The organism is Streptomyces sp. NPDC008092 (assembly GCF_042957285.1).
Lineage (GTDB): Bacteria > Actinomycetota > Actinomycetes > Streptomycetales > Streptomycetaceae > Streptomyces.
Genome location: NZ_JBIBHY010000025.1, coordinates 56,432 through 101,799 on the forward strand (window position 1 = coordinate 56,432; position 45,368 = coordinate 101,799).

Genomic DNA, 45,368 nt, shown 5'->3' on the forward strand with positions numbered 1-45,368 from the left:
GGTGGGCGATGTCGCCGCCCCACTGGGCCACCTCCTTGACCAGCGAGGAGGAGAGGAAACTGTAGGTCGGGTTGGTCGGCACGAACAGTGTCTCGACGCCCGAGAGGCCGTTGTTCATCTGGGCCATCTGCAGCTCGTAGTCGAAGTCGCTGACGGCTCTGAGGCCCTTGACGATGGCCGGGATGTCGCGCTGCTTGCAGAAGTCGACGAGGAGGCCGTGGAACGCCTCGACCCGGACGTTGCCGTAGTCGGCGGTGACCGTGCGGATCAGGTCGATCCGCTCGTCGATCTCGAACAGGCCCTTCTTGGACTTGTTGATCATCACCGCGACGTAGACCTCGTCGTAGAGACGGGACGCCCGGGAAATGATGTCGAGGTGTCCGTTGGTGATCGGGTCGAACGACCCGGGACAGACGGCGCGGCGCACTTGAGATCCCTCGCTCTCCGGTCCGGTCATCGTGCGTCTTCGCACGTAGCGGCGGCGCGACCGTACCAAAACGTTCCCTCGCCGTAGCGACGGGACCGGAGGCCTTCGAAGCCGGTCGGCCAGTTGAAAACGCCACCTCTGGTGCTGCGCTCCACGGTGACGAGAGCGTCCGGCGCGAGCCACCCCTCGGAGTGGAGTGTGAGGAGAATCTCCCGAAGATCGTCGTCCGTGACGGCGTACGGGGGGTCGAGGAAGACGATGTCGTACGGCGGTACGGGCGCCGGCGACCGGACGATCTGCTCGGCCTTGCCCGCTCTTACCTCGGCGCCGGGGAGCCCCAGATTCTTTACGTTTTCACGTACGACGCGGGCCGCCCTGGGGTCGGCCTCCACGAGGAGGGCGTGGCCGGCGCCCCGGGAGAGGGCCTCCAGGCCCACGGCGCCGGATCCGGCGTAGAGGTCGAGGACGCGTTCGCCGTCCAGGGGGCCGCCGAGGAGGGACTGCCAGGTGGAGAGGAGGCCTTCGCGTGCGCGGTCGGAGGTGGGGCGGGTGCCTGTGCCTGGCGGCACCGTCAGCCGACGTCCACCGGCTGCGCCGGCGATCACGCGGGTCATCTTGAATCCTCGGTTCGGGGTGGTTGCGGATTCAGTTTGGCAGCAGGTGCGTGGGGGTTGCTCGCGCAGTTCCTCCCCCAGCCTTCGGCCGGGGGTACCCCCAGCGCCCATTTCAGGGGCGCGGCAGCTCAGCCCTTTTCCAGGTACTGCTCCCTCTCCTCGTCCAGGAGGGCGTCCAGGGCCGTTCGCAGGCCTGGGAGGTCGGTCAGCTCGGGGTCTCGGGCCACCAGGGCCGTCGCCTCCTCCCGCGCCTCCGCGATGATCTCCTCGTCCTCGATCACGGCGAGGACGCGGAGGCTGGAGCGGGCGCCGGACTGGGCCTGGCCCAGGACGTCGCCCTCTCTGCGCTGTTCGAGGTCGATACGGGAGAGCTCGAAGCCGTCCAAGGTCGAGGCGACCGCCGTCAGGCGCTGGCGGGCCGCGCTCGCCTCCGGCATCTCCGTGACCAGGAGGCAGAGGCCGGGGGCGGAGCCTCGGCCCACCCGGCCGCGCAGCTGGTGGAGCTGGGAGACGCCGAAGCGGTCGGCATCCATGATCACCATGGCAGTGGCGTTGGGGACGTTGACGCCGACCTCGATGACCGTGGTGGCCACCAGGACGTCGGTGTCGCCCGCGGCGAAGCGGCGCATCACCGCGTCCTTGTCGTCGGGGTGCATGCGGCCGTGCAGGACCTCGACGCGCAGGCCGCTCAGCGGGCCCTTGGCGAGGTGGTCGGCCACGTCCAGGACGGCGAGCGGGGGGCGTTTCTCCGCCTCGTCCTCGGCGGACTTCTTCGCCTTCTTGGGGTCATCCTCCTCGTCGCCGATGCGGGGGCAGACGACGTAGGCCTGGTGGCCGTTCCCGACTTCCTCTCCGACCCTTTCCCAGGCGCGGGCCAGGAAGTGGGGCTTGTCGGCGGCGGGGACGACGTGGGTGGCGATCGGGGAGCGGCCGGCCGGGAGCTGGTCCAGGACCGAGGTCTCCAGGTCGCCGAAGACCGTCATCGCGACCGTGCGGGGGATGGGGGTGGCGGTCATGACGAGGAGGTGGGGCGGTTGCTTGCCCTTGCCCCGGAGGGCGTCCCGCTGTTCGACGCCGAAGCGGTGCTGTTCGTCGACGACGACCAGGCCGAGGTCGTGGAACTGGACCTTGTCCTCGATCAGCGCGTGCGTGCCGATCACGATCCCCGCGTCGCCGGTGACCAGGTCGAGCATCGCCTGCCGGCGGGCCGCCGTGCCCATCGAGCCGGTGAGGAGGACGACCTTGGTGGCGTGGTCCGCACCGCCGAGCATGCCGCCCTCGGCCAGCTCGCCCATCATCTCGGTGACCGAGCGGTGGTGCTGCTGGGCGAGGACCTCGGTGGGGGCGAGCATGGCCGCCTGGCCGCCCGCGTCGACGACGGCGAGCATGGCGCGGAGGGCGACGAGTGTCTTGCCGCTGCCGACCTCGCCCTGGAGGAGGCGGTGCATGGGGTGTTCCGTCGCCAGGTCGTCGAAGATCTCCTTCGAGACCTTCTGCTGGCCGTCCGTGAGGGTGAAGGGGAGGCGGTCGTCGAAGGCCGTCAGGAGGCCGTCGGGGGCCGGTCTGCGGGCCACCGCGGGGAGCAGGGCGTCCGCGTGGCGGCGGCGGGCCAGGGCGACCTGGAGGACGAAGGCCTCGTCCCACTTGAGGCGGTCGCGGGCCGCCGCGATGTCCGCCTTGGTGTGCGGGCGGTGGATCTTGAGGAGGGCTTCGGGGAGGGAGACCAGACCGCGGCCTTCGCGGAGCGGCGGGGGGAGCGGGTCCAGGGCCTCCTGGGCGCTGGGGAGGACCGTCTGGACGGCCTTGCCGATCTTCCAGGACTCCAGTTTGGCGGTGGCCGGGTAGAGGGGGATCAGGGCTCCCGCCCAGCTCTCCACCGATTCGTCCGGGTCGTCGCCCCGCAGCAACTCGTAGGCCGGGTGGGCCAGTTGCAGGCGGCGGTTGAAGACCGAGACCTTGCCGGCGAACATCGCGCGGGTGCCGGGCAGGAGTTCCTTGTGGGGTTTGTGCACGCCGCTGCCGAAGAAGACCAGTTGGAGCCGGCCGCTGCCGTCGGTGATCGTGACCTCCAGGCGCTGGCCCTTGCCGCGGGGCGCCTTGGCGGAGGCGAAGGTGTGCAGGCGGGCGTCGGCGACCATGGCGACCACCGTCACGTGCTCGTCCAGGGGCAGGTCGGCGAGGTGGGTGAGCTGGCCGCGCTCCTCGTATCTGCGGGGGTAGTGGTGCAGGAGGTCGCCGACGGAGTGCAGGCCGAGATGCTCGGCCATCACCTTTGCGGTGGCTGGGCCGAGCACTTTCTTCAGTGGTTCTTCCAGTGCGGGCACGAGATCCATTGCACACCACACCACTGACAATGCCGTATATGTCTCGGGAAACCCCTGGTCAGACGGCCGTTTTGAGTCATAGGATGGCGCGCTCCGGCCATCCTTCCGCGGTCACCACCCCACCCGGGACCGCCCGACCCCGCGCCGACCACGTCTTCCCCCCTCCGGCGCAGCGACGATGGACTCCCAGACCTCACAGTCATCCCAGGCATCACAGTCACCTCATACGTTCCAGGTCGACCTGCGTGGTCTGGTGGACCTGCTCTCCCATCACCTGTACTCCAGCCCCAAGGTCTACCTCCGCGAGCTGCTGCAGAACGCCGTGGACGCGATCACCGCGAGACGGGCCGAACAGCCCGACGCCCCGGCGCGGGTGCGGCTGTACGCCGACGGCAGCGCCCTCCGGGTGGAGGACAGCGGCGTCGGGCTCACCGAGTCCGACGTGCACAGCCTGCTCGCGACCATCGGGCGCAGCTCCAAGCGGGGCGACGGGCTGCAGGAGGCCCGTTCCGACTTCCTGGGCCAGTTCGGCATCGGGCTGCTGGCCTGTTTCGTGGTCGCCGAGCGGATCCGGGTGGTCAGCCGCAGCGCCCGCACGCCGGACGCGCCGCCCGTGGAGTGGACGGCCCGCGACGACGGGTCGTACACCGTACGGACGTTGGCGCCCGAGGCCCGGCCCGAGCCCGGTACCACCGTGCATCTGGTGGCGCGGGCGGGCGCCGCGGAGTGGCTGGACGAGCGGCGGGTGCTCGCGCTGGCGCGGGACTTCGGGTCGCTGCTGCCGTACGACGTCCGGGTGGGCGACGAGGCGGTCACCGACCTGCCGGCGCCCTGGGACCGGCCGTACCCCTCCCCCAGTACCCGGCGGGTGGCGCTGGCCCGGCACTGTCACGAGCTGTTCGGGTTCACGCCGTTGGACTCGATCGCCCTTGACGTGCCGCTGGCCGGGATCCGGGGGGTGGCGTACGTGCTGCCGTCGGCGGTGAGTCCGGCGCAGCGGGCCACGCACCGGGTGCACCTCAAGGGCATGCTGCTCACCGAGCGGGCCGAACAGCTGCTGCCGGACTGGGCGTTCTTCGTGCGCTGCGTCCTGGACACGGACAGTCTGCGGCCGACCGCCTCGCGCGAGTCGCTGTACGAGGACGAGACGCTGGCCGCCGTACGGGAGGCGCTCGGCGAAAGGATTCGGTCCTGGCTGACCGGTCTTGCGGCCGGTGATCCGGAACGGCTCTCCGCGTTCCTGTCCGTGCACCACCTCGGGGTGAAGTCGCTGGCCCGGCACGACCCGGAGATGCTGCGGACGATGCTGCCGTGGCTGCCCTTCGAGACCACCGACGGGCAGCTGTCCCTTGAGGAGTTCGCGCAGCGGCATCCGGTGGTGCACTTCACGCGGACGGTCGAGGAGTACCGGCAGGTCGCGCCGATCGCCTCCGCGCAGGGCGTCGGGGTGGTCAACGGCGGTTACACGTACGACAGCGAGCTGGTCGAGGCGCTGCCGTCGGTGCGGCCCGGGTCGGTGGTCGCCGAGCTGGACGCGGACACCGTGACCGCGCATCTCGATGCCGTGGACCCGGCGGAGGAGCTGGCGGTGGCGGGGTTCCTGGGGGTGGCGCGGGCGAAGCTCGACCCACTGCAATGTGACATTGTACTGAGAGCGTTCCACCCCCTCTCGGTCCCCGCCCTCCACCTAGACGACCGCGCCGCCCGCCACGAACAGGCCCGTGCGGAGGCCGAGGAGCAGGCCGACGACCTGTGGGCGGGCATCCTGGGCTCCCTGCGCGGCAGCGCGCCCCGGGCCCGTCTGGTGCTCAACCACCTCAACCCGCTGATCCGGCGGATCAGTGCTCTCAAGGACCCGGAGCTGATCGGCACCGCGACCGAGTCGCTCTACGGTCAGGCGCTGCTGATGGCCCAGCGCCCGCTGCGGCCGGCCGACTCGGCGCTGCTCAACCGCTCGTTCATCGGCCTCCTGGAGTGGGCCACTCATGGGGAAGGCGATCGCTGATGGAGATTGCTGACTTCGACTCGCTGCGCCGGGCGATGGCGGAGAACTCCGAGGAGCCGGAGGGTCCCGCCCGCAACGCGCGCGCGGAGCAGCTGCTGGCGGAGGCCGAGAAGCTGAACATCCCGCTCGCCGTGATCGAGGCGCTCGGGCACCAGCTGAAGGTCTACAACTACAGCTCCGAGAAGGACAAGATGTTCGTCCCGTTCGCGCGGCTGCTGCGGATGTGGGACGAGCGGCCCGAGGACTTCGACGAGTACGAGACGCATTCGCTGCACTGGGTCTTCAAGTGGATGACGGCCGGCATGCTCGACCAGCCGCACGTCCCGCTCGCCTCGATCGAGAAGTGGCTGGGCGAGATGGAGCACCGCTACCGGCTGGCCGGGCACTCCGAGCGGGCGGTGCGCAGCGCGGAGTTCAGTGTCGCCGGGCACGTCGGTGACCTGCCGCGCGCGGAGCGGGCGTACGCGGCCTGGCTGGCGGCGGACCGGGACCGGATGGCCGACTGCCACGCGTGCGAGCTGCACGGCCAGGGCGGCTGGCAGCTGAGGAACGGCCGGGACGCGGAGGCCCTGGAGCTGTGGGGCCCGGTGCTGGACGGCGAGTACAGCTGCGCCCATGAGCCGCACACGGTGCTCGCCTCCTCCCTGGCCCCGTTGCTGCGCCTCGGCCGCGTCGACGAGGCCCGCGCGCACCACCTGCGGGGTTTCCGGCTCGTCCGCCCCATGGAGAGCATGCGGGGCGCCTACGCGGACCACGTGGAGTTCTGCGCGCTGACCGGCAACGAGGCGCGCGGTCTGGAACTGCTGGCGGAACGTCCCGCCTACTTCACGGACACCGGGCAGCCGCGCAGCCGGATGGACTTCCTGGCGGTGGTGGCGCTGCTGATGGACCGGCTGACCGGGCTGGGGCTGGGCGGGCAGCGGGTGCCGGGGCCCGCCGGGCGGACGTGGACCGCCGGGGAACTCGCCGGGCACGCGCGCGCGGAGGCCCTGGAGCTGGCCGCGCGGTTCGACGCCCGCAACGGCACCTCCTACGTCGGCGACCAGCTGCGCGAGCGGATGGCGCAGCAGCCGCTGGTGGACCGGCTGCCGCTGGGTGTGCGGGCGGCGCGGACGGCGCCGGCCGGGCCCCGCACTCCGGTCGCCCCGGCGCCCGCCCGGGAGCAGTCGGAGGGGCCGGAGCAGCCGTCGCTGCCCGCGCTGCTGGCCGAGGCGCGCCGGCTGTCGGACACGCTCCAGCCGCACGCGCTGGAGGCCTGGGCGGCGGTCGCGGAAGCCGCCGAGGAGACCGAGGTGGACACGTACGTCCGCGCGGAGATCGCCGACCACACGGCGATGGGGCGCGGCCCCGAGGGGGTCGAGCTGTTCGAGCGGGCGGCGGAGCTGTACGCGGAGGCGGGCGACGAGGGCGAGGCGATCGCCGCACGCGCGCGTGCCGCCTACGTCCGCGCGCTGTCGGGGGAGCTGGACGAGGCGCTGGCCGCGGTCGACGAGCCGTACGACCGGATCCTCGCGCTGTACGCGGAGGACGCGACCGGGGTGCGGCAGACGGCGTCGGTGCTGATGAGCCGGGCGCGCATCCTGATGCGCCGGGTGCACGAGAGGTCCACCGGCGCCGGGGACGCCGAGCAGGCCGTACGGGAGCTGCTGGCGCTGGTCGGCGGGCGCGGCGGGTCCGACGTGCGGCTGGTGTCCCGGGCGGCCGAGGGGCGGGCGATGCTCGCCGAACTGGCCGAGCACGCCGGGAACGGGGAGCGGGCGGGCGAGCTGTTCCGGCAGGCGACGGCGCAGTTCGTCGGCGCGGAGCTGCCGTGGTTCGCGGTCGAGTACGAGGTGCGGGTGGCCGCGCTCGCTCATGAGCAGGGCGACCTGGCCGAGGCGGAGCGGGCGCTGCGCGCGGCGCTGGAGCACGGCGGGCCGTACGTGGAGCCGGTCGGGCGGGCGCAGCTGCATCTGCAGCTCGCGGAGGTCCTCGGCGGCCGGGGCGCCGCCGAGGAGGCCGCCGAGCACGCCCTGGAGGCGGCGCACTGGGCCGACGAGGCCGGGGAGAGCGGCACGCTGGGCGCCTGGGCCCGGCACCAGCTGGGCGGCTTCCTGCTGCGGCAGGGGCGGTTCGCGGAGGCCGCCGAGGTGCTGGAGTCGGCGCTGGCCGACCTGAGCGCGGAGACGCACGGGGACGGCGCGGTCGTCCAGACCCAGTGGTGGCTCGGGGACTGCCTGAGCGAGCTGGGCGAGCACCACGCGGCGGCCGAACGGCGGCTGCAGGCGGCCGAGATCGCCCGGCACTGGCCCGAGCAGCACGACCACGCCACCCTGGCCCACCTGGCGGCCGAGTCGCTGGGCAACGCGGGGCTGCCCGCGGAGGCGGACCGGGCGTACACGCGGGCGGGCGAGCTGTGGCGGGAGATGGGCAACGTGCACTTCCTGGTGCGCTCGCTGCGGGCCCGCGCCTGGCTGGCGCTGCGGACGGAGGCGGGGACGGAGGGCGCGCGGAAGCTGATGGCGGACGCGGTCCGGGAGTGCGAGGCGGCGCTGGAGGCCGTCGGGGACCCGGCCGCGGCGGAGCGGCTCGCCGGTGAACTCGGGCACACCCACCGGCAGTTCGGTGACCTGCTGGCCCGTTCGGTGCCGGAGGACGCCGACGATCCGGCGATCCAGGGGGCGTTCGAGGAGGCGCTCGCGGAGATGGCTGCCGCGATCTCGGTCTTCGCCGGGCTCGGCGAGGACGGGCTGCACAGCCGTACCGCCGCGGAACTGGCCGCGGGCTGGCTGGAGGCCGACCTCAGCCGGCCCTCCGCGGCGACCGCACGCGCGCGTGCGGTGCTGGACGCCTACGAGGGCGCCGACCCGGCCGACGAGACGGTCCGGGCCCGGCGGGCGGAGGCCCGGCAGCTGCTGGAGCCCACGGAGGAGTGAAGGCGGGCGGGAGAGGGGCTCACTCGACGCCGATGAGGAGCGGAGCCCCCTGCCGGCCGCCCGGGTAGACCACCGTGTCGACGGCGAGGTACGCCTCGCGCACGCGGGCCTCCAGGCGGTCGGCGACGCCGGCGGGGGCCTCGTCGCCGAGGACGAGGGTGACCAGTTCGCCGCCGGCCTGGAGCATCCGGTCCAGGACGGTCTCGGCGGTGGCGGTGACGTCCGAGCCGATCACGGCCACGTCGCCGTCTATCAGGCCCAGGACGTCCCCGGCCTGGCAGATGCCGGCCATGGTCCAGGACTGCCGCTCGGCGACCACGACCTCGGCGTAGCGGGTGGCGCCGGCCGCCGAGGTCATCTGGACGACGTCCTCGTCGAAGCGGCGGTCCGGCTGGTGCACCGCGAGCGCGGAGATGCCCTGGACCGCCGAGCGGGTCGGGATGAGGGCGACCCGGATGCCCTCCGCGCGGGCCTGCTCGGCCGCGGCGGCGGCCGTGTGCCGCAGGTCGGCGTCGTTGGGCAGCAGCACCACCTCGCGCGCGTTGGCGCGCCGCACGGCGTCCACCAGTTCCCCGCTGGCGGGGGGCTCCCCGGGGCGGGCGAGCACGGTGGTCGCGCCGGCGTCGGTGTACAGCCCCACCAGCCCCTCCCCCGGCACGACGGCCACCACGGCCCGCTGCACCCGCTCGCGCGGCGGCCGCGCCCCGCCGGTGTGCACGTCCCCGGCGCCGAAGTGCGTGATCCGGATCCGGTAGGGGCGTCCGGCCTCCACGCCCGCCTCGACGGCGGCGCCGGCGTCGTCGACGTGCACGTGGACGTTCCACAGGCCGTCGCCGCCGACCACCACCAGGGAGTCACCGAGGGCGTCGAGCCGGGCCCGCAGCCGGTCCACGGCGGCGTCCTCGGCCTCCAGGAGGTAGATGACCTCGAACGCGGGGCCGCCGGCGCGCTCCGCGCAGTTGTCGGCCAGGGCGCCGGAAACGGCGTCCACGCGCGCGTGGCCGGCCGGGCCGGGCACGTACGCGTGCAGGTCGAAAGCCGTCGGTGTCTCCCCCGTGAACGCCTCCACCAGCGCCCCGAGCACCGCGACCAGCCCCCGCCCGCCGGCGTCCACCACCCCGGCCCGCTCCAGCGCGGCCAGTTGTCCCGGGGTCGCCGCGAGCGCCTTGCAGGCCCCTTCGTAGGCGGCCCGCGCGACCGCCCCGCAGTCGCCCTCGGCCGCGTCGGCGGCGTCGGCGGCGGCCGTCGCGACCGACAGCACCGTGCCCTCCACGGGGTGGGCGACGGCCCCGCGGGCGGCGTCGGCGGCGTGCCGCAGGGCGAGCCGCAGCCCGGCCGCGTCGATGTGAGTCGCCTCACCCTCGGTGAGGACGTGGGCCATGCCGCGCAGCAGCTGCGCCAGGATCGTGCCGGAGTTGCCGCGCGCGCCTATGAGGGCGCCGTGCGCCATCGCGCGGACGGCGTCGGCCAGGGTCGGCACCTCCTCGCCCAGCTCGTAGCCCGCGAAGACGGCCTCCACGGCCCCCGCGGCCGACTCCACCGTCATGTAGAGGTTCGTGCCGGTGTCGCCGTCGGCCACCGGGTAGACGTTGATCGCGTCGATCTCCTCGCGCGCCCGCCCGAGCGCGCCGAGCGACAGTGCGCACCAGGTGCGTACCGCGAGAGCATCGAAGAATGTCTGCGGCACCTGCGCCACCTGCGCCTCCTTGAGCCGGCCGAACGTGGACGCAGCGTAGACCCCGGAAGGGTGTCCGCCGGAAGAGGGCCGGGGGCGGGCCCCTGAGCTGCCATGCTAGTTTCGTCTAACGGACGCAGCCGTTGTATGCTGCTCCGGTTGCCCGATCCGATCGGGCCATTCCCTGGCAACGCCACTCAAGATCTCTGATCCCAGAATCTCGATCCCGGCACGCCGGGATTCAACCGTAAGTGCATCTGAAGTCTTTGGAGTGACCCGTGGCTGCCAACTGCGACGTCTGCGGCAAGGGGCCGGGCTTCGGCAACAACATCTCGCACTCGCACCGCCGTACGTCCCGCCGCTGGAACCCGAACATCCAGCGTGTGCGTACCGTGGTCGGCGGGACGCCGAAGCGCGTGAACGCCTGCACCTCGTGCATCAAGGCCGGCAAGGTCTCGCGCTGACGCACTGTCGCTGAGCGCGCGGCCATCGCTGGTTCGCTGCACAGAGCCGGTCCACCTCCGGGTGGGCCGGCTTTTTGCCGTGCCCGCGTCCAGCCGTCCCGAAGAGCTGCGGCTGGCCGCCGTACAGGACCGGATCGAGGCGGCCCTGGCGCTCGGCGGCGGCCGGGAGCTGGTGCCGGAGCTGCGGGCGCTGCCGGCCGGACGGCCGCTGAGCGAGTGGCTGTACGGGCAGCTGACGCGGACCCTGCACGCGGCCGGGCGCCCCGCCGGGGCCCTCACGGTGTACGAGGAGGCCCGCCGCACGCTCGCCGACCGGCTGGGGCACCCATCCCTCCCCGGAGCTGTCCGCGCTCCATCTGGAGCTGCCGCGGGGCACGGCGCCCGAGCGGCCCCGCCTGCCGGTCCGGCTCACCCGCTTCGTCGGCCGCGAACCGGAGCTCGCCCGGATCGCCGCCTGCCTCGCCGCCTCCCGGCTGCTCACGCTGACCGGCCCGGGCGGGGCCGGCACGACGTCGAGTACGTCTTCGGCGACTCGATCGCCTCCCTCGCCCAGGACCCGCAGGGCGTCGACGTCACCTTCGACAGGGGCGCGCCCCGCCGGCCGAGCGGCGCATCCGCAGCCGGGACCGGATGTACCGGGTGCTCGCCTCCCGTCCGCCGGCCCGGTTCTCCAAGAAGATGACCGAGACGGCGGCCACCGGCATCAGGCTGCGGGAGTACCCGGCCCTGCCGGTGTCCTGAGGGCCCAGCCATGGTCCACGGGCCCGATCCCGGCGCCGAGCGCGAACCCGGCCGCGATCGCCCCGGTGACGTACTCCTTGGCCGCCGTCACCGCCTCCGGCACGGACTGCCCCTTCGCGAGCTGCGACGCGATCGCGGAGGCGAGGGTGCAGCCGGTGCCGTGGGTGTGCCGGTTGTCGTACCGGGGAGCGCGCAGCAGGAGTTCGTCGGTGCCGTCCGTGAGCAGGTCGACGGCCTCGCCGGGCAGGTGCCCGCCCTTGATCAGCACCCAGGCCGGGCCGTACGACAGCACGGCCGCCGCGGCCCGGTGCAGATCGGCCTCCGACTCGACGTGGACGCTGGTGAGTTGGGCCACCTCGTCGAGGTTCGGGGTGGCGACGGTGGCCAGCGGGAGGAGCCTGGTGCGGACCGAGTCCAGGGCGGAGGCGGCGAGCAGCGGGTCGCCGTGCTTGGAGACGCCGACCGGGTCGACGACCACGGGCGCGTCGGTCCCCGCGAGCAACTCGGCCACCGCCTCCACGAGTTCGGCGGAGGCGAGCATCCCGGTCTTCACCGCGTCGACGCCGATGTCGTCCACCACGCTCCGGTACTGGGCGCGGACGGCCGCCACCGGCAGCTCCCAGGCCCCCTGCACGCCCGTCGAGTTCTGTGCGGTCACCGCGGTGAGCACGCTCATGCCGTGCACGCCGAGCGCGAGCATCGTCTTCAGGTCGGCCTGGATCCCGGCCCCGCCGCCGGAGTCGGAGCCCGCGACCGTCAGTACGCGCGGCAGGCTCACGACTCGATGTCCCCGAAGTGGTCCCAGCCGCCCTTGCTGGTCCACGGCGCGCCGTCGACCGTCACCTGGGGCAGCGCGGACGGGTTGAGGACCTCGCCGATGACCTTCCAGCGGGCGGGCAGCTTCACGTCCGGCGGGAAGGTGGCGACGATCGCGTGGTCCTCGCCGCCGGTCAGCACCCACTGGATGGGGTCGACGCCGACGGCCTGGCCGATGTCGTTCATCTGGGTCGGGATGTCGATGGCGCCGGAGCGGATGTCGATCCGTACCTTGCTGGCCTCGGCGATGTGACCGAGGTCGGCGATCAGCCCGTCGCTCACGTCGCACATCGCGGTCGCGCCGAGCGCGGCGGCGGCCGGGCCCGCGTGGTACGGCGGCTCGGGGCGCCGGTGCGCCTCCACGAACGCCCGCGGCGAGCGGAAGCCGCGGGAGAGCACCGCGTAGCCGGCCGCGGACCAGCCCAGCCAGCCCGTGACGGCGATCAGGTCGCCGGGCTGGGCGCCGGCCCGGGTGACCGGCTCCTGGTTGCGCAGGTCGCCGAGCGCGGTGATCGACACCATGATCGTGTCGCCGCGCACCACGTCGCCGCCGACCACCGAGGCACCGGCCACCTGGCACTCGTCCCGGATGCCGTCCATCAGCTCGCTGGGCCAGGTCACCGGGAGTTCGGCGGGCACCACCAGGCCGAGCAGCAGCGCGGTCGGCACGGCGCCCATGGCGGCGATGTCCGCGAGGTTCTGCGCGGCCGCCTTGCGGCCCACGTCGTAGGCCGTGGACCAGTCGCGGCGGAAGTGCCGGCCCTCCAGCAGGATGTCGGTGCTCGCGACCACCCGGCGGTCGGGCGCGGCGACCACCGCGGCGTCGTCGCCGGGGCCGACCCGGACCGCCGGAGTGGTGGTGAGACGGGAGGTGAGCTCCCTGATGAGCCCGAACTCCCCCAGCTCACCAACAGTGCCCTTCATTGCCCTTTCGCCCCTTCTCTGCCTGGCCGTGCCCGCTCGCGCGTCACCGTCGTCGTGGATACGGTCGAGGTGACCGTCAACATCTGTCGTGCCTGCACCCCGGCGCGCAAGCCCCTGTCCGCGCAGGTCTCCCCGCGGTGAGCGGCGACGCGATACCGTGGCGTTCCTTTTCCCCACATGATCCTCGTGGCCGCCCTGGAGGTTCCGTGGTACAGGCGTACATCCTGATCCAGACGGAGGTCGGCAAAGCGTCGACCGTCGCCGAGATCATCAGCAAGATCCCTGGGGTCATCCAGGCCGAGGACGTGACAGGACCGTACGACGTCATCGTGCGCGCGCAAGCGGAGACGGTCGACGAGCTGGGTCGGCTGGTGGTCGCGAGAGTCCAGCAAGTGGACGGCATCACGCGTACCCTGACCTGCCCGGTCGTCCATCTGTAGCCCCCGTCTACCCTTGGCCGGTGAACTTCTTCCGTCACCGGCCATTCGGTCTGCCCGCGCTCGCCGCGCTGATGATCGCGGCAGCGGGCTGCTCATCAGCAGACGACGCCCCGTCGGCGGCGGTTCCCCGTCCGGGCGGGGCGGTTGCGACGCTCTGCGATCGCCTCGACCGGGTGCTGCCGACGAAGGTCGACAAGCTGGGCCGGCGTGATCCCGAACCGGCCTCCGCGCTGACCGCCGGCTGGGGTGGCGACCCGGCGATCATACTGCGCTGTGGTGTCGAGCGGCCTGCGAAGATGGCTGACGCCGAGGCCGACGGGGTCGAGGTGAACGGGGTCGGGTGGCTGCTGGAACAGGAGTCCGACAAATCGTTTCGGTTCACCACGACGCTGCGGAAGGCGTACGTCGAGGTGACGATCCCCGCGGGGCGGACCGCCGATGGCATGGCGCCGTTGGTGAGCCTGGCGCCGTCCATCAAGAAGGCGATTCCGGAAGGGATTGCCGACTAGGCAGCAGCGCCCCGTACGGGGTGCTGGGGGTACCCCCGGCCGAAGGCTGGGGGAGGAACTGCGCGACCAGCCACGACGGCGCCGCAGTCGACTGACGCCGTGGCGTTCAAGGTCGCCTGTCGGCCGCGCGTCGTCCGTGCTTGCTCCCGCAGTTCCCCGCGCCCCCAAGGGGCCGCGTCAGCGCAGGCCCGTCGAACGGTTCAGGGCGGCCTGGATCAGGCGGTCGACCAGGTCGGGGTAGGTGACGCCGGTCGCCTGCCACATCTGGGGGTACATCGAGATCGGGGTGAAGCCCGGCATCGTGTTGATCTCGTTGATGACGAAGTCGCCGTCCTCCGTGAGGAAGAAGTCGGCGCGGACCAGGCCCTCGCAGGAGGCAGCCTCGAAGGCGTCCACCGCGAGCTTCTGGACCTCGGCGGTCTCCTCGGGCGTGAGGGGGGCCGGGACGATGCCGGGGGTGGAGTCGATGTACTTGGCCTCGAAGTCGTAGTACGCGTGCTCGGAGGGCGGCGGGATCTCCGCCGGGACCGAGGCGCGCGGGCCGTCCTCGAACTCCAGGACGCCGACCTCGATCTCACGGCCGCGGATGCCCGCCTCGACGAGGATCTTCGGGTCGTGGGACTGGGCCTCGGCGATCGCCTCGTCCAGGCCGGAGAGGCCGTCGACCTTGGTGATGCCGATCGACGAACCGGCACGCGCGGGCTTCACGAACAGCGGCCAGCCGTGCTCGCCGGCGAAGTCCACGATCCGCTTGCGGGCGGCGGACTCGTCCTGCTGCCACTCCCGGGGGCGGATCACCAGGTACGGGCCGACGCCGAGCCCGAAGGAGGCGAACACCCGCTTCATGTACTCCTTGTCCTGGCCGACGGCCGAGGCGAGCACGCCCGAGCCGACGTACGGGACGCCGGACAGCTCCAGGAGTCCCTGCAGGGTGCCGTCCTCGCCGTACGGGCCGTGCAGCACCGGGAAGACGACGTCGACCTCGCCGAGCGCCTTGGGCACCGAGCCGGGCTCGCTGTAGACGACCTCGCGGCTGGCCGGGTCGACGGGGAGGACCACGCCGCCCTCGGTGGACTCGGCGAGGTCGCCGACCTCGGGGGTGCGGCGCTCGGCGATGGCCATGCGCTCGGGTTCGTCGGCCGTGAGCACCCAGCGGCCCTCCCGGGTGATACCGATCGGCAGGACGTCGTACTTGGTCCGGTCGATGGCGCTCAGGACGGCTCCGGCGGTGACCGTCGAGATGCCGTGCTCGGAGCTGCGGCCGCCGAAGACGACGGCCACGCGCGGCTTGCGAGCGGGCTGCTCAGGGCTCTGGGGGAGGTTCTGGGTGCTCATATCGCGTTGAGAGTACCCGGTGGTAGAGCCCCGAGACAGCGTCGGCAGGGCCCGAGTGAGCCGGCGCCCCGGAGACGAACGAGCAAAGACAGGAGGGGTTCGCTCAGCGTCGCTCGGGCTTCGCGCTGCGCGACATCAGCTCCCTGAGAGCGACCACCGGCGGCTTGCCCTCGTGCACGATGTCGACGACCGTCTCGGTGATCGGCATCTCCACGCCGTGCCGGCGGGCCAGATCGGCCACCGACTCGCAGGACTTGACGCCCTCGGCGGTCTGCTTGGTGACCGCGATGGTCTCCTCCAGGGTCATGCCCTTGCCGAGGTTGGTGCCGAAGGTGTGGTTGCGGGAGAGCGGGGAGGAGCAGGTGGCCACCAGGTCACCGAGCCCGGCGAGCCCCGAGAAGGTCAGCGGGTCGGCGCCGAGGGCGATGCCGAGCCGCGCGGTCTCCGCGAGACCGCGCGTGATGAGCGACCCCTTGGCGTTGTCGCCGAGCCCCATGCCGTCGGCGATGCCCACGGCGAGGCCGATGACGTTCTTCACCGAGCCGCCCAGCTCGCACCCGACCACGTCGGTCTCGGTGTACGGCCGGAAGTACGGCGTGTGGCAGGCGGCCTGGAGCCGCCGGGCGACCGTCTCGTCGGTGCAGGCGACCACGGCGGCGGCCGGCATCCGGGCCGCGATCTCCCGGGCGAGGTTGGGGCCGGTGACGACGGCGACCCGGTCCGCGGCGACCTTGGCGACGTCCTGGATGACCTCGCTCATCCGCATGGTGGTGCCGAGTTCGACACCCTTCATGAGGGACACCAGGACCGTGTCGGGCGCGAGCAGCGGCGCCCATTCGGCGAGGTTGGCCCGCATGGTCTGGGACGGCACCGACAGGAACGTGAAGTCGGCACCGGCGGCCGCCTCGGCGGGGTCGGTGGTGGCCCTCAGGTTCCCGGGGAGTTCCACACCCGGCAGGTAGTCGGGGTTGGTACGACCGGAGTTGACGGCCTCCGCCACCTCCGCCCGCCGCGCCCACAGGGTGACCTCGCACCCGGCGTCGGCGAGCACCATCCCGAACGCCGTACCCCACGAACCCGCGCTGAAGACCGCCGCCTTGGCAGGCTTGCTCACTTGCCGCTCTCCTCTTCCAGACCGCTCTGCGCACGCGTGCGGCGGCGCTGCTCGATCCGCACCTGGCGTGGATCGTAGGGGGTCTCGGGAGCCTTCTCGCCGCGGATCTCCTCCAGCTGGCGGGTGATGGCCGCCATGATGACCTCGGTCGCCTCCTTGAGGACGTCCTGGGTCATCTCCTTGTCGTAGAAGCGCGTGAGGTCGACCGGCGGGCCGGCGAGCACGTGGTGCGTCTTGCGGGGCAGCAGGTTGGGCTTCTTCGCGTACGGGGGAAGCAGTTCGTTGGCGCCCCACTGGGCGACCGGGATCACCGGGCACTTGGTCTGCAGGGCGACCCGGGCGGCACCGGTCTTGGCGGTCATCGGCCACTGGTCCGGGTCGCGGGTGATCGTTCCCTCGGGGTAGAAGGCGACACACTCACCGCGCTCCACGGCGTCGATCGCGGCCCGGAAGGCGCTCAGCGCGTCGGTGGACTCGCGGTAGACGGGGATCTGGCCGGTGCCCCGCATGACGGCGCCGACGAATCCCTTCTTGAAAAGCCCGCTCTTCGCGAGGAATCGCGGAACACGGCCGGTGTTGTACTGATAGTGGGCGTAGGCGAAGGGGTCGATGTGGGAATTGTGGTTCACCGCGGTGATAAAACCGCCCTCGGCCGGAATGTTCTCCATTCCACGCCAGTCCCGCTTGATCAGAACCACCAGCGGAGGTTTGCAGAGCACCGCAGCGAAGCGGTACCAGAAGCCGATTCTCCGGCGGGGCACGCGGACACCTTCCTCTAGGACTTCTTCCCGGCCTGGGATCGGGAAGAAGTGTGGCCCCGGCCCGCCGGCCTGTCGAGAACACCGTACGCCTCGGCGTCGCGACCGCCCCGTGGGCCCGGGTGACAATGAGGCAACAAGGGAGGGACGGTACGACTGTGCAGTGGACCCTGGTCATCCCGCTCAAGCCTCTGGCCCGTGCCAAGAGCAGGCTCGCGGACACCGCGGCGGACGGTGTGCGTCCGTCGCTGGCCCTCGCCTTCGCCCAGGACACCGTGGCAGCGGCCCTGGCCTGCCTGTCGGTGAAGGATGTGGCGGTCGTCACGGACGACACGCTGGCCGGCCGCGAGCTGTCGGCGCTGGGTGCGCGCATCGTCCCGGACACGCCGGGAGGCGGCCTGAACGCGGCACTGCGGCACGGGGCGGCGGCCGTCCGGGCATCGCGACCGGAAAGCCCCGTGGCGGCCCTGAACGCCGATCTCCCGGCCGTCCGCCCACTGGAATTGGCCCGGGTGCTCGACGCGGCCGCGGAATTCCCGCGCGCTTTTCTCCCGGACGCCGCGGCAATCGGCACCACTCTGCTGGCGGCGACTCCCGGCCATGAATTGGCGCCGGCATTCGGCCCGGATTCCCGCGCCCGGCACACCGCCTCGGGCGCCGCGGAACTGCGACTGGTGGACGTGGATTCGGTACGCCAGGACGTGGACACCGGCGCCGACCTGCGCGCGGCCCTGGCCCTGGGCGTGGGCCCCCGCACGGCCGCGGTGGCGGCCCGCCTGCTGATCCCGGACCAGTAGGCTGCGCTCATGCAGGCGACCGCATACACGTACGACCCCGAGACCCGCAGCGGCCAGGTACTCCTCGACGACGGGACACCGGTGCCCTTCGACGGCCCGGCGTTCGACGCGGGGGGCCTGCGGCTGCTGCGCCCCGGGCAGCGGGTACGCATCGAGACGGAGGGGGCCGGAGCCGACCTCCGGATCACCCTGGTGACTTTGCAGACGCTCTGAGTGCAGATACCCAGGGGCGCGGGGAACTGCGCGACCAGCCCCCCACGGCGCCGCACCCGAAACACGACGCGCATCCCTCAAACACACCGCGGGCCGGACTCCCCCAGGGAATCCGGCCCGTCGCGTGAGTATCCCGACCCCGCTGCCGAGCGGGCCCCGCCTCAGCGTGCGGCTGTCGTCTTCTTGGCGGTAGCCTTCCGCGCCGTCGACTTCTTGGCCGGCGCCTTCTTGGCGGTGACCTTCTTGGCCGGCGCCTTCTTGGCGGCCGCCTTCTTCGCCGTCGCCGTGGTCTTCTTGGCCGCCGCGGTGGTCTTCTTCGCCGCCGCCGTGGTCTTCTTCGCGGCAGCGGTGGTGGTCTTCTTGGCGACCGTCTTCTTCACGGCGGTCTTCTTCGCCACCGCCGTGGCCTTCTTCGCGGTGGTCTTCTTCGCCGCCGCCTTCTTCACCGTCGCCGAAGCGCCGCCGGTCAGGCTGCCCTTGGGCGCCTTCTTGACCGCGACCTCACCGCCGCGCGGGAGCTTCTTGGAGCCGCTCACCAGGTCCTTGAAGCCCTGACCGGCACGGAAGCGCGGCACGGAGGTCTTCTTGACCCGAACCCGCTCGCCCGTCTGGGGATTGCGGGCGTAGCGGGCGGGGCGGTCCACCTTCTCGAAGGACCCGAAGCCGGTGACCGAGACCCGCTCACCTGCGACGACCGCGCGGACGATGGCGTCCAGGACATGGTCGACAGCCTCGGCGGCCTGCTGGCGGCCGCCCATCTTGTCGGCAATCGCTTCTACGAGCTGCGCCTTGTTCACGTCTTCCCCTTCGGAGACATCGCCAGAACGAATGTGTTCAAGCTTTTTCGCACGTTAGGCAGATATATACCGCAAATCAAACACGAAACGGGCTTATCACCCTTGTGCCGCAACGGACTCGGCCGGCTCGTACGGTCCGGTCAGCGGTCCTCTTCGGGGATTCGACCCGCGTCGAGGTCCGCGTTGAACCGTTCGAGCCGCCGTGCCGCGTCGACGACGTCGTGTTTGGCCGCGGCCGTAATGACCAGCAGCTTCCGGGTCAGCGCCATCCGTACGCCCTCCGGGACTTGCAGTGCGCGCACTTTTGTGTGCGCTTCCTTGAGTTGGTCCGCGACCGCCGCATAGAGCTGGAGTTGGCCGTCGTGTTCCATGCACAGATTGTGCCATCTGGGGCGAGTTGTCGCCTGCGCAGGGTGCAACTGGCGCCTCAAATGGCCTTCCGGGCACTTGCGGAAGCCGCGGACACAGCACTCACGTACCCCGACAACATCCGCCCTAACGTGGGAAGTTGGCAAGACCTGCGACAACGCGAGCGCCCGTTCGGGTGCAGACATGGCTGTACCCCCAATCGTGGCGATCGGGGGTACAGGAGGGGTGTTGCGGTGGCTGAAACCAGCCGTATTCAGATGTGTCGGTTCACGCCGAAGCGGCGCCGGCTCAGACCTGGAGCGTCCGCGGCTTGTACGACGGCCGCTTGGCCTCGTAGGCGGCGATGTCGGCTTCGTTCCGGAGGGTGATGGAGATGTCGTCCAGGCCGTTCAGCAGCCGCCAGCGGGAGTTCTCGTCCAGCTCGAAGGAGGCGGTGACGCCCTCGGCGCGCACCTCGCGGGCCTCCAGGTCGACGGTGATCTCGGCCTGCGGGTCGTTCTCGGTGAGCTCCTGCAGCGCCTCCACGATCTTCTGGTCCAGGACCACCGTGAGCAGGCCGTTCTTCAGCGAGTTGCCCCGGAAGATGTCGGCGAAGCGGGAGGAGATCACGGTCTTGAAGCCGTAGTTCTGCAGCGCCCAGACGGCGTGCTCGCGGGAGGAGCCGGTGCCGAAGTCGGGGCCGGCCACCAGGACGGTCGCGCCCTGCCGCTCGGGGCGGTTGAGGATGAAGTTCTCGTCCTTGCGCCAGGCCTCGAACAGACCGTCCTCGAAGCCGTCCCGGGTCACCTTCTTGAGCCAGTGAGCAGGGATGATCTGGTCGGTGTCGACGTTGGAGCGGCGCAGCGGGACGGCCCGGCCGGTGTGCGTGGTGAATGCTTCCATGGCTGATCAGACTCCAGCGGGCGTGCGAACGTCGGCGTCGGACAGGTCGGCGGGCGAGGCCAGGTGGCCCAGGACGGCCGTGGCGGCCGCGACCTGCGGGGACACCAGGTGGGTACGGCCGCCCTTGCCCTGCCGGCCCTCGAAGTTGCGGTTGGAGGTGGACGCGGAGCGCTCGCCGGGGGCCAGCTGGTCGGGGTTCATGCCGAGGCACATCGAGCAGCCCGCGTGCCGCCATTCGGCGCCGGCGTCCTTGAAGACCACGTCCAGGCCCTCGGAGACGGCCTGCAGACCGACCCGCGCGGAGCCGGGGACGACCAGCATCCGTACGCCGTCGGCGACTTTGCGGTCCTTGAGGATCTCGGCGGCGGCGCGCAGGTCCTCGATGCGGCCGTTGGTGCAGGAGCCTACGAAGACGGTGTCCACGTTGATCGAGCGCAGCGGCTGGCCGGCCTCCAACCCCATGTACTCCAGGGCCTTTTCGGCGGCGAAGCGCTCCGAAGCGTCTTCGTACGAAGCCGGGTCGGGGACGTCCGCGGAAAGCGGTGCACCCTGGCCGGGGTTGGTGCCCCAGGTGACGAACGGCGAGAGCGCGGCGGCGTCGATGTGCACCTCGGCGTCGAATTCGGCGTCCGCGTCCGTCTTCAGCGTCTTCCAGTACGCGACCGCCGCGTCCCAGTCCTCGCCCTCGGGGGCGTGGGCACGGCCCTTGAGGTAGGCGAAGGTGGTCTCGTCGGGGGCGATCATGCCCGCGCGGGCGCCGGCCTCGATCGACATGTTGCAGATGGTCATCCGGGCCTCCATCGAGAGCTTCTCGATGGCGGAGCCGCGGTACTCCAGGATGTAGCCCTGGCCGCCGCCGGTACCGATCCTGGCGATGATCGCCAGGATCAGGTCCTTGGCGGTGACGCCGTCGGGCAGTTCGCCGTCGACCGTGATGGCCATGGTCTTGGGGCGGGCCAGCGGCAGCGTCTGGGTGGCCAGCACGTGCTCCACCTGGGAGGTGCCGATGCCGAACGCCAGCGCGCCGAAGGCACCGTGCGTGGAGGTGTGGGAGTCGCCGCAGACCACGGTCGTACCGGGCTGGGTCAGGCCCAGCTGGGGGCCGACGACGTGCACGACGCCCTGCTCGACGTCGCCCAGCGGGTGCAGGCGCACCCCGAACTCGGCGCAGTTCTTGCGCAGCGTCTCCAGCTGGGCACGGGAGACCGGGTCCGCGATGGGCTTGTCGATGTCGAGGGTCGGGGTGTTGTGGTCCTCGGTCGCGATGGTGAGGTCGAGGCGGCGCACCTGGCGGCCGTTCTGGCGCAGCCCGTCGAAGGCCTGCGGGCTGGTCACCTCGTGCAGCAGGTGCAGATCGATGAAGAGGAGGTCGGGCTCGCCCTCGGCGCGCCGGACGACGTGGTCGTCCCAGACCTTCTCCGCGAGTGTCCTACCCATCGCTTTCCCTCCGGCCGGCAGACGTGCACCGGCCCAACTAGAGATCTTGAGGAGGCGGCTGCCCGTGTACCGGGCCCCTGAAGTCGTGGTTCCGGGCGTCCGCCGCCGGGCCCGTTGGTCTGCGGGCCACCGTGTGATTCCAGGGTGGCGCGTTCCACGGAAAATTGAACTTGCGTTTCACAGAGTGAGACGTGAGTATCGTTGCATGGACAACAGTAGCGGCGTCGGCGTCCTGGACAAGGCGGCCCTTGTCCTGAGCGCCCTGGAGTCCGGTCCGGCCACCCTCGCGGGTCTGGTCGGGGCCACCGGACTGGCACGGCCCACAGCCCACCGGCTGGCCGTGGCCCTGGAACACCACCGCATGGTGGCACGCGACATGCAGGGCCGTTTCATTCTCGGTCCGCGACTCGCGGAACTGGCCGCGGCGGCCGGCGAGGACCGCCTGCTCGCGACGGCGGGCCCGGTGCTGACGCACCTCCGTGACATCACCGGAGAGAGCGCGCAGCTGTATCGCCGCCAGGGCGACATGCGGATCTGCGTGGCCGCCGCGGAACGTCTGTCCGGACTCCGGGACACGGTGCCGGTCGGCTCGACGCTGACGATGAAGGCCGGTTCCTCGGCGCAGATCCTGATGGCCTGGGAGGAGCCGGAGCGGCTGCACCGCGGCCTCCAGGGCGCCCGCTTCACGGCGACGGCCCTCTCGGGTGTCCGCCGCCGCGGCTGGGCCCAGTCGATCGGCGAGCGCGAGCCGGGCGTGGCGTCGGTGTCGGCGCCGGTGCGCGGCCCCTCGAACCGGGTGGTGGCCGCCGTCTCCGTCTCCGGGCCCATCGAGCGCCTGACCCGCCACCCCGGGCGCATGCACGCGCAGGCGGTCATCGACGCGGCGGCCCGCCTCTCCGAGGCACTGCGCCGCACGGGCTGAGCACCGACACGAACGTTCCCGTCGGAAGAGGCCGGCCTCAACGCCGCGGCAGGCTCTTCCGGACGGGAGCGGAGAAACTCAGGGGCGCTGGGGGTACCCCCGGCCGAAGGCTGGGGGAGGAACTGCGCGACCAGCCACACGCTGCCCGCACCCGCCCACCGACCGGAGCCCCCACGGCGCAGGATGTGCCACCACCGGCCGTCAGCCGTCCGCGACGCCGTCGTGGCTGGTCGCGCAGTTCCCCGCGCCCCTCACGGGGTGCTGCTGTCAGCGCTCCTGTAAGCGAACCGGTCCTTCGCGTACCGCCCCCGCTTCTCCACCGGGACGACCCCGCTCGCCGCGCCCAGGCCGAACTCCGGCATGTCGAAGTAGATCGACTCGTACGCGCCCTCGGGCGCCACGTACGTCTCGTGCCACAGGCCCACGTGCTGGCGCAGCTTCCCCGCGCGCTCCTTGCGGTTCACGATGCTCCACATTCCGTGGTGGACCATCTCCGGCGAACTCGCGTACGCGTACAGCTTCTCCTTGGACTCCCAGTACTGGACGACGTAGTACGTCCGCGGTGAAGCCGTCAGCAGGATGCGGCCGAGCAGTCCCCGGCCGGGGTCCCGTGCCAGCTCCCTCAGCATGCGGAACATCGACAGCATGACCGGGAGCCACTGGTGGACCGCCCAGAAGTGGTTGATGCGCATGCCGATGAGCAGGACCACCGCGTCGCCCTCGCGGGCAGCGGTCGTACGGCCCGGAATCGGTTTGGTGAACATCGAGACCATGTGGAACGGCACCCCCGGAGGCCTGTCGGATAGCGACACTATCCTTCTGTCGGTGTTTGGATAGTGGCACTGACCAAGGAGGCGCGCAAGACATGCGGCTTGCCCGGTTGAGCGAGCGCAGCGGGGTGTCCGCCGCGACGATCAAGTACTACCTGCGCGAGGGGCTGTTGCCGCCCGGCCGCCAGGTCAACGCCACGACCGCCGAGTACGACGAGGAGCACCTGCGCCGGCTGCGGCTGGTGCGGGCGATGATCCAGGTGGGGCGGATCCCCGTGGCGACGGTCCGCGAGGTGCTCGGGCATGTCGACGACGACTCGCTGGGCCGCACGATCAGGGTGGGCGCCGCGCTGTGGGCGCTGCCGCAGCTGCCGGAGCCGGACGAGGACGACGAGTACGTGCGGGCCGCGCACCGGGAGGCCGACGCCCTCCTCGACAGGCTCGGCTGGGAGAACGCCAAGCAGCTGACGACCATCTCCCCCGCGTACCGCCGGCTGGTGGTCGCGCTGGCCGCGTTCCGCCGGCTCGGTTACGACTGGGACGCCGAACTCCTCGTACCGCGGGCGAAGTTGATGTACCAGGCGGCCGTCGCCGATCTGGACTTCCTGGAGACGCATCCGTCGGAGGAGGAGAAGGCGGAGGCCGCGGTGGCCAGCGCGGTGCTGGTGGAGCCGATGCTCCAGGCGCTGCACCGGCTGGCCCAGGAGGAGGAGACGGCCCGGCGCTACGGCTTCGAGTAGGGCGCCGTGCGCACAGAAAGAAGGCCCCCCGCCGAAGCGGAGGGCCTTCATCGCGTACCCCCGACCGGATTCGAACCGGCGCTACCGCCTTGAGAGGGCGGCGTGCTAGGCCGCTACACAACGGGGGCGTGGATCTTACGAGCGCTTAAACTGCACCGCCGCAGATCCCAGCTGGTCTACCTGGACTCGAACCAAGACTAACTGAACCAGAATCAGTCGTGCTGCCAATTACACCATAGACCAATGATGGTTTAGACCAGTTCGTACCCCCGACCGGATTCGAACCGGCGCTACCGCCTTGAGAGGGCGGCGTGCTAGGCCGCTACACAACGGGGGCCCTAGCGATCATCCGTGGAAGATCTCCGTACCCCCGACCGGATTCGAACCGGCGCTACTGCCTTGAGAGGGCAGCGTGCTAGGCCGCTACACAACGGGGGCGTTGCAGATGAGCTCTGCGAGCTGGCCTACCTGGACTCGAACCAAGACTAACTGAACCAGAATCAGTCGTGCTGCCAATTACACCATAGGCCACTGGAACGCAAGCCCCTGAGGGGATCTTGTTCTAGTTTCGCGCCTCCGGTTCCGGCCTTTCGGCCCGCTCCCCGGCGGCGCAGGAAGAACATTACCTGAAGGTGGACGGGGCTCCAAAACGGGTATCGGCGCGGAGGATCGCGGGCAGTTCGGCGAGGGACGCGATCCGGTGCGGGCCGACGGGGGCGCCGGTCCCGGCGGCCGGGCCGGCGGACGGCCGGGGAACCGGTCCCGCGGCCGGCGTGGCGGAGAGTCCGGGGCGGTCGATCCACACCGACAGCAGCCCGGCGTCGGCCGCGCCCCGCCCGTCGATCTCCGGGTGGTCGCCGACGTACGCGACCTCGTGCGGGGCGAGTTCCAGCGCCTCGCAGGCGGCCAGGAAGGCGCCGGGGGCGGGCTTGGAGACGCCCAGTTCGGCCGCGCAGAGGACGGCCTCGAAGCGGTCGTACACCCCGAGCGTGCGCAGTTTGCGGTCCTGGACGTGCAGGCTGGAGTTGGAGAGCACGGCGTGCCGGTAGCCGGCCGCGAGGGCGTCCAGGGCGGGCAGGACGTCCGGGAAGAGGGCCCAGACGGCCTCGTAGTGCGTCAGGTACCGGCGGAACCAGTCGTCGGCCTGGGCGTCGGTCAGCTCCGCCCCCAGGAACACCCGCACCCGGTCGCGCCGCTGGTCCTCGAAGGACAGCTCGCCCGCCGCGAACCGCGCCCACTGCTGGTCGGTGATCTCCCGCCACCGCACCAGCGCCGCCTCCGCGCTCCCCCACCCCGCGAGCAGCCCCTCCGCCGCCAGGTGCGCCCGCATGCCCTCGCGGTCGGCACTCGTGTAGTCGAAGAGAGTGTCGTCCACGTCCCAGACCACGGCCCTGATCGTCATGACACCGACCGTACCCCGCGGGCGCCGTCAGCCCAGGGTGATCGTGCCGGTCAGGGTCAGGGTCCGGCCCTGGCCGTCGCGGGGACGCGCGGTGAGCTTCCAGGTGTACCTGCCGGTCGGGGCCGCGGCACCGCTGTCGGTGGTGCCGTCCCAGGCCGGGCGTACGGCCGCGCCCGTGGCGGCACCGGTCAGGGTGCGCCGGACCGTGCCCGAGGGCGTGGCGAGCGTCAGGGTCCAGCTGGACGGCTTGTTCAGCTGCCACACCGGCGACCAGGGCGCCGACCTGGTGATGACGGACGGCGAGTAGACCTGCGCGTCCATCTGGGCGAGCGGCGAGGTGGGGACGCCGCTGCGGGCGAGCCACACCTGCCCGTACGACGCGCCCAGGTAGGCGATCTGGCCGCCGAACCGGTCCACGGCCCAACGGCCGTTGCCGGCACCCGTGTTCTGGTCGGTCCTGGGCAGCACGGCGACGACGCGGGTCGTCGCGGTCCCGGTGTGGACGTCGGTGAGCAGCAGTTCGTGGGTGGTCCGGTTCTCGCGCACCAGGAAGCCGTCGCCGAGGCGGGCCGGGGAGGGGCCGGCCGGGACCGGGACGTTCCGCCTGGCCGCCCGGTCGTAGACCCCGGCCGGGCCGGAGGCGCCGCAGCTCCAGTAGAGGCGGCTGTTGACGGCCTGGATGTCGGTGGGGGTGCAGTGGGCGCCGGTGGTGACCGTGGTCGTGGTCCTGCCGGTCTTCAGGTCGTGGCCGGTGATCGACCCCTTGGTGGTGCCGGGCGTCCACAGGACGGTGCCCCACAGGGCCGCCGTGGTGCGGCTCCGGCTGAGCGCGACCGTGCCGGACGTGGCGCCGCGCGGGAAGTCGAGGATCTTCTGCACGCCGGGCGTGCCGCCGTTGTACAGGACGTAGCGGCCGGTGGCGCCGGCGATGCGGCCGCCGGAGTCGCCCGTCTGCACGTTCTGCAGGGAGGCGGTGTCGAGGCCGGTCTCGACCACGTACTCCCGGTCGGAGGAGTCGGTGAAGAGGTGGACGACGTGTCCGTCGCCGAGCGCCTCCAGCTGGGGGCAGGCGGCGTCGCCCGGGAGGCAGGTGGGGTCGGCCAGGGCGGGGCTGCGGCGGGTCTGGGGCCCGACCGGCACGCCGCCGGCGTCGAGCGCGAAGCTGGAGATCACATGGCCGCTGCCCTGCCTGCCGTCCAGGAACAGCTCACCGCCGGCCATGGCCAGCCCCTCGGCCCGTATCCGGTCGGCGGGGATCTGGGCCACCTTCCCGGTCGCGGTGCCGCCGTCCGCGGTGGGGGTGATGCGGTGGACGTTCCAGTCGAAGCTGGAGGTCCCCGCGGTGGCGAGTGCGCCGCCGTCCGGGGTCGGGCCCATGCCTCCGGAGGAGTTCGCGAGGACGGTGCGGGTCTCTCCGGTGGTCAGCGAGCGGGCCGTCAGCGCGGGCTTGGTGCCGCCCTGGACGAAGGTCGGGTTGCCGGTCAGGAGCTGGTCACCGACGACGGCCACCAGTTCGGCGCCCCAGGGGGTCATTCCGGTGGGCTGGGTGCCCGGGGCCGCGTCGACGCGGACGTACTTCCAGTCGGCGACCAGCCAGCGGTCGTTGAAGCGGACCGGCGGATCGGCGGCCACTCCCGTGACGTAGGTGCGGAAGGTGCCGTCGCCGAGGTCCACCAGCCCGACCGAGGTGGTGCCGTCCAGGGTGTAGACGATCGCGGCGCGGCGGACCGAGCCGCCCGGGACGTATCCGGTGGGCCGGGCGCCCGCGGGGAGTCCGGTCACGGGGAGGTCGGCGGTGGAGCCGTCGGCCGCGGCCCGCAGGACGTGCGGGGTGCCGGCGGCGTCCTCGGTGAGCACGCTCCAGCCGGACGTGGCCCGGTAGGTCTGGCCCGCCGGGACGGTGACGGTGGCGGTCGCGCCCGTGGAGCGGTGCCGCTGGGTCACCTCGGTACCCCCGTCCCAGGTGCTGACCACGTCGGTGCCGGTGGCCAGGTCGTCCGGCCCGGCGTGCGCGGGCGGGACGAAGCCCGGGTAGTCCACCCAGGTACCGGGGCCGACGGAGGTCCGGGGTTCCCACTGGAACCCGGACGCCCCCGCCCACATGTAGTACACATGGGTCGGCTCCCACGACCTGAGCGTGACGAACCCGGTCTGCCAGGGGTCCGCGGGCCCGGCCTGCGCGGGCGAGGTCCCCGCGACGCAGGTCAGCGCCGCTGCTCCGGCGACGACGGCCGTGGCCAGTCTGCGCGAACGGATCACTTCGTGCCGTGAACGGGTCACGTCCCCCACCCCCTGTACCGGTCGCGCATGCACATCATGCGCACAGGAAACATCCAACGTCCGCCCAGGAAGCGGGAGTCGGCCGTAGGGGTTAACTCCCGGAGACGGCTCGGGGGCTACCGGGGAACGCGTGAGGGGCGGCCCCCGGTGATCCGGTCGCCGCCCCTCACGCGCGCGTGGCTACGCGCTCAGCTTCGCCAGCGCCGCGTCGATCCTCGCCAGCGTCTTCTCCTTGCCCAGGACCTCCAGGGACTCGAAGAGCGGCAGGCCGACCGTGCGGCCGGTGACGGCCACCCGGACCGGGGCCTGGGCCTTGCCGAGCTTGAGGCCGTGGGCCTCGCCGGCGGCCAGGACGGCCTCCTTCAGGGACTCCGGGGAGGTCCAGTCGGCCGACTCCAGCTTCTCCCGGGCCGTGGCGAGGAGGGCGTCGCTGCCCTCCTTCATCGCCTTGGTCCAGGACGCCTCGTCCTCGGCCGGCTCCGCCAGGAACAGGAAGTCGACGTTCTCGGTGATCTCCGAGAGGACCTTCAGACGGGTCTGGGCGTGCGGGGCGATCGCCTCCCACTTCGCCTCGTCGAAGTCCTCCGGGGCCCAGGGGGCGAAGGGGGCCTTCAGCCAGGGGGCGCAGCGCTCCGTGAAGTCCTTCACGTCCAGCATGCGGATGTGGTCGGCGTTGATCGCCTCGCACTTCTTCAGGTCGAAGCGGGCCGGGTTGGGGTTCACGTCGGAGATGTCGAAGGCCGCGACCATCTCGCCGACCGAGAAGATGTCCTGGTCGGCGGAGAGCGACCAGCCCAGCAGTGAGAGGTAGTTGAGCAGGCCCTCAGGCAGGAAGCCCTGCTCGCGGTAGAGGTTGAGGGACGCCTGCGGGTCGCGCTTCGACAGCTTCTTGTTGCCCTCGCCCATGACGTAGGGGAGGTGGCCGAAGGCCGGGACCTGCTGGGCGATGCCGAGGTCGACGAGCGCCTTGTAGAGGGCGACCTGGCGCGGGGTGGAGGAGAGCAGGTCCTCGCCGCGCAGGACGTGGGTGATCTCCATCAGGGCGTCGTCGACCGGGTTGACCAGCGTGTACAGCGGGGCGCCGTTGGCACGGACGATGCCGTAGTCCGGGACGTTCTCCGGGGTGAAGGTGAGCTCGCCGCGGACCAGGTCGGTGAAGGTGATCGTCTCGTCGGGCATCCGGAAGCGGACGATCGGGGTGCGGCCCTGGGCCTTGTACTCCGCCACCTGCTCCTCGGTGAGGTCGCGGCAGTGGCCGTCGTAGCCGGACGGCTTGCCGGCGGCGCGGGCGGCCTCGCGGCGGGTGTCCAGCTCCTCCTGGGAGCAGTAGCAGTGGTAGGCGTGACCGGCGTCGAGCAGCTTGGCGGCGACGTCCCGGTAGATGTCCATCCGCTGCGACTGGCGGTACGGCGCGTGCGGGCCGCCGACCTCGGGGCCCTCGTCCCAGTCGAAGCCCAGCCAGCGCATCGCGTCGAGCAGCTGGTTGTACGACTCCTCGGAGTCGCGGGCCGCGTCGGTGTCCTCGATGCGGAAGACCAGCGTGCCCTGGTGGTGCCGGGCGAACGCCCAGTTGAACAAGGCGGTGCGGACCAGGCCCACGTGGGGGTTACCGGTGGGGGACGGACAGAAACGTACGCGAACGGGAGTGCCGGGTGCGCTAGCCACGCTTGACAACCTTGTTGGTGAGAGTGCCGATGCCTTCGATGGTGACGGCGACCTCGTCGCCGACGCTGAGGGGGCCGACCCCTGCCGGGGTGCCGGTGAGGATGACGTCTCCGGGGAGCAGTGTCATGGCCTCGGTGATGTTGACGATCAGGTCCGCGATGGAGTGGATCATCTCGCTCGTACGGCCGAGCTGGCGCTGTTCGCCGTTGACCGTGAGCTGGATCGTCAGGTCGGACGCGGTGGCGAGGTCCAGGTCCGTCTCCACCCAGGGGCCCAGCGGGCAGGAGGTGTCGAAGCCCTTGGCGCGGGCCCACTGCTTCTCGCGCTTCTGGACGTCGCGGGCGGTGACGTCGTTGGCGCAGGTGTAGCCGAGGATGACGTCCGCCACGCGCTCGCGCGGGACCTCGCGGCACATGCGGCCGATGACCACGGCCAGTTCGGCCTCGTGGTGGAGGTCCTGGGAGAAGGTCGGGTACTGGATGTCGTCGCCGGGGCCGATCACCGAGGTGGACGGCTTGAAGAAGGCGAAGGGGACGTCCGGGACCTCGTTGCCCAGTTCCTTCGCGTGCTCCGCGTAGTTGCGGCCGTAGGCGACGACCTTGTTGGGGAGCACCGGCGGGAGCAGGCGGACCTTGCTGACCGGGACCTTCGTACCGGAGAGCTCGAAGTCCGCGAACGGAATGCCCTTGATGATGTCGAGGACGAGTTCGTCCTGCTTGTCGCCCTCGACGGCGCCGAAGGCGACGTTCCCGTCGATGGAGAACCTGGCGATGCGCACGGGATCCTTGCGCCCCTCACTGAGCCGGCTGGAGTCTGACGCTCCAGGCTAACGCGGTAAGGGGTGGCCGCCGCGGAATAACCCGGTCACCGGGTGGGTGAGTGATCGGCGGCCGGGTCCCGTACTACTCCGCGACCGAGGTCCCGGCCGGGATCTCCATGAGGATCGTGCGCCGCGGGTTGGCGGTCTGGGCGGGGAGGTCGAGGGAGTGCTCGGGCAGCTCGGGGGTCTGCAGTTCCTCGGCGTCCTTGAGGTGGGCGAGGGTGGTGCGGCGGGGGTTGGCTATGTTGCGGAACATCATCGTCGTCTTCACGGTTGTACGGGACCCCGTCGTGTGTGGGTTGGCAGAGACTTCCCTCTTGTAAAGCGCCAGGCTAAACATCGAATTCCCGGCCGAAGCCGTGAAGAGGCCTGGATCTGCATGTGAGTTTGCTCACGACCCCAGGGGCAAAGCGGTCATATCCGGCTGACAACTCACCGCAACGAAACGGACATTGGCGAACTGAACCTGTCATTCCGCTCCTGATCATGGCGACTGGGACACGGCCCACGCACCGGCGACTGACAGGGATACGCCCTTTATGTACGCGATCGACTTCCACATCTCGTAACGTGTCACTCACACGCTGTCACAGAGGTCACAGCTCGGTCCACGGCCCTTGTTGGAGATCCGGCACTGTGCTGGAATTCCACGGACCGCCGCAGGATCGAGCCGGCGCGCAGGGGGCGCAACGCAGCGCCGAGTGGCGGCGAGACAGGGGGAGCCAGCGCCGGTCACACTCACGACCAACAGGGTGCGTATTCAGGGCGCTCCCCGTTCAACGCCGACACCGTGTCCTTCCGTTCCCGGAAGGGCGCCTGGTCCAGAGGTTGCGACGCTAGTGCAGGGACGTTTCAAGAGGGATGGCAGCGCTCCGGCGGAGCCGGAGGCGCACGGCGGGACCGACCGCGGTTCCTCGCCCCAGCACGCCCAGAACCCGGGCCCGGCCCCGGTCGGCGGTGGCGGTGACGGCGGTGAGCGCTCCGGGCGCCCCGCCGTGTCCGCGTCTTCGGGTCCTTCGGGCCCCCAGCCGGCCGCTACTCCGACTCCGACGGTCAAGCCCCCGCGGGGCCCGGCCAACCCGGGCTCGCGCATAGCCCTGCGCAACTGGCGCATCTCCACGCGCCTGGTGTCGCTGCTCGCGCTCCCCGTGGTGGCGGCGACGACGCTGGGCGCGGTGCGCATCAACCAGTCGCTCGACTCCATCCAGCAGCTCGACAACATGCAGCTGCTGACGGACATGACCACGCAGGCGACCGAGCTGGCCACCGCGCTCCAGACCGAGCGTGACAAGACGGCCGGTCCGCTGGCGCACAACGGTTCGCCGACGAGCTCCGCCGTCAAGGGCCTTGAGGACCAGACCGACCGCGCCCGCGAGAACTTCCTCAACGCCTCCGAGGAAATCGACACCGCGAGCAAGAACGGTCAGCTCCAGGGTGTCCGCGACAGCCTCGTCGGTCTGGCCGGCCAGCTGGACGACCTGGCGAAGATCCGCAAGGACGCCTTCCAGCAGAAGGAGAACTCGACCCAGACGGTCGAGGCCTACCACCGGCTGATCACCCAGCTGATCGACCTCTCGCAGGACATGGCGCAGGCCTCCAGCAACCCGGAGATGATCCAGCGCACCCGCGCCCTGGCGGCGTTCTCCACCGCCAAGGAGTACGCGTCCGTCCAGCGCGCCGTCATCGCCGCGGCCCTGCCCGACAACGGCACCAGCCCCGGCGACCTCTCCGAGAACGACCGCCTGTACGGCGAGTCCGCCCAGGAGAGCGAGACCTCCGAGCTGACGATCTTCCGGAAGATCTACGCCGGCAACGCGGCCGACCTGCTCAGCCCGATCGACGGGAACAACCCGACGATCGAGGCCGCCGACACCTACGCCAAGCGTGCGCTCGGCGCCCAGAACGGTCTGAACGAGCTCAGCAAGCGCTCGTACCTCGACTGGGTCGACGACAGCTCGACCAAGATCGAGCAGATGCAGAAGATCGAGCACACGCTGCTTGAGGACATGGAGCAGAAGGCGCGCGAGCTGCGCAACTCCTCCGAGCAGTCGGCGATCATCTCCGGTGCGCTGATCCTGCTCGTCCTCGGTGTGTCGCTGGTCGGCGCCTTCATCGTGGCCCGCTCCATGATCCGCTCGCTGCGCCGCCTTCAGGAGACCGCCACCAAGGTCGCCCAGGACCGCCTGCCCGAGCTGGTCAAGCAGCTCTCCGAGTCCGACCCGCAGGACGTCGACACGTCCGTGGAGTCGGTCGGTGTGCACTCCCGGGACGAGATCGGCCAGGTGGCCGCGGCCTTCGACGACGTGCACCGCGAGGCGGTCCGCCTCGCCGCCGAGCAGGCCCTCCTGCGGGGCAACGTCAACGCGATGTTCACCAACCTCTCGCGCCGCTCCCAGGGCCTCATCCAGCGTCAGCTCTCGCTCATCTCCGAACTGGAGTCCCGCGAGGCCGACCCGGACCAGCTGTCCTCCCTCTTCAAGCTCGACCACCTCGCGACCCGTATGCGCCGGAACGGTGAAAACCTTCTGGTCCTCGCGGGTGAAGAGCCCGGCCGCCGCTGGACCCGCCCGGTCCCGCTGGTCGACGTGCTCCGCGCCGCCGCGTCCGAGGTGGAGCAGTACGAGCGCATCGAGCTGGCCGCCGTGCCGACCACCGAAGTGGCCGGCCGCGTGGTCAACGACCTCGTGCACCTCCTCGCCGAGCTGCTGGAGAACGCCACCTCGTTCTCCTCCCCGCAGACCAAGGTCAAGGTGACCGGTCACGCGCTGCCCGACGGCCGCGTCCTGATCGAGATCCACGACACCGGTATCGGCCTCTCCCCCGAGGACCTCGCGGCGATCAACGAGCGGCTCGCCTCGCCGCCCACCGTGGACGTCTCGGTCTCCCGCCGCATGGGTCTGTTCGTGGTCGGCCGTCTGTCGCAGCGCCACGGCATCCGCATCCAGCTGCGCCCGTCCGACTCCGGTGGCACGACCGCGCTGGTCATGCTCCCGGTCGACGTGGCCCAGGGCGGCAAGAAGCCCGCTCCCGGCAAGCCCGGCGTCCCGGCCCAGTCCGGCGGCCCGGCGGCCGCGCAGGCCGCGGCCGGTGCGGCCGCCGCCCGGCGCGGCAACGGCCAGGGCGGTGCCGGTGGTCCGCTCGGTGCGGGTGCCCCCGCCCCGGCGCTCGGCGGCGGTGCCGCCGCGGCCGGCGGACGCGGTGGTGCCCTCGGCTCCGGCGCTCCCTCCGGTGGCGGACTGCTCGGCGCGGGCGCCGGCCCGCGCGGCCAGGTCGGCACCGGCCAGGGTCCCCGGGCCGCGCTGCCCGGCGCGGGCCAGAACGGCGGCCGTCCCGGTGGACAGGGCGGCGGACGCGGCTCGCAGGGCCGCCCGAACACGGGTGCCGGTGGCTTCGGCAACCAGGACGCGTTCGGCAACCCCCAGGACTCCTTCGGCGGCCAGGACGCCTTCGGCAACCGCGCCCCGGTGCCGCCGCAGCGCTCCGCGAACTCCTCCGACCAGGGCCGTCAGCCCCAGCTGCCGCCGCGCGGCGGCCCGCGGGCCGAGCTGCCCGGTGCCAACCCGCCGGCCGGCCGGCCCAGCTGGAGCGACGACAACGCCCAGCCGCCGCTCTCCCGTGCCTCGCTGGACACCCCGCGCGGCCACGACGAGCAGAACCCGTCGCACACCGCGCCGATGCCCCGCATCGACGACCGGCAGGGCCTCGGCGCCACCTCGCAGATGCCGGCGATCCCGCAGGCCCAGTCGACCGGCGAGTTCCCGCGCCCGGACTTCAACGCCCCGAACGGCTCGCAGAACACGGGGTCGTTCCCGCGGCCGGGCACGACCGCGCCGCACGACACCGGTTCGTTCCCGCGCCCGAACGTCAACGGCCAGCAGGACAACGGCCAGTTCGTGCGCTCCGATGTCTTCGGCACACCGACCGGACCGCAGAGCGGCGCCCAGAACACCGGGCAGTTCGCCGCTCCGCAGGCCTACGACAACGGCTCCACCGGTCAGTTCGCCACGCCGTCCTACGACGGCGGCTCCACCGGTCAGCACTCCCTGCCCGGCCGCCAGAACGGCTACGCCGGCAACGGCCAGAACGGCAACGGCCAGTACGGCACCGGCCAGTACGAGCGTCCGGCGACCAACGGCCGCGGCCTCGACTTCGGCGCACCGCAGCGCCCGTCGGCGCCGCCGGTCCGCCAGGAGCCGGAGGCGCTGCCGCCGGCCACCGGCCCCGGTGACGGCCGTACGCCGCTGTACGACACGCTGGAGACCAACTGGTTCCACGGCGGCCAGCAGGAGCAGCAGCGACCCCAGAGCAACGGCAACGGCTCGGCGGCGTCGGTCCCGCCGATCCCGCCGGTGCCCGCCCAGCCGCCGGCGCCCCCCGCCGCGGCCCCCCAGCGTCCCGCCCAGGCAGCCTGGCGCACCTCCCCGAACGACGACCTCGTCCGGCAGGCGGAGCGTGTACGGCAGCCGGCGGCGGGCGGTGTCACCACCTCCGGTCTGCCGCGCCGGGTCCCCCGGGCGAATCTCGTACCGGGCACGGCACAGCAGCAACAGCACCAAGCGGGTCCGCAGGTCTCGCGTTCGCCTGATGACGTTCGCGGCCGGCTGACCAATCTCCGTCGGGGTATCGCACAGGGTCGACAGGCCGGTACCGGCCCGCAGACCGGCACCTTCCCGAGCCCCACTCACCAGCAGGAGCGTTAGTTGAGTCCGATGAGCCAGGCGGCACAGAACCTCAACTGGTTGATCACCAACTTCGTGGACAACACCCCAGGTGTGTCCCACACCGTCGTCGTGTCCGCCGACGGCCTCCTTCTGGCGATGTCCGAAGGCTTCCCACGCGACCGTGCCGACCAGCTGGCGGCCGTCGCGTCCGGGCTCACCTCGCTGACGGCCGGGGCCTCCCGGATCTTCGAGGGCGGCAACGTGGCGCAGACGGTCGTCGAGATGGAACGCGGCTTTCTCTTCCTGATGTCCATCTCCGACGGCTCGTCCCTCGCGGTCCTGGCCCACCCGGAGTGCGACATCGGTCTCGTCGGCTACGAGATGGCGCTCCTGGTCGACCGCGCGGGCGCGGTCCTCACGCCCGACCTGCGCGCCGAACTGCAAGGCAGTCTGCTCCACTGACAGCCCGGATCCAACCCGCCTCACCAAATCACCGTCCGGCCGCCACAATCCCCCCACCGGCCACGTCCGACGGCTAGCCCGACCGACTTGCTGTCCCGCCCGGAGGAACGATGACCCCGCCCACCGCCTCTCATGATCCGTACGCGGAGCCGTACGGGGACGAGGGCGACCAGCCGCTGGTACGTCCTTACGCGATGACCGGCGGCCGGACCCGGCCGCGCTACCAGCTCGCCATCGAGGCGCTGATCAGCACGACGGCCGACCCGGCAGCGCTCATGGGGCTGCTCCCGGAGCACCAGCGCATCTGCCACCTGTGCCGCGAGGTGAAGTCGGTGGCCGAGGTCTCGGCGCTGCTCGCCATGCCGCTCGGTGTGGCCCGGATCCTGGTGGCCGACCTCGCCGAGGCCGGCCTGGTCGCCATCCACCAGCCGGGCGGCGACGAGAACAACGGCGGCGCTCCTGACGTGACGCTGCTCGAAAGGGTGCTCAGTGGACTTCGCAAGCTCTGACGGAGGGCGTGCCACCACCTCCGCGAAGATCGTGGTGGCGGGCGGCTTCGGCGTCGGCAAGACCACGTTCGTGGGAGCGGTCTCCGAGATCAACCCGCTGCGCACGGAGGCCGTGATGACGTCCGCCTCGGCGGGCATCGACGACCTGACGCACACCGGGGACAAGACGACCACCACGGTCGCCATGGACTTCGGCCGTATCACGCTCGACCAGGACCTGATCCTGTACCTGTTCGGCACGCCCGGTCAGGACCGTTTCTGGTTCATGTGGGACGACCTGGTGCGCGGTGCGATCGGCGCGGTGGTGCTCGTGGACACCCGGCGCCTGGCCGACTGCTTTCCGGCGGTGGACTACTTCGAGAACAGCGGTCTGCCGTTCGTCATCGCCCTCAACGGCTTCGACGGACACCAGCCCTACACACCCGAAGAGGTGCGCGAGGCGCTGCAGATCGGACCGGACGCGCCGATCATCACGACCGACGCCCGGCACCGCGCCGACGCGAAGAGCGCGCTGATCACGCTGGTGGAGCACGCCCTCATGGCGCGCCTGCGCTAGCCGTGGCGCCGTAGCCAAGTACGACGTCGCGTACGGCAGTTGTCGTAAGGAAACCGGAGCCGACTGTGGCCTTTGACACGGTCGGCTTCGGTGTTCATAACGTTTCGGCAGAGGAATCCAGTGGTATCGCCACGCGTCGCGGTCACGCGGTGCCGCTGCGCTCACAACGGCCCCGCCTTTTGGCGGGGCTCGCTCTTTATGACCGTTTTATCTGGGGCTTACATCCGTGCGCTCTGCCCCAATGGACTGTTTGGAAGTGCACCGGCCCCCGTGCTGGAATGCCTGAACTGCCCATTAGTCAAAGACGTACTGAGTAGTGGTCTGAGACACACCGGGCTCTGAGAGACTGCGGCACGACGACAGGTGCCCGCCGCCGAGAGGTTGTTGGTCGAGTGAGGCGAAGCAAGAACGGTCCCGAGCCGTCGGCACGGGGCAACTTCACCCCGCCGCCGCGCGCTGCGGCGCCCACCCCTGTGCCAGCCGCGGAACCACCGGCCGCGCCCGCGAAGAGCGGCGGCCGTTTCTCCCCGCGGAACTGGCGAGTGCCGACCAGGCTGAACGCGATCCTGCTCATACCTGTGGCCGTCGGCCTGGTCATGGGCGGCTTCCAGGTGAAGAGCTCCATCGACACCTGGCAGGACGCCCGCGACGCGGAGAACACCGCGCGCCTGGTCCGCGCCGCCCTGACCTACGGCGACGCCCTGTACAACGAGCGTGACGTCAGTGCGGCACCGCTGCTCCTGAACAAGGACAAGGCGACCGTCACCCAGGCCCGCGCCGCGACCGACAAGGCCGCCGACGCCTTCGACGCGGCCGCGCAGAACATGCCGCAGAAGCCGGGCCTGGAGCGCCGGCTGAAGCTGTTCCGCGAGGCGGAGCCCACCCTCACGAACCTGCGCGCCGCCGCGTACACCAGCAAGCTCGGCGGTGTGAAGACGGAAGAGGGCTACACCCAGGTCGCCCACCCGCTGATGGAGTTCGCCAACGAGCTCGGTCTGGGCACCGGAAACATCACCTCCTACGGCCGTACCGTCTACGCCATCTCGCTCACCAAGGCGGCCCTGTCGCTGGAGCGGTCGATCGGCATGCACCTGCTGGTCAAGCCCGGCCCGGACGCCGGCAACCTGGCCAGCCAGCGGGTCGCCCTCTCCTCGTACGCGTACCTGGAGGGCATCGCCGTCGAGGAGTACATCGGCGGTGGTACCGAGGCGGACGCGCAGAAGCTGACCGACCTCGAGAAGAAGATCAAGACCGACGGCGCGGCGCTGGTCCAGCAGGCCAAGGCCAAGGACCCGAACTACGTGGCCCCGCCGTCCGGTGCCAACGCGATGGTCTCCGCGCTGGCGACGCTGCAGAACACCGACCCCGGCACCCGCCAGGCGCTGGCCACCCAGGGCGTCACCGCCGACAACTGGTGGACGGTCAACACCCTGAAGTACCAGGCGTACCGGACGATCGAGTCGGACATGGCCGACAAGGCGGTGAGCGAGGCCTCCGACATCGCCGACAACGCGAAGACGGACGCGCTCATCACCGGTGCCGCGGTCATGGTCGCGCTGCTCGCCGCGTTCATCCTGGCCGGCATGGTGGCCCGCCAGATGTCCCGCTCGATGCGCCAGCTGCGCAACGCCGCCTTCGGCATCGCCGAGCAGCGCCTGCCGATGCTGGTCGACCAGCTCTCCCGCACCGACCCCGGCCGGGTCGACACCCGGGTGGCGCCGATCCCGATCACCTCGACCGACGAGATCGGCGAAGTCGCCCGCGCGTTCGACCAGGTCCACCGCGAGGCCGTGCGGCTCGCCGCCGAGCAGGCCCTGCTGCGGGGCAACATCAACGCGATCTTCACCAACCTGTCGCGGCGCAACCAGTCGCTGATCGAGGGCCAGCTGACCCTGATCACCGACCTGGAGAACAACGAGGCCGACCCGGACCAGCTGGAGAACCTCTTCAAGCTGGACCACCTCGCGACCCGTATGCGCCGCAACGGCGAGAACCTCCTGGTCCTCGCCGGCGAGGAGCCCGGCCGCCGCTGGGACCAGCCGGTCCCGCTGGTCGACGTGCTCCGCGCCGCCTCCTCCGAGGTGGAGCAGTACGAGCGCATCGAGCTCTCCGGCGTCCCGGAGGCCGAGATCCACGGCCGCGCGGTCACCGACCTCGTGCACCTGCTCGCCGAGCTCCTGGAGAACGCCACCACGTTCTCCTCACCGCAGACCAAGGTCCGCGTCACCGCGACCCGTCTCCCCGACGGCCGCGTGATGATCGAGATCCACGACAAGGGCATCGGCCTCACCGCCGAGGACTTCGCGGACATCAACCACAAGCTGGCCAACCCGCCGACCGTGGACGCCGCGATCTCCCAGCGCATGGGCCTGTTCGTGGTCGGCCGGCTGTCCGACCGGCACGGCATCCGGGTCCAGCTGCGCCCCTCCGGCGAGCAGGCCGGCACCACCTCGCTGGTCATGCTGCCGGACGCGATCACCCACGGTGGTGGCGGCGAGCAGCCGCTGGAGCGCGACGAGTTCACGGTCTCGCAGATCATCCCGGAGCAGCAGTTCCAGGCCGAGAGCTTCAGCCAGCCGCAGCTCCAGCCGATGCGTACGGCGGCCGAGCTCGGCTTCGACGACAGCCGCTACATCGAGGTCCCCGACGACATCCGCGACCTCGACCCCGTGGGCCGCTCGCTGATGCGCGAGGAGCGCCGTGCGGCCCTGGAGGCCCAGGCGCAGCCCCAGCAGGCCGCACAGGGCCCGCAGACGCCTCAGGAGACCGCCGAGATCCCGGCGTACGCCGACGAGTTCGACAGCGGCAGGCAGGGCTACGACGCGAACGGTACGGGCTTCCAGGAGCAGCCCACGGGCTACGACGGGCAGCCGGCGTACCAGGAGCAGCCGCAGGGCACGTACGACGAGCAGTACTACGCGCCGAACGGCGGCCTGCCGCAGAACGACACGTTCTCCCCCGACGCGTTCTCCGTCGGCGGCGGCTACCCGGAGCCCGGTTATCCGGAGCCCGCCCAGGAGGAGCCCGCGGCCGCGCCGGCCGCCGCCGCGGAGGCGTTCCCCGCCTTCGGCGAGCAGCCCTACCAGGACGACTGGCCGCAGCAGGACAGTTACACGAACGGCTACCCGGCCCAGTACGCTCCGCAGGCGGAGCCGGTGCAGGCCGGTGACGTGGACGAGCGGAACCACGTAGGCTTCGACCGTCCGGGACCGGCCCCCTCCAACGGCCACCAGCTGACCGACGCCGGGCTGCCCCGCCGGGGCTCCGTCGGCGGCGGCACGGGCGGCACGAACGGCGGCGGTCCCGCGCGGCACGCTCCGGCTCGGGCCGCGGCCCCGGCACCGACGGCTCCCGCGGCCCCGGCTGCGGAGCCGGGCGGCGACACGTCCTGGCGTTCGCAGAACGACGAGCGCTGGCAGCAGGCTTCGGCGCTGCGGAGGCCCAAGGCAGGCGGGGTCACCTCCTCCGGTCTGCCGCGGCGGGTACCCAAGGCCAACCTGGTCGAGGGAGCCGCCGAGAGCACCCCTCAGGGAGGCCCACAGGTCTCCCGCGCTCCGGAGGACATCCGGGGCAGACTGAGCAACCTGCGTCGCGGCGTCGAGCGCGGGCGCAACGCAGGCAGTGAAACGAACGGCCAGGGCTTCGGTCCTGACAGCACCTACAACCAGGAGCGTTAGTGTGAGCCCGATGAGCCAGGCGGCACAGAACCTGAACTGGTTGATCACCAACTTCGTGGACAACACCCCGGGGGTGTCCCACACGGTGGTGGTCTCCGCCGACGGACTCCTTCTGGCGATGTCCGAAGGCTTCCCCCGCGACCGCGCCGACCAGCTCGCGGCCGTCGCTTCCGGTCTGACGTCCCTGACGGCAGGGGCCTCCCGGATCTTCGAGGGCGGCAGCGTGAATCAGACGGTTGTGGAGATGGAGCGGGGATTCCTGTTCATCATGTCCGTTTCCGATGGTTCCTCGCTCGCGGTCCTCGCCCACCCGGAGGCCGACATCGGCCTGATTGGGTACGAGATGGCCCTTTTGGTGGACCGCGCGGGCACGGTTCTTACCCCGGATCTGCGTGCGGAACTCCAGGGAAGCCTTCTCAACTAATAGTCAGACGGTGCGTTTTCGCGTCCCGGGGCCGTAAGGTTTCGGGACGCGGCTCCACAAGGATGGGTGCCCGGCACGGTCGGAGGAGGAGAGAAAGTGGCAACACCCCCAGGCGGTTCCAGTAACGGCAACTGGTCGTACGGTCCTGCGCAGGGCCAGGGCGACGGTTCCGGGAACCGGTACAACTTCCCCTCCACGCCGAGCCACCGGCAGCCGTACGCTCCGCAGGGCCCCGGTCCCTCGCCGTACGACCAGCCCCCGGCGCCACGCATCCAGCCGGTGCAGCCGCAGCGCCGCCCCGAGCCGGCGCCGGCCTCGGGGTCCAGCAACCCCCTGGTGCGTCCGTACGCCATGACCGGCGGCCGGACCCGCCCGCGGTACCAGCTCGCCATCGAGGCACTGGTGCACACCACCGCGCAGCCGCACCAGATGCAGGGCCAGCTGCCCGAGCATCAGCGGATCTGCAACCTCTGCCGGGAGATCAAGTCGGTGGCCGAAGTCTCGGCCCTGCTGTCGATCCCTCTCGGCGTGGCCAGGATCCTCGTCGCCGACTTGGCGGAGGCGGGCCTGGTCGCCATCCATCAGCCCGGCGGCGACGAGAACGCCGGTGGCCAGCCAGACGTGACACTGCTCGAAAGGGTGCTCAGTGGACTTCGCAAGCTCTAGCGGCGGTCCTTCCCGCTCCACCACCTCCGCGAAGATCGTGGTGGCGGGCGGCTTCGGCGTGGGCAAGACCACGTTCGTCGGCGCCGTCTCGGAGATCAACCCGCTGCGCACAGAGGCCGTGATGACGTCCGCGTCTGCCGGCATCGACGACCTCACCCACACCGGGGACAAGACGACCACCACGGTCGCCATGGACTTCGGCCGCATCACCCTGGACCAGGACCTGATCCTGTACCTGTTCGGCACCCCCGGCCAGGACCGCTTCTGGTTCATGTGGGACGACCTGGTCAGGGGCGCCATCGGCGCGATCGTCCTGGTCGACACCCGGCGTCTCGCCGACTGCTTCCCCGCGGTCGACTACTTCGAGAACAGCGGCCTGCCGTTCGTCGTAGCCCTCAACGGCTTCGACGGCAGCCAGCCGTACAACCCCGAAGAGGTCCGTGAGGCGCTGCAGATCGGCCCGGACACGCCGATCATCACGACCGACGCCCGGCACCGCGCCGACGCGAAGAGCGCGCTGATCACTCTCGTGGAGCACGCCCTGATGGCGCGCCTGCGGTAGCGACGGGTTCTCCCGGGTTTCGAAGGGCCCCTTTCCGTCCGGAAGGGGGCCCTTTGCCGTACCCCGCTGCCACAATGAGCCATCTGCCGACCGGGGGGAGACGGGGATGAGCATCGAAGTGGCCGCGGTGCGCCTGGGGCAGACGGTGGCGACGAGCGCCGTACGGCTGTGGCTGGGCGCCCGGCGGCAGGACCAGGAGCGCCGGGCGGAGATGTCGGACCTGATCCGGGCCCGGGTTCCCGGTCTGCGGCCGCAGCGGAGCGTGGAACGGCAGTTCGAGGAGATAGCTGACGCCGTGGCGGCCCGGGTCGAGCCGCTGCTCGCGCACGAGTTCCCGGGGCTGGCCGAGCACGAACGGCTGGCCGCGGTCCAGGCCGTCACGGACACGTTCACGCACGCCGACCTGTCCGACGAGGCGGTGCTGGAATCGGACGCGGACGCCGCGGAGCTGGTACGGCGGATCCGGCACGACGCGCCCCGGCCCGGCGGACTGGCCGAGCCGGCCGAGCGCTACTACGAGGTGCTCTTCGCCGAGTGCTGCGAGTGCTACGTACGGGTTCTGCGTCGCCTGCCCGTGTTCACCGAGCGGGCCGTCACGGAGCTGCTCGGCCGCACGACCTCGCTCGGGGCCGAACTCGCCCGGGTGCTGGAGCGGTTGCCCACCCGTTCGCTGTACGCGCCCGACGGCTCGGACGAGGACGAGGCGTTCCTGCGGGAGTACCTCGGCCTGGTGAGCCGGTCCCTGGACGAGGTGGAGCTGTTCCGGCTGGCCGCGGAGCAGGTGACCCGGGCGAAGCTGTCGGTGGCGTACGTGAGCATGCGGGCCACGCCGGACGACGGGCACCGCCGGACGTCCGTCGAGCGGCGTCCGCTGCTGCGGCGGAGCCTGCGGGACTGGGAGGAGCCGGACAGCACCGGCATGCGGGTGGAGAACGCGCTGGGCGGTGCCTCCCGGGTACTGCTGCGCGGAGAGGCGGGCTCCGGGAAGACCACGCTGATGCAGTGGCTGGCGGTCACGGCGGCCAGAGGGGCCTTCTCCGGACCGCTGGGCGGCTGGAACGGGCTGATCCCGGTCCTGGTGAAGCTGCGGCGGTACGCCGGCCGGGAGTTGCCGTTGCCGGAGGCCCTGCTGGACGGGGTCGCGGGCGCCCTCACCGGCCATACGCCGAGGGGCTGGATGGACCGGGCCCTGCGCGACGGGCGGGTGCTGCTCCTGGTGGACGGGGTGGACGAACTGTCGGCCGGTGAACGGCCGGCGGTGCGCGCCTGGCTGACCGGTCTGCTCAACGCGTACACCGGCATCCGGGCCGTGGTCACGACCCGGCCGTCGGCCGCCCGCACGGACTGGCTGCGCACCCTGGACTTCAAGGCCTACCAACTGGACCGGATGGCCCCGGCCGACCTCACCGCCTTCGTACGGCAGTGGCACCGCGCGGTGCGGGAGCAGGGGGACGAACTGCCGTGCGCGGTCGAGGAGCTTCCGCAGTACGAGCAGTCGCTGCTCACCAGTCTGCAGGACCGCCCGCACCTGCAGTCCCTGGCCGCCAACCCGCTGCTGGCCGCGCTGATCTGCACCCTGCATCTCAGCAAGGGCCGTCAGCTGCCCCGCAACCGCATGGAGTTGTACAAGATCGCGCTGGAGACACTGGTCCAGCACCGGGACGCGGACCGACGGGTGCCGAGCGCCCTGGAAACCCCGCTCACCCTGCCGGACAAGCTGTGCGTGCTGCGCGACCTGGCCTGGCGGCTGTCCGACAACAACCGCACCGAGATCTCCGCGGAGCAGGCGGCCCGGTACGTCACCTCCCGGCTGGTGTCCATGCGGCATCTCGACGAGGCCGACGGCGGCGCCGTCCTGGACCACCTGATCGGACGGTCGGGGGTCCTGCGCTCCCCCGTGGCGGACCGCGTCGACTTCGTGCACCGCACCTTTCAGGAGTACCTCGCCGCCGAGGACGCGGCGGACGAGGACAACATGGGCAACCTGGTCGAGCGGGCCCACCTCGACCTGTGGCGCGAGACGATCGTGATGGCGGCGGGGCACGCGAACCTCAGGCAGCGGCGGGAGCTGATCGGCGCCCTCCTGGACCGCGCCGCCGACGAACCCCGCCACGCCCGGCGGCTGCGGCTGCTCGCCGCGTCCTGCCTGGAGACCATGACGACCGTGCCGGACGATGTGGCACGCCGGCTCGACGAGGCGCTGGGTGCGCTGGTGCCGCCCCGGCGCGAGTCCGAGGCGAGGTCGCTCGCGGCCGTGGGGCCCGCGCTGACGAACCGGCTGCCCGCGGCTCTGGACGGGCTTTCGGCCCGGGCGGCGCGGACGACCGTACGCACGGCGGCGCTGATCGGAGGCGAGGAGGCCATGAACCGGCTGGCCGGCTACGCGGCGGCCACCGCCGACGCCGGCGTACGGGACGAACTCGTCGAGTCGTGGGAGTACTTCGACCCGGACGGGTACGCGCGCCGGGTGCTGTCCCGGCTTCCGCTCGACACGGTGGAGTTGCACGTGTCCCACCCCGCTCAGTGGCCGGCGGTACTGCGGCTCGGCGAGGCACGGCGGATATGGATCGGCTACGAATTCGAAGGGCTGGCCGCCACCAGGGCACTCGGCGAACTGGACCAGCTCTGGGTGCCGAGGCTGGTGGGCGACAACGACCTCTCACCCCTGGCCGAACGGCCCGGGCTGCGCAATCTCGTCGTGTGCGGCATGGACGACCTGCCGCTGGCCGACGTCGAGCCGCTGCGTGGCCTGACGGAGCTGACCAACCTGCAGCTGCAGAACTGGACTTCCCTGCCGAAGCTCGACACCGTCCCGGTGCCGGACTCCCTGGTCAGCCTGGGGCTGGGCACACTCGGCGAGAACGTCGATCTGGCTCCGCTGCTGGAGCGGGCCCCGTGGCAGAGCCTCTTCCTCACCGGTTCCGGCACGCCGCGGGGCCTCGGCGGCCTCGGGCAGGCCGCGGAGATGACCCATCTGAGCCTGTGCGGCTTCGACCTGACCACGTGGCTTCCCGCCCAGGAGAGCTGGCCGCCGCGGCTGACCAGGCTCGAACTGTACGGTTGCCGACTGCCGGCCGATCTGGGGCCCATCGGCGCGCTGGACCAGCTGCGCACACTGGATCTGCGTACGCACCCGACCAGCGCGGAGAACCCCCTCGACCTGCGCACGCTGGGTCGGGGTCCGCATCAGCGCCGGCTGGTGGTGATCGCCCCGGCGCAGGTCGCTCCGCCCGCCACCGCCGTCCCCGGCATCCGTGTGAAACGACACTGACCCCGCCCTCCCGGAGGAGAGCGGGGCCGTGACGCACGCTGCCCGGAGGGCTCAGTGCCAGCTGTGCGGGGCGCGGAAGCCGTTCTCGCGCTCCAGGCGGCGCCAGCCCGCCTTGGCGCGGCCGCGGTGGGTCTGCTCGGTGTCGTCGGTCGGCCGGGCGGCCGCGCGGGCCAGGAGGACCGCCGTTATGGCGGCGACTTCCTCCGGGTCGGCATTGCCCTTCTCGACGCGGATGTCAGGCACGTTCATGGGCGTCAGTCTCCGTGTGAGAGGTTTCCGCAGGATTACTGCGGGGGGTTGCCGTGCTTACGGGACGGCAGGTCGGCGTGCTTGGTGTGCAGCATCGCCAGTGACTTGGCGAGCACCTCGCGGGTCTCGGCGGGGTCGATGACGTCGTCGACCAGGCCGCGTTCGGCCGCGTAGTA

General features: G+C 71.5%; 39 protein-coding genes, 5 tRNA genes and 1 pseudogene (1 of these 45 cut by a window edge). 19 read left to right on the forward strand and 26 right to left on the reverse strand.

Annotated features, from left to right (window positions below):
- The 3 genes from coaD to recG form a co-directional block, all read right to left on the reverse strand.
- A protein-coding gene (gene coaD / locus ACFZB3_RS47020) for a pantetheine-phosphate adenylyltransferase (RefSeq protein ID WP_362583540.1) crosses the window boundary here: on the reverse strand, positions 1-427 show its 5' portion. Its footprint begins 53 nt before the window's first position; 427 of the gene's 480 nt are visible here — the first part of the coding sequence; the start codon lies at positions 425-427; its stop codon lies beyond the left edge, outside the window.
- Positions 428-453: 26 nt separating this feature from the next.
- Positions 454-1,041 (reverse strand): 16S rRNA (guanine(966)-N(2))-methyltransferase RsmD, encoded by a 588-nt coding sequence (gene rsmD, locus ACFZB3_RS47025; protein ID WP_391389444.1) that lies wholly within the window; start codon positions 1,039-1,041, stop codon positions 454-456.
- A 128-nt stretch (positions 1,042-1,169) separates the two neighbouring features.
- Positions 1,170-3,374: an ATP-dependent DNA helicase RecG gene (gene recG, locus ACFZB3_RS47030; protein WP_391389447.1), complete on the reverse strand. Its 2,205-nt coding sequence runs from the start codon at positions 3,372-3,374 to the stop codon at positions 1,170-1,172.
- Between the two features lie 169 nt (positions 3,375-3,543).
- Here recG and ACFZB3_RS47035 point away from each other — a divergent pair, with 169 nt between their 5' ends.
- Both ACFZB3_RS47035 and ACFZB3_RS47040 read left to right on the forward strand, forming a co-directional pair.
- Positions 3,544-5,370 carry an HSP90 family protein gene (locus ACFZB3_RS47035; protein ID WP_391389449.1) on the forward strand — a complete coding sequence of 609 codons (1,827 nt, stop codon included), beginning with the start codon at positions 3,544-3,546 and terminating at the stop codon, positions 5,368-5,370.
- Positions 5,367-8,285, forward strand: a complete 2,919-nt coding sequence (locus ACFZB3_RS47040) for a tetratricopeptide repeat protein (RefSeq protein ID WP_391389500.1) — start codon at positions 5,367-5,369, stop codon at positions 8,283-8,285. The genes ACFZB3_RS47035 and ACFZB3_RS47040 overlap by 4 nt, the downstream gene beginning before the upstream one ends.
- Before the next feature lie 19 nt (positions 8,286-8,304).
- Here ACFZB3_RS47040 and ACFZB3_RS47045 read toward each other — a convergent pair whose 3' ends face one another.
- The gene (locus ACFZB3_RS47045) at positions 8,305-9,981 is read right to left on the reverse strand and encodes a DAK2 domain-containing protein (RefSeq protein ID WP_391389451.1); all 1,677 of its coding nucleotides are present in this window, start codon (positions 9,979-9,981) and stop codon (positions 8,305-8,307) included.
- Between the two features lie 257 nt (positions 9,982-10,238).
- Between ACFZB3_RS47045 and rpmB the strand changes: the two genes are divergently transcribed.
- A complete protein-coding gene (gene rpmB, locus ACFZB3_RS47050) occupies positions 10,239-10,424 on the forward strand; it encodes a 50S ribosomal protein L28 (protein WP_003993230.1) in 186 nt (61 codons plus the stop codon).
- A 91-nt stretch (positions 10,425-10,515) separates the two neighbouring features.
- Positions 10,516-10,937 (forward strand): annotated as a pseudogene (locus ACFZB3_RS47055) (AfsR/SARP family transcriptional regulator); the annotation flags it as partial.
- 190 nt (positions 10,938-11,127) lie between these two features.
- Here the strand turns inward: ACFZB3_RS47055 and thiD are convergent.
- Complete coding sequence (gene thiD / locus ACFZB3_RS47060) at positions 11,128-11,943, reverse strand: bifunctional hydroxymethylpyrimidine kinase/phosphomethylpyrimidine kinase (RefSeq protein WP_391389453.1); 816 nt, start codon at positions 11,941-11,943, stop codon at positions 11,128-11,130.
- Positions 11,940-12,905: a thiamine-phosphate kinase gene (locus ACFZB3_RS47065; RefSeq protein WP_093498874.1), complete on the reverse strand. Its 966-nt coding sequence runs from the start codon at positions 12,903-12,905 to the stop codon at positions 11,940-11,942. Before ACFZB3_RS47065 ends, thiD begins: the two co-directional genes overlap by 4 nt.
- Before the next feature lie 206 nt (positions 12,906-13,111).
- Between ACFZB3_RS47065 and ACFZB3_RS47070 the strand changes: the two genes are divergently transcribed.
- On the forward strand, positions 13,112-13,345 hold the full coding sequence (locus tag ACFZB3_RS47070) for an Lrp/AsnC family transcriptional regulator (protein ID WP_093498875.1): 234 nt from the start codon (positions 13,112-13,114) through the stop codon (positions 13,343-13,345).
- Positions 13,346-13,365: 20 nt separating this feature from the next.
- Positions 13,366-13,854: a DUF3515 family protein gene (locus ACFZB3_RS47075; RefSeq protein WP_391389456.1), complete on the forward strand. Its 489-nt coding sequence runs from the start codon at positions 13,366-13,368 to the stop codon at positions 13,852-13,854.
- 177 nt (positions 13,855-14,031) lie between these two features.
- Here ACFZB3_RS47075 and ACFZB3_RS47080 read toward each other — a convergent pair whose 3' ends face one another.
- The 3 genes from ACFZB3_RS47080 to ACFZB3_RS47090 form a co-directional block, all read right to left on the reverse strand.
- A complete protein-coding gene (locus ACFZB3_RS47080; RefSeq protein ID WP_391389458.1) occupies positions 14,032-15,189 on the reverse strand; it encodes a D-alanine--D-alanine ligase in 1,158 nt (385 codons plus the stop codon).
- Between the two features lie 103 nt (positions 15,190-15,292).
- On the reverse strand, positions 15,293-16,303 hold the full coding sequence (locus tag ACFZB3_RS47085) for an NAD(P)H-dependent glycerol-3-phosphate dehydrogenase (protein ID WP_391389460.1): 1,011 nt from the start codon (positions 16,301-16,303) through the stop codon (positions 15,293-15,295).
- The gene (locus tag ACFZB3_RS47090) at positions 16,300-17,064 is read right to left on the reverse strand and encodes a 1-acyl-sn-glycerol-3-phosphate acyltransferase (RefSeq protein ID WP_391389462.1); all 765 of its coding nucleotides are present in this window, start codon (positions 17,062-17,064) and stop codon (positions 16,300-16,302) included. The genes ACFZB3_RS47085 and ACFZB3_RS47090 overlap by 4 nt, the downstream gene beginning before the upstream one ends.
- Positions 17,065-17,219: 155 nt before the next feature.
- Here ACFZB3_RS47090 and cofC point away from each other — a divergent pair, with 155 nt between their 5' ends.
- Entirely contained in the window at positions 17,220-17,858 is a 639-nt protein-coding gene (gene cofC / locus ACFZB3_RS47095) for a 2-phospho-L-lactate guanylyltransferase (protein WP_391389464.1), read from the forward strand.
- A 9-nt stretch (positions 17,859-17,867) separates the two neighbouring features.
- Positions 17,868-18,071, forward strand: coding sequence for a hypothetical protein (locus ACFZB3_RS47100; protein WP_391389466.1), 204 nt, complete (start codon positions 17,868-17,870; stop codon positions 18,069-18,071).
- Between the two features lie 161 nt (positions 18,072-18,232).
- Here the strand turns inward: ACFZB3_RS47100 and ACFZB3_RS47105 are convergent, their stop codons facing one another.
- The 4 genes from ACFZB3_RS47105 to leuC form a co-directional block, all read right to left on the reverse strand.
- Positions 18,233-18,868, reverse strand: coding sequence for an HU family DNA-binding protein (locus tag ACFZB3_RS47105; RefSeq protein ID WP_391389468.1), 636 nt, complete (start codon positions 18,866-18,868; stop codon positions 18,233-18,235).
- A 140-nt stretch (positions 18,869-19,008) separates the two neighbouring features.
- A complete protein-coding gene (locus ACFZB3_RS47110; RefSeq protein ID WP_391389470.1) occupies positions 19,009-19,239 on the reverse strand; it encodes a hypothetical protein in 231 nt (76 codons plus the stop codon).
- A gap of 286 nt (positions 19,240-19,525) precedes the next feature.
- Positions 19,526-20,119, reverse strand: a complete 594-nt coding sequence (gene leuD / locus ACFZB3_RS47115; RefSeq protein ID WP_391389472.1) for a 3-isopropylmalate dehydratase small subunit — start codon at positions 20,117-20,119, stop codon at positions 19,526-19,528.
- A 6-nt stretch (positions 20,120-20,125) separates the two neighbouring features.
- Positions 20,126-21,556, reverse strand: coding sequence for a 3-isopropylmalate dehydratase large subunit (gene leuC / locus ACFZB3_RS47120; RefSeq protein WP_391389474.1), 1,431 nt, complete (start codon positions 21,554-21,556; stop codon positions 20,126-20,128).
- A 205-nt stretch (positions 21,557-21,761) separates the two neighbouring features.
- On the opposite strand from leuC, the gene ndgR reads away from it, so the two are divergent.
- Positions 21,762-22,478 carry an IclR family transcriptional regulator NdgR gene (ndgR, locus tag ACFZB3_RS47125; RefSeq protein WP_089098541.1) on the forward strand — a complete coding sequence of 239 codons (717 nt, stop codon included), beginning with the start codon at positions 21,762-21,764 and terminating at the stop codon, positions 22,476-22,478.
- A 251-nt stretch (positions 22,479-22,729) separates the two neighbouring features.
- Here the strand turns inward: ndgR and ACFZB3_RS47130 are convergent, their stop codons facing one another.
- Complete coding sequence (locus tag ACFZB3_RS47130) at positions 22,730-23,242, reverse strand: monooxygenase family protein (protein ID WP_391389502.1); 513 nt, start codon at positions 23,240-23,242, stop codon at positions 22,730-22,732.
- Positions 23,243-23,343: 101 nt separating this feature from the next.
- Between ACFZB3_RS47130 and ACFZB3_RS47135 the strand changes: the two genes are divergently transcribed.
- Positions 23,344-23,988, forward strand: coding sequence for a MerR family transcriptional regulator (locus tag ACFZB3_RS47135; RefSeq protein ID WP_391389476.1), 645 nt, complete (start codon positions 23,344-23,346; stop codon positions 23,986-23,988).
- Positions 23,989-24,043: 55 nt separating this feature from the next.
- Here the strand turns inward: ACFZB3_RS47135 and ACFZB3_RS47140 are convergent.
- The 10 genes from ACFZB3_RS47140 to ACFZB3_RS47185 form a co-directional block, all read right to left on the reverse strand.
- Positions 24,044-24,116: transfer RNA gene (locus ACFZB3_RS47140), tRNA-Glu, on the reverse strand.
- A 43-nt stretch (positions 24,117-24,159) separates the two neighbouring features.
- A tRNA-Gln gene (locus tag ACFZB3_RS47145) sits at positions 24,160-24,231 on the reverse strand.
- A 21-nt stretch (positions 24,232-24,252) separates the two neighbouring features.
- A tRNA-Glu gene (locus ACFZB3_RS47150) sits at positions 24,253-24,325 on the reverse strand.
- A gap of 28 nt (positions 24,326-24,353) precedes the next feature.
- Positions 24,354-24,426 (reverse strand) — tRNA-Glu (locus ACFZB3_RS47155).
- 21 nt (positions 24,427-24,447) lie between these two features.
- Positions 24,448-24,519, reverse strand: a tRNA-Gln gene (locus tag ACFZB3_RS47160).
- A 91-nt stretch (positions 24,520-24,610) separates the two neighbouring features.
- A complete protein-coding gene (locus ACFZB3_RS47165; protein ID WP_391389478.1) occupies positions 24,611-25,390 on the reverse strand; it encodes an HAD-IA family hydrolase in 780 nt (259 codons plus the stop codon).
- A 27-nt stretch (positions 25,391-25,417) separates the two neighbouring features.
- Positions 25,418-27,670, reverse strand: a complete 2,253-nt coding sequence (locus ACFZB3_RS47170; RefSeq protein ID WP_391389480.1) for a FlgD immunoglobulin-like domain containing protein — start codon at positions 27,668-27,670, stop codon at positions 25,418-25,420.
- Between the two features lie 180 nt (positions 27,671-27,850).
- Entirely contained in the window at positions 27,851-29,335 is a 1,485-nt protein-coding gene (gene gltX, locus ACFZB3_RS47175) for a glutamate--tRNA ligase (RefSeq protein WP_391389481.1), read from the reverse strand.
- Entirely contained in the window at positions 29,328-30,113 is a 786-nt protein-coding gene (locus tag ACFZB3_RS47180) for a fumarylacetoacetate hydrolase family protein (protein ID WP_391389483.1), read from the reverse strand. Before ACFZB3_RS47180 ends, gltX begins: the two co-directional genes overlap by 8 nt.
- 124 nt (positions 30,114-30,237) lie before the next feature.
- Complete coding sequence (locus tag ACFZB3_RS47185; RefSeq protein ID WP_217547523.1) at positions 30,238-30,426, reverse strand: hypothetical protein; 189 nt, start codon at positions 30,424-30,426, stop codon at positions 30,238-30,240.
- A gap of 568 nt (positions 30,427-30,994) precedes the next feature.
- On the opposite strand from ACFZB3_RS47185, the gene ACFZB3_RS47190 reads away from it, so the two are divergent.
- From ACFZB3_RS47190 to ACFZB3_RS47230, 9 genes are all read left to right on the forward strand, one after another.
- Positions 30,995-34,855: a nitrate- and nitrite sensing domain-containing protein gene (locus tag ACFZB3_RS47190; protein ID WP_391389485.1), complete on the forward strand. Its 3,861-nt coding sequence runs from the start codon at positions 30,995-30,997 to the stop codon at positions 34,853-34,855.
- A 9-nt stretch (positions 34,856-34,864) separates the two neighbouring features.
- Positions 34,865-35,278 (forward strand): roadblock/LC7 domain-containing protein, encoded by a 414-nt coding sequence (locus ACFZB3_RS47195; RefSeq protein WP_030382516.1) that lies wholly within the window; start codon positions 34,865-34,867, stop codon positions 35,276-35,278.
- A gap of 110 nt (positions 35,279-35,388) precedes the next feature.
- Positions 35,389-35,787, forward strand: a complete 399-nt coding sequence (locus ACFZB3_RS47200; RefSeq protein ID WP_019058642.1) for a DUF742 domain-containing protein — start codon at positions 35,389-35,391, stop codon at positions 35,785-35,787.
- Positions 35,768-36,343: an ATP/GTP-binding protein gene (locus ACFZB3_RS47205; protein ID WP_046729249.1), complete on the forward strand. Its 576-nt coding sequence runs from the start codon at positions 35,768-35,770 to the stop codon at positions 36,341-36,343. Before ACFZB3_RS47200 ends, ACFZB3_RS47205 begins: the two co-directional genes overlap by 20 nt.
- A 392-nt stretch (positions 36,344-36,735) precedes the next feature.
- Positions 36,736-40,020, forward strand: a complete 3,285-nt coding sequence (locus tag ACFZB3_RS47210; protein ID WP_391389488.1) for a nitrate- and nitrite sensing domain-containing protein — start codon at positions 36,736-36,738, stop codon at positions 40,018-40,020.
- A 10-nt stretch (positions 40,021-40,030) separates the two neighbouring features.
- Complete coding sequence (locus ACFZB3_RS47215; protein ID WP_005479603.1) at positions 40,031-40,444, forward strand: roadblock/LC7 domain-containing protein; 414 nt, start codon at positions 40,031-40,033, stop codon at positions 40,442-40,444.
- Positions 40,445-40,540: 96 nt separating this feature from the next.
- Positions 40,541-41,110, forward strand: a complete 570-nt coding sequence (locus ACFZB3_RS47220; RefSeq protein ID WP_391389492.1) for a DUF742 domain-containing protein — start codon at positions 40,541-40,543, stop codon at positions 41,108-41,110.
- Positions 41,091-41,672, forward strand: a complete 582-nt coding sequence (locus ACFZB3_RS47225) for an ATP/GTP-binding protein (RefSeq protein ID WP_123973912.1) — start codon at positions 41,091-41,093, stop codon at positions 41,670-41,672. The genes ACFZB3_RS47220 and ACFZB3_RS47225 overlap by 20 nt, the downstream gene beginning before the upstream one ends.
- Positions 41,673-41,778: 106 nt before the next feature.
- Positions 41,779-44,943: an NACHT domain-containing protein gene (locus tag ACFZB3_RS47230; protein ID WP_391389494.1), complete on the forward strand. Its 3,165-nt coding sequence runs from the start codon at positions 41,779-41,781 to the stop codon at positions 44,941-44,943.
- Positions 44,944-44,994: 51 nt separating this feature from the next.
- On the opposite strand, the gene ACFZB3_RS47235 is transcribed toward ACFZB3_RS47230, so the two are convergent.
- Positions 44,995-45,192 (reverse strand): acyl-CoA carboxylase subunit epsilon, encoded by a 198-nt coding sequence (locus tag ACFZB3_RS47235; RefSeq protein WP_388924838.1) that lies wholly within the window; start codon positions 45,190-45,192, stop codon positions 44,995-44,997.
- A gap of 35 nt (positions 45,193-45,227) precedes the next feature.
- The coding region (locus tag ACFZB3_RS47240; RefSeq protein ID WP_391389505.1) for a carboxyl transferase domain-containing protein at positions 45,228-45,368 on the reverse strand (141 nt) is incomplete at its 5' end.

Coding starts and splice junctions, on each gene's coding strand:
- ACFZB3_RS47100 (WP_391389466.1), top strand. CDS start 17,868: ATGCAGGCGACCGCATACACGTACGACCCCGAGACCCGCAGCGGCCAG.
- leuD (WP_391389472.1), bottom strand. CDS start 20,119: ATGGAAGCATTCACCACGCACACCGGCCGGGCCGTCCCGCTGCGCCGC.
- ACFZB3_RS47165 (WP_391389478.1), bottom strand. CDS start 25,390: ATGACGATCAGGGCCGTGGTCTGGGACGTGGACGACACTCTCTTCGAC.
- ACFZB3_RS47235 (WP_388924838.1), bottom strand. CDS start 45,192: ATGAACGTGCCTGACATCCGCGTCGAGAAGGGCAATGCCGACCCGGAG.
- ACFZB3_RS47230 (WP_391389494.1), top strand. CDS start 41,779: ATGAGCATCGAAGTGGCCGCGGTGCGCCTGGGGCAGACGGTGGCGACG.
- ACFZB3_RS47065 (WP_093498874.1), bottom strand. CDS start 12,905: ATGAAGGGCACTGTTGGTGAGCTGGGGGAGTTCGGGCTCATCAGGGAG.
- ACFZB3_RS47195 (WP_030382516.1), top strand. CDS start 34,865: ATGAGCCAGGCGGCACAGAACCTCAACTGGTTGATCACCAACTTCGTG.
- ACFZB3_RS47035 (WP_391389449.1), top strand. CDS start 3,544: ATGGACTCCCAGACCTCACAGTCATCCCAGGCATCACAGTCACCTCAT.
- ACFZB3_RS47135 (WP_391389476.1), top strand. CDS start 23,344: ATGCGGCTTGCCCGGTTGAGCGAGCGCAGCGGGGTGTCCGCCGCGACG.
- ACFZB3_RS47110 (WP_391389470.1), bottom strand. CDS start 19,239: ATGGAACACGACGGCCAACTCCAGCTCTATGCGGCGGTCGCGGACCAA.
- rsmD (WP_391389444.1), bottom strand. CDS start 1,041: ATGACCCGCGTGATCGCCGGCGCAGCCGGTGGACGTCGGCTGACGGTG.
- ACFZB3_RS47215 (WP_005479603.1), top strand. CDS start 40,031: ATGAGCCAGGCGGCACAGAACCTGAACTGGTTGATCACCAACTTCGTG.
- ndgR (WP_089098541.1), top strand. CDS start 21,762: ATGGACAACAGTAGCGGCGTCGGCGTCCTGGACAAGGCGGCCCTTGTC.
- ACFZB3_RS47080 (WP_391389458.1), bottom strand. CDS start 15,189: ATGAGCACCCAGAACCTCCCCCAGAGCCCTGAGCAGCCCGCTCGCAAG.
- recG (WP_391389447.1), bottom strand. CDS start 3,374: ATGGATCTCGTGCCCGCACTGGAAGAACCACTGAAGAAAGTGCTCGGC.
- ACFZB3_RS47200 (WP_019058642.1), top strand. CDS start 35,389: ATGACCCCGCCCACCGCCTCTCATGATCCGTACGCGGAGCCGTACGGG.
- leuC (WP_391389474.1), bottom strand. CDS start 21,556: ATGGGTAGGACACTCGCGGAGAAGGTCTGGGACGACCACGTCGTCCGG.
- ACFZB3_RS47130 (WP_391389502.1), bottom strand. CDS start 23,242: ATGTTCACCAAACCGATTCCGGGCCGTACGACCGCTGCCCGCGAGGGC.